Source organism: Luteimonas aestuarii, from assembly GCF_004357985.1.
Classification (GTDB): domain Bacteria; phylum Pseudomonadota; class Gammaproteobacteria; order Xanthomonadales; family Xanthomonadaceae; genus Luteimonas; species Luteimonas aestuarii.
Genome location: NZ_SMTF01000022.1, coordinates 1 through 48,434 on the forward strand (window position 1 = coordinate 1; position 48,434 = coordinate 48,434).

Sequence of the window (48,434 nt, forward strand, 5' to 3'; positions counted from 1 at the left end):
CATAGCAATGCACACTGAATTTGTGGCTCTTGAACCGCAGCGGCCACTCTTTCACCGGCTGCAGGCGGTCGTAAGGGTATGCGGCAGTGCCGGGCATGGCAGCCTCCCTGGCAGGCGTGTCGGAATGGGCACAGGCCGCCAGCGCCAGACTGGCGGCGGTCACAAGATAGAGAGGCTTGCCAGACATCAATAACGTCCTGTTCGGCGACCGGCCCGGCGCGCGTCCATTGCGCCCGATAGCCCGATGGTGCACACGCAGCGGCGTGCCGTCAATTCACGTCACGGCCGACAATAGCCGGCAGTTGCACCGGTTGCCCGCATCCTGTCCGGTGCCGTCGAACAGGGTAAAAAACAGGTATTCGTGCCCATCGCCCGACCGCTGTAGTACAGGCACTTCGTGGAGGTGCTGTGTCGATTGCACCCGCTCAGATAGGGCCCAGATCATCGCGTGTGAAGGGTCGTGATTCCCCCTGCCTGAAGCATTCGCCCATGACCGCATTCCCCTCGGTCAATACGCGTAGGACGCGGCAAGAATCAGTCTATTACGCCAGTCGCGATGTGCTGCACGGCGACATCGCGCCCCGAAGGCCTGTCGCGGCTGAGGGCGCGCGAGCAGAAGGCCGAGTCCCCGAGCAAGCTGTTCGGCTAGGCGCGTCCGGTTTCGCCCAAGCGCCGCTTGGGCGCGAGAATTCTCCGACGAGCCAGCGCGACTTTGCGGATCGCGTCCAAGTGCGCTGCGACGGACAATGGCCATTCGAGTGGACAAAAAAGCCCGGCCGTTGCCGGCCGGGCCACTTCGCGACGCCGGGAGAGAGGGGGAGGGCGGCGTCGCGGTCTTGCGCTGTCTTTTCTACATGAGGCCAAAGGCCACGATTACCAGCTGAAGCGCGGACCGACGAACCACTGGCGGTCGCCGCCGCTGACCAGCTTCACGTCGCCACTGATGCCCCAGTTCTGGTTGAACTTGTACTGCGCACCCAGGCGGCCGTAGAAATCGCCGTCGACCTGGTCGCCATCCTCGTAACCGGCCAGGGCATAGCCCTCCAGCGCCGGCAGCAGCGCGCTGCGGGCACCGACTTCCACGCTCCAGCCATCGGCATCGCCGAAGCTGCCCAGGTCGACCTTCTCATAGGCGATGCGGGTCAGCAGGTCGGTACGCGCGGTCAGGGTGTGGTTGTAACCCACGCCCAGGCGCCACTGGTCGAAATCGAGGTTGCTGTTGTCGAACTCCTGGTTGGCGTAATCGCCGAACACGTGGAAATTCGGGTGGAACGCGATCGAGCCCTTCACCCCGAAGCCATCGGCATCGGGCAAACCCTCGAGGTCGGTGGCGGCATATCCGCCCTCCACGTAGTTGTAGGACAGGCCTTCGGCTGCGGAGACCGCCGCCAGCGGCAACATGGCCAGCAGGCCGAGGGCAAGTACGGAACGCTTCATCGGGGTGGTGCCTCTTCTGTTCTTGTGCGCTTTTTGATGGGGCCACCCCGGCGGCTTGGGGAGGGAGGGGAACCGTCGGGGAAAACGGTGGCCGCCGGGGTGGTGACGTCATTCTGGACCCGCCTTCACAACCGGCACTGAATATTGAACCCACGAGTTCAGGAACTTTCTGCGTCGATCGCGATCCGGGCGCAGCGCGGGCACGCCTTTCAGGCGCCGCCCGGGAAACCGAGCTGACGCCAGGCCTCGAAGGCCACGACGGCCACGGCATTGGACAGGTTGAGGCTGCGGTTGCCCGGTCGCATCGGCAAGCGCAGACGGTGTCCTTCCGGCACCCGCGCCAGCACATCATCCGGCAAGCCGCGGGTTTCAGGGCCGAAAAGAAACGCGTCACCCGGTTGGTAGCACGGCTCGTCGTAACGCGTGTTGTTCCGTGTACTCAGCGCAAATAGCCTCGGCGCCTGGATCTTCTCCAGCGCATGTTCGAACCCGTCATGGACCTGCACGGATGCGTACTCGTGGTAGTCGAGTCCCGCACGGCGCAAGTTGCGATCGTCGAGGTCGAAGCCGAGCGGCGCGATGAGATGCAGATGCGCACCCGTGTTCGCGCACAGGCGGATGACGTTGCCGGTGTTCGGTGGGATTTCGGGCTGGTAGAGAAGGATGTTGATCATGTCGTCTTGGGTGGAGATCCAGCTTGTCGATGACAACAGCGGAGATCGCCGTCGCGCCAACGCGGCCCGGCGCCAGAAGCCGCGCTTCCAGAAGTCTGTCGCATATCGCATCCAAAACGGGAGTCCCGAAACTTGAATACGTCGTACCGCAGTTCACGTGGCCTGCAGCGTAGCGCGCTGGCGGCCGCGATTTCCTCCGCCGTTGCCCTGAGCGGCGCCGCATTCGCCCAGGAACAACCGGACCGTGCCGAGCCTGCGCAACAAAGCGCCGAGCAGCACGCCGCCGCCCTCGATACCGTGACCGTCACCGCGCGCAAGCGCACGGAATCGATCATGGAAGTGCCGATGAACATCACGGCGATCAGCGCGGAAGAGCTGGCGTCCCGCGACCTGACCAGCGTCGGCGAGATCTACCGCACCATCGCGGGCGGTGCCAGCGCCACCGGGCAGCTGATCCTCCGCGGCCTCAGCGGAACCAACTCGCCTTCGCCCGGCACGACCAGCCAGTTCGTCGACGGCATTCCCTTCAGCTCGTCCAACATCTTCGACGTCGACCGCGTGGAAGTGCTGCGCGGCCCGCAAGGCACGCTGTGGGGCTCGAATGCCATCGGCGGCACGGTACAGATCGTGACGCGCAGGCCCACCACGGACTACTTCGAATCCTTCAGCAGCCTGCGTGCCACCAGCGAGAACGACGTGGGCGGCCTGGGCAAGCGCATCGAGGCCGGCTTCAACGCGCCACTGATCCAGGACACCCTGGCGCTGCGCGTCGTCGGCAGCACCTTCGACACGCCCGGGCAGATCGTCAATGCGGCGACCGGCACCCAAAGCTCCACCGGCGGCGAACTGCTGCGCATGCAACTGCAGTGGGAGCCCGGCGAGGACACCCGCCTCAACCTCGGCTACATCAACCAGCAATCACGCAGCGAAGGCACCCGGATCGCCGACCGCTCGCGGCCCGGCGGCTACTACGTGCCCAGCTTCACCGAGAACCCGGACTCGCCCTGGGGCTACGACGTGGATTACGACGTGGTCGCCTGCAATCCCGCGTGGGAGCGCCCCGACTGCTTCACCGGCGGCAACCCCGGCGTCAACGCACCCTCGCGCCATACCATCTACGAAATCATGGACCAGTGGTCCAGGGCCAGCACCGACCTGGTGTCGCTGGCGTTCGAGCACGACGACCTGTTCGGCATCGCATCGGTCAACTATGTCGGCTCGTGGCGCGGGAACAACAGCAGTTCCCTGGACAACTGGTCGCGCCTGGACATGGCCGACATGATGAAGACCTGGATCATCAACCAAGACAAGAGCAACCGGGTCACGCACGAACTGCGCTTCCAGAGCAACGAGCGCCGCGGCGGCTTCGACTGGACCGTCGGCCTGTTCCAGGACCGTTACCGGGAAGGCTACAACCCCGACGCACAGTGGCAATACCACGAGAACACGCCACAGGGCATCGCGCTGTTCTCCGACTGGAACGACTGGGCGTGGGGACCGGATTGGGAGGCCCAGGGAATCTACAACGTCGGCGACCTGGGCCGCATTCTTTACGGTGATCCAGGCAAGAACTACAACCTCACCTACCACAGCGTCACCGCCAAGGAAGAAGCCGCGTTTGGTGAGTTGAGCTACAGCTTAGACACCGGCGTCGGCGCATTCGAGATCACCGGCGGGCTGCGCTATTTCCGCCTGGATGACGCCACCAGCTATACCCAGAGCGGCATCTGGATCGGACCGGAGGCCAACACCGCGACGACCGGCGGGCAGGAGTCCGGCAACCGCAAGAAGCTCAGTGTGTCCTGGATGCCCAACAGCGACATGAACCTCTATGCGCTGTATTCGGAAGGCTATCGCCCGGGCGGCAACAACGGGCCGCTGCCGAATGCCTGCCTCGCCGACCCGTTTGCCGCGTCCCACGTCGATCGCTACACGAGCGACCGCATCGACAACTATGAAATCGGCTTCAAGGGGAACATGCTCGACCGACGACTGCGGATCGCATCGGCGGTCTACCAGATCGACTGGACCGACGTACGCACGGATATCTACATGCCGAGCTGCGGCTTCAGGTTTACCGCGAACGCGGCGAATGCACGTTCGCGTGGCGTCGAATTTGAAAGCCAGGCGTGGCTGGGCACCAACACGACGCTGACCTTCAACGCCGCCTATACCGATTCGATCATGCTCAACGACGTGGAGGCCCTCGGCGCACGCAGGGGCGACGACATGACCATGGTGCCGAAGTACAACGGCTACCTGGCACTCGACCACGGCTTCCGACTGTTCGAGCGGGATGCATTTGCGCGAATCGACGTGGCCACTTACGGCCCCTTCAAGTCGCACTTCAACGTCCGCGACGAGGACCGTGCCGAGGGCTACAGTACGGTCAACCTGTCCGGACGCATCAACCTCTCCGACAACGTCAGCCTGGGCCTGTTCGCGAACAACGTACTGGACAAGGAGTACGTGACGTATCGTTCGGCACGCAGCCGCACGTCAAGCAGCCAGCCGTTGAGCGAGATCTATGGCGAAGGCCGCACCGTTGGCATGCGCCTGGATCTGCGCTTCGGGTAGGCAGGCTCGCTTCGACCAGTGACTCGCGGGGTGGTGGCGAAAGCCACCACCCGCTTCATTTCCGCCGTGGCCTCACCATGGCACTGACTGGCCCCGCCAGTCGACGAAACGACCGCTGTCGCCGGCACCGAGCTTCGCGGCAACCCCGAGGATGCCGGCCGCCGCATCCTCCACCGCCACCTCGGCGTCCTCGCCGCCCATGTCGGTGCGCACCCAGCCGGGGCTGATGGCGATCGCCACGATGCCCCGATCCTCCAGCGCGCGTGCCAGTAGTACCGTCGCCATGTTCAACGCGGCCTTGCTCATGTTGTAGCTGGGCGTGCCGAAGCGCTCGGCCAGCGAGATCGCGCCCAGCCGCGAGGACAGGTTGACGATGCGGGCGCCATCGGCAAGCAACGGCGCGAGGGCCTGCGCCAGCAGCAGCGGGCCCAGCGCATTGGTGCGGAAGCTGTCATCGAAGTTGGCGGCGGTCAGCGAACCGAAGCGCTCGCCCGAATGCAGTACGCCTGCGTTGTTGACCAGCAGGTCGAGGCGTCCCGGTGCCCCGTCATCGTCCTCGCCCAGCACCAGCGGCAGTTCCCGCACCAGTTCGGTGTGGGACTTGGGCTCGGCCACGTCCAGCGGCAACACGTGCAGGCGGCCGGGGTACTCTCCGGCCAGGGGGTTGAGCATGGTGGCGCGGCCGGGCTGGCGGCAGGTGGCCACGACACGGTGGCCCGACGCCAGCAGTTGCTGGACCAACGCAAGGCCGATGCCGCGATTGGCACCGGTGACGAGGGCGTGGGGATCGGCCATGGCGAGAGTCTCCACGATCACGGGTTCAGGCCGCGTCATCATGCCGCGCGGCAGGACTTCCGGCCCGTGTCGGCGTCGGTTGGTCCGCTACCATGGCGCGATCACACCCGGCCGCAAGGATTCCGCATGCCCTCGATCGCCCCCATCGCCCGCCGCCCCGCCCGCCGCGCAGTCCTCTCGCTTGCATTGGGGCTGGCGCTGGGGACCGGATTCGTCGCCCTGCCCGCGCTGGCGCAGCCGGCCAACGATACCGTGGGCGTCGACATCCCGTTCGAAAGCTTCACCCTGCCCAACGGCCTGCGCGTGGTGGTGCATACCGACCGCAAGGCGCCGATCGTCGCGGTCAACATCTGGTACCACGTGGGCAGCAAGGACGAACCGGCCGGGCGCAGCGGCTTCGCGCACCTGTTCGAGCACCTGATGTTCCAGGCCAGCGAGAACCACGAGGGCGAGTTCTTCGACCCGTTCCGCGCCGTCGGCGCCACCGACCAGAACGGCACCACCAACACCGACCGCACCAACTATTTCCAGAACGTGCCCACCACCGCGCTGGACATGGCGCTGTGGATGGAGTCCGACCGCATGGGCCACTTCCTCGGCGCGGTCGACCAGGCGGCGCTGGACGAGCAGCGCGGCGTGGTCCAGAACGAGAAGCGCCAGGGCGAGAACCAGCCCTACGGCCAGGTCTGGGAAAAGCTGACCGAAGCGATGTACCCGGCCAGCCATCCGTACGGCCACAGCGTCATCGGTTCGATGAACGACCTCAATGCCGCCTCGCTGGAGGACGTGAAGACCTGGTTCCGCGCCTGGTACGGGCCCAACAACGCGGTGCTGGTGCTGGCCGGCGACATCGACGTGGCCACGGCCAGGGAGAAGGTGGCGAAGTACTTCGGCCACATCCCGGCCGGCCCGACCATGGCGCAGCCCGCGGTGGACGTGGCACGCCGCCCCGAGACCACGCGCGAGGTGATGCAGGACAACGTGCCGCAGCCGCGCATCTACCGGCTGTGGAACGTGCCGCAGGTGGGCACGGTGGAGATCGACCAATTGCAGGTGCTGGGCTTCGTGCTCGGCGGCAGCAAGTCCTCGCGGCTGGACGCGCGGCTGCTGCACGGCGAACAGTTGGTGGACAACATCAGTGCAGGTGCCTGGGGCTCGCAGCTGGGCTCCAACTTCGCGGTCGTCGCCACGGTCAAGCAGGGCGTGGACCCGGCCAGGGTGGAAGCGATCATCGACGAGGAAATCGCGCGCCTCGTCGCCGAAGGCCCGAGCGAAGAGGAGCTGGAGCGCGCCAAGACCGTGGTGCGCGCGGGCTTCATCCGCGGCATCGAGCGCATCGGCGGCTTTGGTGGCAAGGCCGACGTGCTGGCCGAGTGCACCGTGTACGAGAACGACCCGGGCTGCTTCCGCAGCTCGCTGGCCAACGTGGCGGCGACCACGCCGGCCGACATCCGCGCGGTCGGTGCCGAATGGCTGGGCGAAGGCAGCCACACCCTGGTGGTCGAGCCTGGCCAGCGCACGCCACTGGTGGAAGCCGAATCGCCCACGCCGGCCCCGTTCAACCTGCCCGCGCCGGACCCGAAATACACCACCACTGCGCCCGTGGTCGATCGCAGCCTGGGCGTGCCGATGCCCGACAGCTTCCCCGAGCTGAAATTCCCCACCCTGCAACGCGCGACGCTGCGCAACGGGACCACGGTGATCCTGGCCGAACGCCCGGAAATCCCGGTGGTGCAGCTCAGCTATGAGTTCAACGGCGGCTACAGCAGCGACCTGGCCACCAAGCCCGGCCTGGCCAACTTCACCATGGGCCTGCTGGACGAGGGCGCAGGCGGCGTGGGTTCGCTGGAATTCGCCAACCGGGCCGAGGCACTGGGCGCCAGCCTGGGCTCGGGCGCATCGCTGGACGGCGGCAATGCCTATCTGTCGGCGCTGAAGGAAAACCTGGACCCGTCGCTGGCGCTGTTCGCCGACATGGTGCGCAACCCCAACTTCGACCAGGCCGAGATCGACCGCATCAAGGCAACCTGGGTGGCCGGCATCCGCCAGGAAAAGGCGCGTCCGCAGGGCATCGCGGCGCGGGTTTCGCCGGCGCTGCTGTTCGGCGCCGACCACCCCTACGGCGCACCATCCACCGGCAGCGGCGACGAGGCCTCCGTTGCCTCGATGACCCGCGACGACCTGGTTGCCTTCCATCGCCAGTGGGTACGACCCGAAGGCGCAACGCTGATCGTCGTGGGCGACACCACGCTGGCCGAGATCGTGCCGATGCTGGAGCGCCACTTCGGCGACTGGCGGGGGCAAGGCCGCGCCGCCGCGCCGGTGGCCGTGGCCGAAGTGGCCCTGCCCGACGCGCCGCGCGTATTCCTCATCGACCAGCCGGGCGCGGTGCAGGCCAACATCTACGCCATGCAGCTGGTGCCGTCGACCACCGCGCCGGACGCCACCCGCTTCGACATGGCCAATGGCGTGATCGGCGGCGACTTCACCGCGCGCCTCAACATGAACCTGCGCGAGGACAAGCACTGGTCCTACGGCGCCCGCAGCGGCAGCACCGCCGCGCTGGGCCAGCGCCGCTGGAGCGCGTCGGCACCGGTGCAGATCGACAAGACCGCCGAGTCGATGGCCGAGATCCAGCGCGAGCTGGCCGAGTTCGCCAGCGGCCAGCGCCCGCCCACCGACGCCGAGGTGGAACGCGCCCGGGCGATCCAGACGCTCAGCCTGCCCGGCGCCTACGAGACTGCCGCCTCGGTGATGTCGACCATCGGCGGCATCGTCCGCTACGGCCGCCCCGACGACTACGTGTTCAGGCGCAAGGCGGAGGTGGAGGCGATGACCACCGCCGAAGTGGCCGAGGCTGCGAAGACGCTGTCTCCGGACGCGTTGACCTGGGTGGTGATCGGCGACCTGTCGCAGATCGACGCCCCGGTGCGTGCCCTGCAACTGGGCAAGGTGCAGGTGCTGGACGCCGAGGGCAAACCCGCCGGCGAATAACGCCGGGCGCCGCGGGCAAGGATGAACGGCCGCGTTACCTGCCCGCCCGCCACCACCGCCACCCCACGCGATGCCCGCCACAATGGCGGGTGTCGCACCCTTCCCACAGGATGAATCCCATGCGTCCCCTGCTGCTGATCCCGCTGCTGTTCGTCGCCACCGGCTGTACCTGGGTGCACATGGCGCCAGGCGCCAGCGCGGTACGGGTCGCCCCGTCCGAGCCCAGCGGCTGCGAGAAGCGCGGCGAGGTGGAAGTGTCGGTGAAGCACAGCGTGGCGTTCATCGAGCGCAACCCGCTACGCGTCCGCGAGGAGCTGGAGACCCTGGCCCGCAACGAGGCCCCGGGCCTGCAGGGCGACACCATCCACGCCCTGGGCGACCCCCTCCGCGGCGCCCAGCGCTTCGCGGTCTGGCGCTGCGCCCGCTGACACCCACGGGCGCGCCGGTGGGGCGCGGTGATGAATGGGCGCAGGCCGCGCCGTGATCTCGCTGAACCCGCCAGCCCCCCGGGAAATGCGGTGGGAGGCGGAAGCCGGTACCCTATGCGGCCGTTTCCGCTACACGGCAGCCGCCCCATGCTCTTCCAACACGTCGCCATCGCCGGCCTGGCCCACATCGACGCCCCGCGCCGGTTGTCCACCGACGAGATCAACGCCCGGCTGAAGCCGACCCTCGATCGCCTCGGCATCAGGACCGACGTGCTGCAGGACGTGGCCGGCATCCATGCCCGCCGCCTGTGGGACGACGACGTGCAGGCCTCCGACGCCGCCACCCTGGCCGGCGTGAAGGCGCTGGCCGATGCCGGCATCGACCCGTCCCGGGTCGGCCTGCTGGTGAACACCTCGGTCAGCCGCGACTTCCTGGAGCCGTCCACCGCCAGCATCGTGTCCGGCAACCTCGGCCTGTCCGACACCTGCCAGAACTTCGACGTGGCCAACGCCTGCCTGGCCTTCCTCAACGGCATGGACATCGCCAGCCGCATGATCGAGCGCGGCGAGATCGACTACGCCCTGGTCGTGGACGGCGAGACCGCCAACCTCGCCTACGAGAAGACCATGGAGCGACTGATGTCGCCGGACACCACCGAGGAGCAGTTCCGCAACGAACTGGCCACCCTCACCCTGGGCTGCGGTGCCGCCGGCATGGTGCTGGCCCGCGCCGAGCTGGCCCCGGGCGCGCCCCGCTACCGCGGCGGCGTGACCCGCGCCGCGACCGAGTGGAACACCCTGTGCCGCGGCAACCTCGACCGCATGGTCACCGACACCCGCATGCTGCTGATCGAAGGCCTGAAACTGGCGCAGAAGACCTTCGTCGCCGCCAAGCTGGCGCTGGGCTGGGCGGTGGAAGAAATCGACGAGTTCGTCATCCACCAGGTCAGCAAGGCGCACACCGGCGCCTTCGTCCAGGCCTTCGGCATCGACCCGAAGAAGGTGATGACCATCTTCGGCGAACACGGCAACATCGGCCCGGCCTCGGTGCCGATCGTGCTGTCCAAGCTGCGCGAGATGGGCCGCCTGAAGAAGGGCGACCGCGTGGCCCTGCTGGGGATTGGTTCCGGCCTGAACTGCTCGATGGCCGAAGTGGTCTGGTAAGCCTCCGGGCTGCCCTCAGGAGAACATCACGATGCCCGAACGCCTGCCTCCCCACCTGCAGCTCGCGCTGGCATCGGTGCCGGTGTTCACCAACGACGGCAAGCTCGACCTCGGAGAGCTCGAGCGCCTGCTGGCATTGGCGCTCGCCGACCACGTGCTCGATGACGACGAGAAACGCGTGGTTGCGAACGTGCTCGATCGCGCGGAAGCCGATGGCGTCGACGCGGACGTGCTGCTGCGCATCCAGGAAATCCGGTCGGAACACGCGCTGGGCTGATCCCGGCGCGACGGCAACCCTGTCGTCGGTTCCCTCCGCTCGATCCGCAACAGGTTCCAGCTCGCTGGCGGGCTCAATTCGCCCCGCAGCACTTCTTGAATTTCCTGCCACTGCCACACGGGCAGGGTTCGTTGCGCCCGGCTGCCGCGTCGCGGCGGATCGGGGTGCGCGGGGTCAGTGCCTCCACGCGGTGGTGGTTGAGGTCGGCCAGCATGCCCGGCAATGAGGCGACGATCGACAATCGCTCTTCGTAGCCGACCGGGGTGGCCGGCGCGGTCGGGTCGTCCGGGTTGATCGCCTCGCCGCTGGCCAGCCGGTCGAGCCGGTCGAAGATTTCCTCGATCCAGTCGTTGTCGTCCAGCCACTGGTCCCACGCCTGCTCGCGCAGCATCACCGCGGTGAAGAAGCCCAGCGCCCAGTCATGGCCGACGTCGAGCTCGTCTTCGTGCAACGCTTCCTCGCCGGTCAGCTCCGGGTCTTCGGGCAGCCACAGCAACGGCGCGAGGTGGTCGGGCAGGCTGTCGTCGCCATGGCGCACGCGTGCGGCACACATGTTCCAGTGGCCCATCAGCAGGTGCTGCACCTGCGCGGCGTCTTCCGCGTTGTCCCAACGCGGCGGCTTGCCACCCCACACCGTCGGTTCCCATTCGCCCTGCGGCACCTCCACGGGCGACACCACCAGCGCGGACAGGAAGCCATCCAGCGCTTCCAGGTTGAACCCCTTGAACGGGACGGCGCGCTGTTCCAGCAGTTCGGCGAGGCGCTCGATCTGTGCGTCGTCGAGATGGGTCGGGGGCGGTGCGGGCATGGCGCTGACCGAAGGCGGGGGTGCGCGCATGGTAAGCGCCGCGGCGCGGTGGGGCGACTCAGTCCGTGGCCACGCTTGCCGTCGCGATCAGCGACTGCAGTTCCCGTTCCAGCTTGCCGATGCGCTCGGACAGCCGCGCGGTGTCGATCGGGCTGACGTGGACCAGGCCATCCAGCAGTTCCGACAGCTGCAGCAGGCGCTCACGGTTGTCCAGCACGTCCATCCTCGCGCGGCGCGCCACCAGGTCACCCACCTCGGCATGGCGCGCGGGATGGCGGCGGGCGTGCTCGCGCAGCACGAGGCGCAGGCGGCCGGCGATGCGCAGGTCGGCATCGGACCAGGGTGCGCTGGTGCCGCGCACGGTCTCGTGCCACGCCGCGAAGCTGGCGCGCGGGCCGATGTGGTTGCCATCGTCGCTGAGCACGAACGGCTCGTCGGGACGGCCGGCCCAGCGCACGTCCTGGATCTGTTCGCAGCGGAAGAACAGCAGCCACTCGTCGTTGGCCGGGTCCAGCGGCAGCGCCAGGACGCCGGCAATGCCGTCGGCCGCTTCGAACGACGGGCTCCAGTCGTCGGCGCGGTCGGTCGCGGCCATGCCAGCTGCATTGGCACTGCGCTTCACCCAGGACAGCAGGTCGGGGGCACGCTCCGGCGGCGGGGTGCGCCCGGCCCCGTGCCAGTGGCCGGACTGCAGCAGCGCCACGCCATCGCATTCCAGTGCGCGGCGCAACAGGTCGAGCTCGGACGGCAGCGCCAGGCGCGGGTCGCTGGCGTTGTCCAGGCGCAGCGCGAGCGTGTCGCGGATGCCGCGCGCGCCGTCTTCCATCGCGGCCGCTTCCTGCTGCTCGCGCGCCGCCACGCGCATCGACACGAACAGGCCGAACAGGTCGGCCGCCGCACGCACGCCCGGCGAGAGGTGGCGCACGGCCCGGTGGTGGCAGGCGATCAGGCCCCACAGGCGCCCGCCCGACACGATCGAGATCGACATCGAAGCGGCCACGCCCATGTTGGCGAGGTACTCCAGGTGCACCGGCGACACGCTGCGCAGCGCCAGCTGGGTCAGGTCCAGCGGTTCGCCACGACTGTTGCGGTCGGGCAGGATCGGCACCGGCGCGTAGTGCGCATCGGGGATCACGCGGATGCGGTTGCGCAGGTACATCCGACGCGCCTGCACCGGGATGTCGGAGGCCGGATAGCGCAGGCCCAGGTACGAGACCAGGGCCGAATCGCGCGACTCGGCCACCACCTCGCCCGACTCGTCGTGGCGGAAGCGGTACACCATCACCCGGTCGTAGCCGGTGAGCAGGCGCACCTGCTCGGCCACGCGCTCGTGGAAGTCATCGGTGTCGTCGGTGCCGGCGACGCGCGCGATCATCGCCTGCGCGACCACCGTCGGCGAACGCTCGCCGGTGGTGCGCTGCTGCGGTTCGATCTCGATGTGCACCAGGCCATCGGCGGTATGCACGCCGATGTCGCACAGCGCCGCCATCGGGCCGATGTTGGCCACGGCGGCGCGTTGCGGCGGCGCGCCCGGCTCGGTGAAGCCCACGGTCTCCGAAATGGTGTGGATGATGTCGTCGGTGATGAACTCGCGCAGCGAGTGGCGCAGCATCGCGTCCGGCGGCACGGCGGTCAGCGCCTCGATGTTCGCGGAGACGTGGCGGATGGTCCAGTCGGGCAATTGGCAACTGATCAGGTAGCCGTGCGGCTGGATCGCACCGGACAAGTGGATCGGCTCGTTGGCGCAAGCCTGCAGCGCGCGTTCAAGGGCGGGATTCAAGACGACGCCTCCATGTCGGAAGAAAAGTGGAGCGCTTCGAAGCTGCGCTCCAGGCAATTGCGGACCAGCGCGAAGGCGGCGCGCGCGCCGGCCTCGGCGGCGGCCATGCGGCGCGCATCGCCTGCATCCAGTTCGGCCAGGCGCGATTGCACCCGCGGCCAGTCGGCGCCGCTGGCGTGGCGCGCGAGGAACACCGCGCCAAAACTGGCGTCGAAGCCCAGGCGGCCCACGTCGCGCAGCAATACGCGCGCTCCCATGCTGCTGCCGGCCATCACGTAATCCCAGCCAAGGCGTTCGGCGTGATCGACCAGCGGCGAGCGCGTTCCATGTGCCGGAAGCGGCAATTGCGACAAGGCGACCAGGTCCTGCGCAAGCCACGCGGACGCCCGCGGCAAGGCCATCGTGGCGATCTCGTAATCCACCGCGAAACGATGCATGCCCAGCACGTAACGCCGATAGGCGAGCGCGGAACCCAGGCCGCGGGGGAACATCGCATCCACCTGCGCATGCAGGTCCGCCGTGGCTTGGCGCAGACGCGAACGCGCAGCGTCGGCAGCAACCGGCGCCGCCGTCCCCGCCAGCGGTTGAAGATGAATAGGCACGCGAAAAGCATAGCCGATGCTGCCGCCGATTCCGGTCAGGAATGGCTTCAGGTTCGTGATCTGACAGGGCTTGTGAAGAGCTGGCGGTACAATGCCTGCTTTCACGAACCTGACTCATTCAGCGTGGACTTCCCCGACTACCCGTTCACCGGCCACCGCCTCGAAGTGCGTCCCGGCATCCGCATGCACTACCTCGACGAGGGGCCGCGCGATGGTGAGGCCATCGTCGCGCTGCACGGCAATCCATCGTGGAGCTATTACTGGCGACACCTGGTGAACGGCCTGCGCGATCGTTACCGCGTGATCGTGCCCGACCATGTTGGCATGGGCCTGTCGGACAAGCCCGACGACGATGAACACGCCTTGCCCCGCTACGACTACACACTGCAGTCGCGCGTCGACGACGTGGCGACCCTGCTGTCGCACCTCGGCATCGATGGCCCGCTGACGCTGGCCGTGCATGACTGGGGCGGCATGATCGGCTTCGGCTGGGCGCTGTCGCACGCGGCACAGGTGAAGCGGCTGGTGATCACCAACACCGCCGCGTTCCCGATGCCGCAGGGCAAGCCGATGCCGTGGCAGATCGCGCTGGGCCGCGACTACAACATCGGCGAGATCGTGATCCGGGGCTTCAATGCGTTCTCGGGGGGCGCGTCGTACCTGGGCGTCGAACGGAAGATGCCGCGCGACGTGCGACGCGCCTACGTGGCGCCGTACGACAGCTGGCGCAACCGCATCTCCACCGTGCGCTTCATGCAGGACATCCCGCTGTCGGACGAGGACCGCGCCTGGCCGCTGGTCGCCGAATCCGGCCGGCGCCTGCACGAGTTCGCCGACCGACCGGCGTTCCTCGGCTGGGGACTGAAGGACTTCGTGTTCGACGGCGATTTCCTCGAGGGTTTCCGCAAGGCCCTGCCAAACGCGGACGTGCACGCCTTCGACGACGCCGGCCATTACGTGCTCGAGGACAAGCATGAGGTGCTGGTGCCCGCGATCCGCGCGTTCCTCGATCGCAACCCGATCCGGTGAGCTGGCCGCGCGCCCGCCCGCCACGGTTCCGCTTGATCCGTCATCCCGGCGGACGCCGGCACCCCGCGTCTTTGCCGTTCGGGATGGCTGCGCAGCCGGCGTTGGCAATTCGACTTCCCACGCATGCGGCGACGCGATCGACGGCGCGTCCCCGCGGACTGCATTGGGCGTGGGTCATGCCTGGCACGGCAGAGGATTTCTTTCGGCCTCGGCCACGCCGACCCAGTCGTCGGGCGTCAGCACGGGCAGCCCATGTGCGATCCGCGCCTTGTCGCACTGCGCGCTCGCCACGCCGAACTCATGGCTCGCAGGCACAAGGGCGCACACCGAGGGCCGACGGTCGTGGATGGTGCAGCGGGAGTACTCGCCGATGCGCGCATCCAGCGCGATGCAGCGCGGGTGCGACTGCGAGGTGCCCCGCATCGCGCGCTCGTGCGTGCGCAGGGGTTCGGTGAACTCGAACGGCACCTGCCCGCCCAATGCGGCATCCGCCTCCGACCAATGGAAACTGACCCGGAAGAACGCGCAGCAGGCACCGCAGGTCAGGCAGGGATGGGGCATGGTGCGGCGGCAGCGGGCGGGAGGCGCATTCTTGCGATGCCGGCGCGCGCTTGCAAGCAGGGCCATCACGCCGCTGCGGGCCGGTACCATGCCGGTTCATCCCCATCGGCCCGCGACCATGAGCGACGCTCCCGCCATCCATGCCCGCCTCGGCGACACCGACTTCCGCGTCGACCTCGGCGACCGTGCCGGCCACGCCTGGCATGCCGATGAGCCGGCCGCGCTGGGCGGCGGCGACACCGCGCCCACGCCGGACCAGCTGCTGCTGTCGGCGCTGGGTGCGTGCACGTCGATCACGCTGAAGATGTTCGCCGCGCGCAAGCAGTGGCCGCTGGAAGGGGTGGACGTGCAGTTGACGCTCAATCCGACGGGCAAGCCCGCCTCCGGCAACGACATCGTGCGCGACATCACCCTGCACGGGCCGCTCGACGCTGCGCAACGCGAGCGCCTGCTGCAGGTGGCCAATGCCTGCCCCGTGCACAAGCTGCTGACCGGCGAGATCCGCATCGCGACCGCGTTGCAGGCGTGAGCGGCGATCATCGCGGCATGACGGGCATCTGCAACATCGCTTCGGCGCTGCCCCGACTGGCCGCCGAGTCGCCGGATCGCATCGCCATGCGTTGCCCCGGCCGCAATGGCCGTTACGACACCTGCCTGACCTACGGCGCACTGGACGCCCGCAGCGATGCCATCGCCGCCGGGCTGGCCAGGCGCGGCATCGTCCGCGGCACCCGCACGGTGCTGATGGTGCGGCCCACGCCGGACTTCTTCCTGCTGATGTTCGCGCTGTTCAAGGCCGGCGCGGTACCGGTACTGGTGGACCCGGGCATCGACAAGCGTGCGCTGAAGCAATGCCTGGACGAGGCGCAGGCCGAAGCCTTCATCGGCATCCCGCTGGCGCACTTCGCCCGCGTGCTGCTGGGCTGGGCGAAGTCGGCGCGCATGCGCATCACCACTGGCCGCGTCGCGCTGCTGGCCGACGCCACGCTGGCGCAGGTCGAGCGTGACGGCGCGGGCGCCGGCCCGCAGCTGAGCGACACGCAGCCCGACGACGTCGCCGCGCTGCTGTTCACCAGCGGCTCGACCGGCGTGCCCAAGGGCGTGGTGTATCGCCATCGCCATTTCGTTGCGCAGATCGACATGCTGCGTGATGCATTCGGCATCGCTGCAGGCGGCATCGACTTCCCGACCTTCCCGCCGTTCGCGCTGTTCGATCCCGCGCTGGGGCTGACCAGCATCATCCCCGACATGGATCCGACCCGCCCGGCGAAGGCCGACGCGCGCAGGCTGCACGCCGCCATCGCGCGTTTCGACGTGGACCAGCTGTTCGGTTCGCCGGCGCTGATGCGCGTGCTCGCGGAGCATGGCGCGCCATTGCCCACGCTGAAGCGCGTCACCTCCGCCGGCGCGCCGGTGCCACCCGACGTGGTGGCGAAGATGCTGGAGCTATTGCCGGACGATGCCTGCTTCTGGACGCCTTACGGCGCCACCGAATGCCTGCCGGTGGCGGTGATCGAAGGCCGCGAACTGCTGCAGCTGCGCGAACGCACCGAACAGGGGGCCGGTACCTGCGTCGGTCGCCCGGTGCCGCCGAACGACGTGCGCATCATCCGCATCACCGACGATGCGATCGCACAGTGGTCCGACGATCTGCTGGTCGAACCCGGTGTGGTGGGCGAGATCACCGTCGCCGGGCCGAGCGCGACGGATGCGTATTTCAATCGCGATGCGCAGACGCGGCTGGCGAAGATCGTCGAGGCGTTGGCCCCCACCCCGGCCCTTCCCCGTGAACGGGGGAGGGAGCAGGTCGCCGACACCGACCGCCTCCAACACTTTCGCGCTCCAGCCCAGGAGGGGCACCGCCTTGAGCCCCCTCCTCCGCTTGCGGGGGGTGAGGATGGCCTGGTCGCGCGGCACGGCCGCGCAGGCGATCCGAACGACCGGCGCGCTGCGCCGGGCCGGATGGGCTGGGGTGGGGGCCAGCCGCAGGCACGCACCGTCCACCGCATGGGCGATGTCGGCTGGTTCGATGCCGAAGGCCGCCTGTGGTTCTGCGGCCGCAAGTCGCATCGCGTCGAAACCGCGGAGGGCCCGCTGTACACCGAACAGGTGGAACCTGTCTTCAATACGCATCCCGGCGTACGTCGCACGGCGCTGGTCGGCATCGGTGCGCCGGGCACGCAGCAACCGGTGCTGTGCGTGGAAGCGCGCGAGGGCATCGGCCGAACGGAGCATCCGCGCATCGCGTCGGAACTGCGCGCGCTCGGTGCGCGGCTGCCGCACACCGCACGCATCGCCACGGTGCTGTTCCATCCGGGTTTCCCGGTCGACATCCGCCACAACGCCAAGATCGGGCGCGAGACGCTCGCCGCCTGGGCGTCGACGCAACTGGAGAAGAAGGCATGAACATCCTCGTGACCGGCGGCGGCGGTTTCCTCGGCCAGGCGTTGTGCCGCGGGCTGGTCGAGCGCGGCCATGCCGTGACCAGCTTCAACCGCGGCCACTATCCGGCGCTCGATGCGCTGGGCGTGCGCCAGGTCCGCGGCGACCTCGCCGACCGCGACGCGGTGCTGGCCGCAGCGCAGGGCAGGGACGCGATCTTCCACAACGCCGCCAAGGCCGGTGCCTGGGGCAGCTACGACAGCTACTACGCCGCCAACGTCACCGGCACCCGGAACGTCATCGACGCCTGTCGCGCGCACGGCATCGGCAGGCTGGTCTACACCTCGACGCCCAGCGTCACCCATCGCGCCACGCATCCGGTCGAGGGCGGCACCGCCGAGACCGTGCCCTATGGCGAAGGCTTCAAGGCACCGTATGCCGAGACCAAGACCATTGCCGAAAAGGCCGTACTGGCGGCGAACGACGGCACCCTCGCCACGGTCGCGCTGCGCCCGCGCCTGATCTGGGGGCCGGGCGACCAGCAGTTGCTGCCGCGGCTGGTCGAGCGCGCGAACGCCGGACGCCTGCGTTTCGTCGGCGACGGCAACAACCGCATCGACACCACCTACATCGACAACGCCGCGCAAGCGCACTTCGACGCCTTCGAGCATCTCGCGCCGGGCGCGGCCTGCGCCGGCAAGGCCTACTTCATCAGCAACGGCGAGCCGAAGCCGGTGCGCGAGATCGTCAATGCCCTGCTCGCCGCCGCCGGCGCGCCACCGGTGACGAAGACCCTGCCGTTCCGCGCCGCCTACGCGATCGGCGCCACCTGCGAGGCGCTGTGGCCGCTGCTGCGGCTGCGCGGCGAGCCGCCGATGACGCGTTTCCTGGCCGAGCAACTGAGCACAACACATTGGTATTACATGGGGCCGGCGGCCGAGGATTTCGGCTATAAGCCTCGCGTGACGATTGCCGAGGGCCTGCGACGGCTGGAGGCGTCGCTGCACCCTCCCTGACGCCACGCGAACCCGGACCGCCATGATCGACGCCACCGCGACCATCGCCACCCAGCCGCCGCTTGCCGCGCGTCCAAAGAAGCCGATCTGGCACCACCTGTACTTCTGGGTGCTGATCGGCATCGCGGTGGGCATCGGCATCGGCCTGTTCGCACCCGCGCTTGGCGCGCAGATGAAGTGGCTGGCCGACTTGTTCATCAAGCTGGTGAAGATGGTGATCGCACCAACCATCTTCGCCACCGTGGTGGTCGGCATCGCCGGCCTCGGCAACCTCGCCAAGGCCGGCGGCCTGGCCTTGCGCACGGTGATCTATTTCAACGTCACCACGGTGTTCGCGTTGGGCCTGGGCCTGCTGGTGGTCAACCTGCTCAGGCCCGGGGCCGGGCTGGGACTGGACCTGGCGACGTTCAATGCATCCGCGGCCGAGGGCACGCTGGCGGCGGCGGGCGGTGCGGCAGGCCAGGGCATCATCGGCTTCCTGCTGCACCTGGTGCCCGATTCGTTCGTGGGCGCCTTCACCGGCGGACAGCTGATCCAGGTGCTGGTGCTGGCGATCCTGGTGGCGTGTGCGCTGAGCGCGATGGGCGAGCGCGCGCGCGGTGCGGTGCAGGCGATGGACACCGTGGCGCACGTGATGTTCGGCGTGATCCGCATCGTGATGTGGTTCGCGCCGCTGGGTGCGATGGGCGGCATGGCTTTCACCATCGGCGAGTACGGCAGCCAGATCCTCGGTTCGCTGGCGCAGTTCATGCTGGGCTTCTACCTGACCTGTGCGCTCTTCATCTTCCTGGTGCTGGGGGCGGTGTGCTGGATGTGCGGCTTCAGCGTGTTCCGCTACATCCGCCTGATCCGCGACGAGCTGCTGATCGTGCTGGGCACGTCGTCGTCGGAATCGGTGCTGCCGCGCATGCTGGTGAAGCTGGAAGCGGCCGGCGTGCCGAAGTCCGTCGTCGGCCTGACCATCCCCACCGGCTATTCGTTCAACCTCGACGGCACCGCGATCTACATGACCATGGGTGCGATCTTCATCGCACAGGCCTTCGGCATCGAGGTGCCGCTGTGGACCCAGATCGGCCTGCTGGTGTTCATGCTGATTTCTTCCAACGGCGCGGCCGGCGTGTCGGGCGCGGGACTGGTGACGCTGGCGGCGTCGCTGGCGGCGTTCGACAGCGTGATCCCGCTGGCGGGCATCGCCCTCATCGTCGGCATCGACCGCTTCATGTCCGAGGCGCGCGCGCTCACCAACCTCACCGGCAACGGCATCGGCACGCTGGCGATCGCACGCTGGACCGGCCAACTGGATCGCCAGCGGCTGGAGAACGTGCTGCGCGATCCCGAACTGATCGATACCGACGCGCTGCTCGCCGCGCAGGGCCAACGACCACACCACTGACACGACGTCCCGGGGGCACCGGACCCGGTCACGCGATTTTTCACGACGGCCTCACGACGCGATCACCCGGCCACGACCGCTGCTTGCGTAGCTTGTCCCGGCAAGTTCAACGCATCCCGGCCTCGGGCCATCGCTACGGAGAAGCACCATGCTCAGATACGCCGTCATTTTCTTTGTCATCGCCCTCATCGCCGCCGTGCTGGGCTTCAGCGGCATCGCCGGCGCCGCCACCAACATCGCCTGGGTCCTGTTCGTCGTGTTCCTGATCCTGGCCGTGGTGTCGATGCTGCGCGGACGCCGGCCGGTCTGACCACGACGGCCCGCTGTAGCCGGCGCCGCGCCCCGTGCGCGGCGCCTGGATGGAAGCCCGCCGGAAGGCGGGCTTTTTCGTGCCCGTCGCCTGCCGGGCACGGCCATGGCCTGCCGCTACAATGCCGCATGGCCGCGCCTTTCCCCTCGCCCTTCGATGCCCTCAAGCCGATTGCCGGCCGCGCGCTGGAAAGCGCGTTGAACCGCGCGCTGGCCCTCGACCCGGACACCCGCGACGGCGTGCGCCGGCTCGATGGCCAACGCATCGAACTCACCCTTGAGTCGCCGCCGCTCGCGCTGCAGCTGCGCGTCGACGGTGACCGCCTGGTCGTCGGCCCGGTCGAGGCCGGCAACGAGCCCGACCTCGCGGTCCGCACCACGTTGGCCGGCATGCTGTCGCAGCTGCCGTTCCTGCGCCGCGACGACGCGCCACCGGTGGGCAAGGTCCGTGTCTCCGGCGACGCCGACCTCGCCCGGCAACTGCAGCGCCTGGCCGAGCGCTTCGATCCCGACTGGCACCAGCCGTTCGCCGCCGTGTTCGGCGACGTGATCGGCGTCCAGCTTGCGCAGGCGGTCGCCGCGGCGCTGCGCGGCGCGCGCATGCTGGGCGGCAAGCTGGCGCTTGATGCCGCCGGTTACGTGGTGGAGGAATCGCGCGACGTGGTGGGGCGCGACGAATTGAACGCCTTCCATGACGACGTCGACGCGCTGCGTGATGGCGTCGAACGCATCGCCGCGCGCATCGCCCGGATCCCGGTGTCGCGCGGGCGCCCCGCATGAAGCCGGTGTGGCGCGCCATGCGCATCGGCCGCGTGCTGCTGCGCTATCGGCTGGACGACCTGCTGGACGAGACGCCTGCCGAGCGCTGGCTGAAGCTGATGCGCCCGTTCGTGCCGCGCGCCTCGCGCGAGGTGGCCGCACAGTCGCGCGGCGCGCGCCTGCGCCTGGCGCTGCAGGAACTCGGCCCGATCTTCGTCAAGTTCGGGCAGATCCTGTCGACGCGACGCGACCTGCTGCCGCCCGACATCGTCGACGAGCTGGCCCTGCTGCAGGACCAGGTGGCGCCGTTCGATGGGGCGGTCGCCCGCACCATCATCGAGGCCGAACTCGGCGCCGGCATCGATCGCCTGTTCGCCACGTTCGACACCGTGCCGCTGGCCTCGGCGTCGATCGCCCAGGTGCATGCGGCCACGCTGGCGGGGCAGGGCGACGCGCCGCCGCGCGAAGTGGTGGTCAAGGTGCTGCGACCCGACGTCGAGAAGCAGATCGCAGGCGACGTCGCCCTGCTCAAGTCGATGGCCGCGCTGGTCGACCGCACCCATCCCAACGCCGACAAGATCCGTCCGCGCGAGATCGTGGCCGAGATCGAGAACACGCTGGCGGCCGAGACCGACCTGCAGCGCGAAGGCGCGAATGCCTCGGTGCTGCGCCGCAACTGGCTGGATTCGCCGGACCTGTACGTGCCCGAGCCGATCTGGTCGCACACCGCGCAGCGCGTGCTCACGCTGGAGCGCGTGCGCGGCATCAACAGCGACGACATCGCAGCCCTCGACGCCGCAGGCATCGACCGCAAGGCACTGGCCGCCAAGGGCGTGCGCGTGTTCTACACCCAGGTGTTCCGCGACAACTTCTTCCACGCCGACGCGCACGCCGGCAACATCTGGGTCGACCCGGACCGCAAGGCCAACCCGCGATTCATCGCGCTGGATTTCGGGATCATGGGGCAGCTCTCCAGCGAGGACCAGTACTACCTCGCCGAGAACTTCATGGCGATCTTCAACAAGGACTACCGCCGCATCGCCGAGCTGCACGTGCAGGCCGGGTGGATGCCATCGACCATCCGCATCGATGAGCTGGAGGCCGCCGCGCGCGCCGTGTGCGAACCCTATTTCACCCGCCCGCTGTCGGAGATCTCGCTGGCCGAAGTGCTGGGCAAGCTGTTCCGCACCGCGCAGAAGTACGAGCTGACCCTGCAGCCGCAGCTGATCCTGATGCAGAAGACGCTGCTGACCATCGAAGGCATCGGCCGCCTGCTTGACCCCAGGATCGACATCTGGGCGGTCGCGCGACCGGTGCTGGAACGCATCCTGGTGGAACGCTACAGCCCGCAGAAGCTGGGCGCGGAGTTCCGCAAGCGCCTGCCGGAGCTGGTGACGCACGCCCCGGAGATGCCGCGCCTGGTGCACGCCTGGCTGCAGCAGCAGGTCGAGGGCCAGCACCTGCTGCGCATGCAGTCCGACGACGTGGTGCGCATCGCGCGCACGCTCGAAGGCATGCAGCGGCGCATCGTCGCCGCCATCCTCGGCGTCGGCCTGCTGGTCGTGGCCGCCGTGCTGTATGCGCTGGAAGCCGGCGGCCCTGCCTTCGTCGGCATCCCGGCGTCATCGTGGATCGCCGGCGTCGGCGGGCTGTGGGCCATGGTGGCGGCCTGGCCGCGGCGCTGAGCCGTACGAGCCCCGGCCCGCGTCACATCCTGCGGCCATTGCGCGTCTGTTGAAGGACAGATGGCCGGCGGAAGCTGGCATCATGGCCGACCCGGCGGCAGGGGGTCGCGGGGCAGGTCGCGAGACGCGCTGGAGGCAGCGTCGCCGCGATCGATCGACTGAAGGGGCGATGCATGGATGTGTTCCTGGCCACGAGCCTGAGTTTCCCCACGCTGGTCTACAGCGTGCTGCTGGCCGTGTGCCTGGCCTACTGGCTGCTGGCGGCGACCGGGCTGGTGGACATCGACCTCGATGGCCTCGGCATCGACGTGGACATGGATTCGGGCGGCATCGCCGGTATCTTCGGCCGCCTGGGCTTGAGTGGCCTGCCGACCATGATCGTGGTCACGCTGCTGGCTTTCTTCGGCTGGACCATTACCTATTTCGTGCATCTGCTGGTGCTGTCGCACCTGTTCGGTCCGCTGCGCTGGGTGCTGGGTGCCGGCGTGGGCGTGCTGGCGCTGGTGCCGGCGATCCTGCTGACCGCCGCCGTACTGCGGCCGGTGCGCCGCGCGCTGATCCGCCTGCGCCCCCTGCCGGAAACCTCGCTGCTGGGACGTGCCGCCATCGTGCGCACGCCGGAAGTGAGCGCCAGCGCCGGCATGGCCGACCTCGACGATGGCGGCGCCGGCCTGGTGCTGCAGGTCAGGACCGAAGGCGAGCTCGTGCTTCCGCGCGGCGAACGCGTGGTGCTGCTTGCACACGATCCGACCACCAACACATGGCGGGTGGCCCCGGAACGGGATTACCACGCCGCTTGACCCGACCCTTTCGTTCCAACCGATCCAGATCCAGGGAGAGACCGTAATGGAATTCGCAATGATCGCCCCCTTCCTCATCGGGCTGGGTGGCCTGCTGGTGCTGCTGATCGGCGTCGCCGGCCTGTTCAAGGCCTTCTACAAGAAGGTCGACCAGGGCACCGCGCTGATCGTCAACGACCTCAGCTCGCAGCCCAAGGTGCGTTTCACCGGCGCGCTGATCATCCCGGTGCTGTACCGCGCCGAGCTGATGAAGATCAGCCTGATCACGCTGCAGATCGACCGCCGCGGCAAGGAAGGCCTGATCTGCCGCGACAACATGCGCGCCGACATCGCGGTGGCGTTCTACCTGCGCGTCAACGAGACCCAGGCCGACGTGCTGCGGGTGGCCAAGTCGCTCGGCGCCGACCGCGCGTCGGACAAGCACGCCGTCGACGAGCTGTTCAACGCCAAGTTCTCCGAGGCGCTGAAGACGGTCGGCAAGAAATTCGAGTTCACCGACCTGTTCGAGAAGCGCCAGGAGTTCCGCGACGAGATCATCAAGGTCATCGGCAACGACCTCAACGGCTACGTGCTGGAGGACGTGGCGATCGACTACCTCGAGCAGACGCCCAAGCACGTGCTGGACCCGCACAACATCCTCGACGCCGAGGGCATCCGCAAGATCACCGAGCTGACCGCGTCGCAGAACGTGGTCACCAACGAGCTGGAACAGAACGAGCGGCTGGCGATCACCAAGAAGAACGTCGAGACCAGGGAAGCCACGCTGTCGCTGGAACGCCAGCAGGCCGAGGCCGAGGCGCGGCAGAAGCGCGAGATCGAGACCATCCAGGCGCGCGAGGCGGCCGAGACCGCCAAGGTGCAGGAGGAGCAGCGCCAGCTGGCCGAGAACGCGCGCATCGAAGCGCAGCAGCTGATCGACATCCGCGAGGAGAACCGCCTGCGCGAAGTCGAGGTGGCGGCGCAGAACCGCGAACGCGCCGTGGCCATCGAGGCCGAGCGCGTGCAGCGCGCGCGCAAGCTGGAGCAGGTCACCACCGACCGCGAGGTGCAGCTGCAGGGCGTCGAGCGCGACAAGGTGGTCGAGCAGGGCAAGATGGACGTGGCCAACATCACCCGCGAGCGCATCTCGATCGACAAGACCGTGGCGCAGGAGGAAGAGCGCATCAAGGAAGTGCGCGAGGTGTCGGAAGCCGATCGCCAGAAGCAGGTGACCATCCTCGAAGCCGAGGCGCGCGCGCAGCAGGCGCTGCTGGAACAGGTGAAGGAAGCCGAGGCCCGCGAGACCGCGGCGAAGCACAAGGCGGTGGAGATCACCACGCTGGCGCAGGCCGAGCTGGAAGCGGCCAACAAGCAGGCCGAGGCCAAGAAGATGCTGGCCGACGGCGTGCGCGCCGAGCGCGCCGCACCGGGCCTGGCCGATGCGCAGGTCAAGGAAGCCAGCGCGGTGGCGATCGAGAAGGTCGGCATCGCCGAGGCACGCGTGGTCGACGTGATGGCCGACGCCAACCTCAAGCAGGGCACGGCCGAAGCGAAGGTGTTGGCCGAGCAGCTGGCGGCCAAGGCGCAGGGCGAGGCGCAGATGGGCAAGGCCAAGGCCGAGGCGGTGGAGTCCATCGGCATGGCGGAAGCGACGGTGGTCGGCAGCAAGCTGTCCGCCGAGGCCGACGGCCTGGCCAAGAAGTTCCAGGCGCTGGATGCGCTGAGCGCGGACGCCCGCAGCCACGAGGAGTACCGCATGGCGCTGGACACCAGCCTCAAGCAGGCGCTGGCGTCGATCGAGGCCGGCAAGGAGATCTCGAAGGAGAACGCCGAGGTGGTCGCCACCGCGCTGCGCAACGCCGACATCGACATGGTCGGTGGCGACGGCGGCATGTTCGACAGCCTGGTCAAGGCGATCTCGCTGGGCAAGTCGATCGAAGGCCTGGCCGACAAGAGCCCGGTGGTGCAGGAACTGATGCAGAAATACCTGGGCATCGAGCGCGGCAAGGCGTTGCCGGGCAAGGCGAACGGCGACGCGGCCTAGCCGTGCCGGCGGCAGTCCCCGTCCATGCGTCGTCCCCGCGAAGGCGGGGCCCATGGACGCGGGCTTGCATTCCCCGCGCGCAGGGCGTCGCTCCGGCGCCTTGACCCTGCGTCACTGCAGAAGGTGGGACAGTCCCCCCATGCACCACGAGGATGAGCATCGGCGATGACGGACCGCGATCACGACAACCAGGACAGCATCGACGCGGCGACCGCGACCGGGACGGCCGTCGACCAGGCGGTTGCGCAAGGCGGTGCCTACGAGGTGCTGCGCCGTCGCCTGCGGGACCAGGGCGCGCGGCTGCGCGGCATCGTCGATGGATTGAATGCACAACGACTGGCCGAGTTCGGCGACAGCCGGATGGAGGTGGTCGGCCGTTTCCGCATCCGCACCGAGAACAACTGCATCGGCCGCGACATCGTGCAGGTCGGCGACGACCTGCTGCTGTTCGGCTACAACGTCTACATCGGCCTGAAGACGACCACGCGTATCGAGGATGTGTTCGGCCTGTACCGGCTGGTCGAGGGCGACGGCGGATTCGATGTCACACCGGTCGACTTCAACGGCACGTTCCTGGCGCAACCTGGCTTCGTCCACGACTTCACCGAACTCTACGCCTATTACAAGCACGCGCGCCTGCTGCAGCTGATCAAGCGCGACGGCAAGCTGCTGGCCGCGTTCCAGATCGGCGAGCGCAGCACCGACGTGCGCGTGTTCCGCTGGGCGATCGGCAACGACGGGGCCATTACCTGGATCGACTCCCGCGGCGAACGCGATATCGCGCTGCCGCCGCCGTTCGACTTCGAATGGTCCCGCGCCACGCGCGACATGGAGGTCTCGGGCCGGCATCCGCACCTGAACATCCTCGACACCGTGTTCGTGGAGACCACCGGCGGCGACCTGACCATCAAGGTCGAGAACAACACCGACAGCGGCCGCGGCGTGTACAGCGAGCCGGTCGAGGACGCCACCCAGTCGCTGGACGACGCCACCATCGATTTCGCCAAGGTCGGCACCCTGGTGCTGCTGAAGGTACTGCCGTACCGCGAGCAGGCCTGGCGCGGGCTGATCTACAACACGCTGACCGGTGCGGTGGTGCGCAACGACGCCATCGTGCAGGCCTGCGTGCAGCTGCCGGAGGACCACGGGATCATCTTCCCCGGCGGCTACTACCTGCAGAACGGCGAGCACAAGGCCTTCGATGCCGCGATGCAGGGCATGCAGTACAAGCGCAGCATCCGCTCGCCCAACGGCGAGGACGTGATGTACGTGTTCTACGACCGCGATGCCGGGCGTTCGGCGCTGTTCGTGTACAACACGATCCGCCGCGCGCTGCAGAACCCGGTGATCGGGCACGGCCATGCGCGGATGCAGGACGGGCGCATGGTGCTGTTCCATGCCGAGGGCGAGGAACCCACGCGCATCCATCCGATGCAGGTCTGGCAGACGCCGTTCACCAGCGAGGAGTTCGCGGCGCGGCGCCCGGCCGGCACCGGTTTCATGGCCCGCATCGGCAACCCGGCGCTGGTGCGCGGCATTTCCGACCTGCTCGAGCTCAGCCGGGAGATCGACAACCCGCAGGTGTCGCTGCAGCGCTACCAGCTGCTGGTGCACAACACCCGCCGCCTGTTCGACGCGCACCACTGGCTCGATGACGGCCCTCTTGGCGATGCGGCCGCGCTGCTGCACGAGATCAGCGCCACCGGCGAGGCCATGCTCGACGAGTACGAGAAGGTCGAGAGCATCCGCGGGCAGTCCGAAGCGGCGATGGCCGAGGCGACCGCCGCGCACCACAGCCTGCTCGGCCGGCTGAAGCCGGACGACTGGAACGGCATCGACGACTATGTCGAGGCGCTCGGCGAGATCTCCCGCCAGCGCGGCCACCTGCTGACGATCCGCGAGTACCGCTACATCGATACCGATGCCATCGACGCGATGGGCGTTTCGCTGCAGGAAGCGCACGACCGCATCGGCGCCGCGACCGGCGAGTTCCTCGGCAGCGACGCGGCGCTGCAGCCATACCAGCAGCGCCTGCAGGAGATCGACTGTGCCGCGCAGGATGCGCCCTCGGCACGCGCGCTGGCCGCCGAGCTGCAGCGCATGCAGGCCATGTCCGGCGAGCTGGACATGCTCTCGGAGCTGATGGCCAGCCTGAAGGTCGACGACGCCACCCAGCGCACGCGCGTGGTCGAGGCGATCTCGTCGCTGTACGCGCGGCTGAACCAGGCGCGCGCGCGCGCCGAGCAGCGTCGCCGCACCCTGGGCTCGGCCGAGGCCGTGGCCCAGTTCGGCGCGCAGTTCACCCTGTTCGGGCAGTCGATCGCCAGCGCGCTGGGCCTGGCCACCGACCCCGAGCGCGCCGACGAGCAGCTGTCGCGGCTGATGGTGCAGCTGGAGGAACTGGAAAGCCAGTTCGGCGAGCACGAGCAGTTCCTGGGCGACATCCTCGCCAAGCGCGAGGAACTGCTGGACACCTTCGAGGCGCGCAAGCAGGCCCTGCTCGACGACCGCCAGCGCAAGGCGCAGGCCGTGTTCGATGCCGCCACGCGCATCCTCGACGGCCTCGCCCGCCGCACCGAGCGCTTCACCACGCCCGACGAGCTCAACGCCTTCTTCGCCGGCGATCCGCTGATCCTCAAGCTGCGCGAACTGGCCGACCGCCTGCGCGAGCACCGCGACAGTGTCAAGGCCGACGACATCGAGGCGCGCCTGAAGGGCGTGCGCGACCAGGCCGTGCGCGCGCTGCGCGACCGCAGCGACCTGTTCGAGGATGGCGGCAACGTCATCCGTCTCGGCCCGCGGCACCGCTTCAGCGTCAACACCCAGCCGCTGGACCTGACCCTGCTGCCGCGCGGCGACGCCCTGGCGATCCACCTCACCGGCACCGACTACTACGAAACGCTGCACGACGACGAACTGGAATCGCTGCGCGACTGGTGGCAGGTCACGCTGGATTCCGAGTCGGCCACGCTCTACCGCGGCGAATACCTGGCCGGGCTGATCCTCGATGCGGCCGAACATCGCCGCGACGGGCTGGATGTCGATGCGCTCGACAAGGCCGCCGCGTCGCCAGAGACGCTGGAACGCCTGGTCCGCGATTTCGCCGCCCCGCGCTACCGCGAAGGCTACGAGAAGGGCATCCACGACCATGATGCCGCGTTGATCCTGCGCGCGGTGCTGCCGCCGTGGCGCAACGCCGGTGCGCTGGTGCACGCCCCCTCGGCGCGCGCGCTGGCGGTGCTGTTCTGGCACCTGCACCACGCTCGCGACGACGCGGCGCTGTGGCCGGAACGCGCCACCGGCGCGCAGGCGGTGCAGGCGTTGTTCGGCTCGCGCCGAGGGCTGGAGGCATTGCGTGGCGAGATCGCCGAAGCATTCGGCGCCTTCATCGCCGACACCGCACTGCCGGTCGACGCCGCGCTGGTCCCGGTGGCGGCGGACTATCTGGTTGCCGAGCTGCGCGAGGGCGACCCGACCTTCGGCTTCAGCCGTTACGCACGCCAGCTGGTGGATGAACTGCGCGGCAAGTTGCAGGCCGCGGGCATGGAAGGAGGCTTCGACCGCACGCTGCAGCACCTGTCCGGCCGCCCTGGCGCGCAATGGGCGTTGGCCGCGCAGTGGCTCGACGCGATGACCGCCGATGCGGCGCACGCGCCGCTGTCCGGCTACGTGCCGGAAGCGATCGCGCTGTTGCTGGCAGGCGCCACGCTGCGCCACCGCATCGTCGACACCACCCTGGTGAACGAAGCGGAGGGCCTGCTGGGCGAGCATCCGCGCATTCGCGATGGCCGCCTGCCGCTGCCGGTGGACGACCTGCTGCTGCGCTTCCGCCAGCATCGCGAAACCTTCGTGCCCGGCTTCGAGCGCTACCAGCAGGCGCGGCATCGCATCGCCGCACGCGAACGCGACGCACTGCGGCTGTCCGAGTTCAAGGCGCGTCCGCTCAGCTCCTTCGTGCGCAACAAGCTGCTCAACGACGTCTACCTGCCGGTGATCGGCGACAACCTCGCCAAGCAGATGGGTACCGTGGGCGAGAGCAAGCGCAGCGACCTGATGGGCCTGCTGATGCTGATCAGCCCGCCCGGCTACGGCAAGACCACGCTGATGGAGTACGTCGCCAGCCGGCTCGGCCTGGTCTTCATGAAGATCAACGGACCGGCGCTGGGCCACGAGGTGCGCTCGCTGGATCCGGCGCAGGCGCCCGACGCCACTTCGCGCCAGGAGCTGGAGAAGCTCAACCTCGCGCTGGAGATGGGCAACAACACCATGCTGTATGTCGACGACATCCAGCACACCCACCCGGAGTTCCTGCAGAAGTTCATCTCGCTGTGCGATGGCACGCGCCGCATCGAGGGGGTGTGGAAGGGCCGCACCAAGACCTACGACATGCGCGGCAAGAAGTTCTGCGTGGTCATGGCCGGCAACCCGTACACCGAGTCCGGCGAGGTGTTCAGGATCCCGGACATGCTGGCCAACCGCGCCGACATCTACAACCTCGGCGACGTGCTCGGCGGCATGGAGGATGCGTTCAAGCTCAGCTACATCGAGAACAGCCTGACCTCGAACCCGGTGCTGGCGCCGCTGGCCACGCGCGACCTTGCAGACCTGTATCTGCTGGTCGACAAGGCCGCCGGGAAGGACGTGTCCACCAACGGCCTGACCCACGGCTACAGCGGCGCCGAGATCAACGAGATCGTCGCCACCCTGCAGCGGCTGATGCAGGCCCGCGACGTGGTCTACCGCGTCAACCAGCAGTACATCGCCAGTGCCGCGCAGGCCGACCGGTACCGCATCGAGCCGCCGTTCAAGCTGCAGGGCAGCTATCGCAACATGAACAAGCTGGCCGAAAAGATCTCGCCGGTGATGAACGATGCCGAGCTGCAGCAGTTGCTCGCCGACCACTACCTCGGCGAGGCGCAGCTGCTGACCACCGGTGCCGAGGAGAACCTGCTCAAGCTGGCCGAACTGCGCGGCACGATGACCGACGAACAGGCCGCGCGCTGGGCGCAGATCAAGCGCGACTTCCTGCGCAACAAGGCGATGGGCGGCGACGATGCCGAGACCGGCACCCGCGTGGTCGCGCAGTTGGCGGACATCGCCACCGGCCTGCAGGCACTGGGCGAAGCGCAGGCCAGCGCACCCGTCCCGCAGGACGTGCCATGGGAGAAGATGCTGGCCACGCTGCAGGCCAACGCCGCCACCGGCGCCCCACAACCCGATGCCACGTCCTGGCTGCAGGCGCTGCCGGAGGCGATGCGCAACGCATTCGCGCCGATGGTCGCGGATCTCGCACAGGGACAGGAGCGCCAGGCGCAACTGAACGCGGCACTGGTGCAGATCCTCGACCTGCTGCGTACGAAGCTGGCCGAAGGTGGAACCGCTACCGGATCCGCCGCGGGCCGCCGCACGCGCGCCAAGACCGCGCAGGAGATCGAGCTGGAAGAGTTGCTGCGCCAGCTGCGCTTCCGTGCCGACGAAGGCAGGGACAAGGGGTCGGCGGACAAGCCATGAACGGCGATCGCGCCCCGGTCGACCTGGACGACCCGCTGGCGGTCGTCGGCTACGGTGGCGATGCCGTCGATGCCGCGCTCGACGCACGGCTGACCGATGCCCTGGATGGCAGTGCCGCCGCCGCGCTGGTCGCCAGGCTGCAGACATTGCAACGCGCCCTGCAGGCTGGCAAGCCGCGCGAGATCCGCCGCGGTACCGGTCTGATCGGACGCCTGCTCGGGCGCGACGTGGAAGCCGAGGCCGAAGCCAGGGCCCTGCAGCAGCGACTGGGCGTGCTGATGACCGATACCGATCGTGGTGCCGCCGCGCTGCGCACGCGCGTCGCCGCGCACCACGCGTTGCAGGAGACGCTGGCGGGCAGCATCGCGCGGATCGCCGACCGGCATCGCGCCGCACGCGACTGGCTGGACGCCAACCCCTTGGCCGGTGCCGACGCGCCCGCAGGTGGCCTCGCCCCACGCGCGCGGCTGGAAGACCGGCTCGCCCACCTGCGCACCGTGCAGTCGACGTGGGAGCTCGGCGCACGGCAACTGCAACTGCTGCACCAGCAGCACCTCGACCTGCTGGCCCGCTACCAGCGTATTCGCGACGTATTGCTGCCGGTCTGGCAGCAGCATGCCCTGGCCCTAGCTTCCACCACGGGGGCGGCGCAGGCTGCGACCGCGGCGGACGCCCAGGCCGCGATCGAATCCGAAGTCGCCGCGATGGCGGCTAAACTCGACTGACCCCCGAACCGCATCCCACGGGAGAACCCGCATGACCCAGCCCACCCACGACACCGGCCACCTCGTCCCCGCCAGCGACGCGCTCGACGAGACCACGCTCAAGGCGCTGGGCCTCACCACGGCCGACACCGGCGCCATCGCCGAGATCGGCAAGTCGCTGCAGGACATCACCCCCGGCAGCCTCCATGTGTTCGGGCGCGAGGCCGCCAGCAAGACCGCCGCGTTCTCCAGCCAGTTGCTCGACCAGGTGCGCAACCGCGACCTCGACGCCGCCGGCGACAAGCTGGGTGAAGTGGTGCGCATCGCGCGTTCTCTCAACCTCGACAGCTTCGTCGGCAAGTCCAAGCTGCCGGTGATCGGCGGACTGATCGACAAGCTGCGCGCGTCCAAGGGCGAGCTGGTGCAGAAGTTCAGCACCACCAACCAGCAGATCGAACAGCTGATGCAGGACGTGGCGCAGAAGCAGTCCACCCAGGCGCAGCGCGTGGCCGAGTTCGACCGCATGCACGACATCGTGCGCGAGGAGCGCCACGCCCTGGGCCTGCACGTGTCCGCAGGCAAGGTGCGGCTGGCGCAGCTGGCGGCGGAACAGCAGAGCCTGATCGGGCAGGAGGACCCGCAGTCGCGCGACCGCCGCGCCGCGATCGAGAACGCCATCCGCCTGCTCGACAAGCGCGTCGGCGACCTGACCGTGATGCAGCACGCGGCAGATCAATCGCTGCCGATGATCCGGCTGATCCAGGCCAACGCGATCCAGCTGATCGAGAAGTTCAATGCGGTGCGCAACATCACCATCCCGTCGTGGAAGCGCCAGTTCGCGATCCAGCTCTCGCTGACCGAGCAGAAGAACGCGGTGGAACTGTCCAACGCCATCGACGACGCCACCAACGAGATCATGCGCAAGAACGCCGACCTGATGCGCGAAACCTCGGTGGAAACCGCCAAGGCCAACCAGCGCGCGGTGATCGACGTGGCCACCCTGCGCCACGTGCACGAGCAGCTGATCCAGACCGTCGAGGAAGTCCGCACCATCCACCGCGACGGCATGCAGGCGCGGCGGCAGGCGGAGGTGGAACTGGCACAGCTGCGCGACGACGTGCAGAAACGACTTGCCGCGCCGACGCAGGATCCGGTCTAGTCGTCCCGGATGGGCCGTGGGGCGCGCGCGCCGTCGCGCGTCCTGCCCCACGCCAGCCACCAGCCCAGCCAGACCTGTGGCGGCAGCAGCATGAGGATGCCGAGCGTGAACCAGCGCGGGAACTCGTGCCATCCGTCCACCACGCCCAGCACGTCGACCACCAGGTAGAGCGCGAACAGCGCCCAGGCGTGCGCGGTCTTCGCCACGGCAGCGATGCGCACCATCAGCCAGGTGCCGGTGAACCCGGCCACGAACACCCAGCACAGGTCGACGGCCAGGCGCAGGTCGCCGCCTTCCGGCCGTCCGAACACCTGCGTCGACAGCCAGCTGCCCGCCAGGTTGACCACGGGGATGGCCACGATGGCCAGTGCCAGCCCAAGCAGGCTACGCAACGCAATGACCAAACGGTGCGAGACGGACATGGCGGCTCCGGGACGGGACGTGTCTGCATTGGAACGCAGAATGCCGCCATGGCCTGACATGGATGTTGCAGCGGGAGAAGCGCGGCCTGCATGGTCGCGCCACGGACCGGCTTCGCATTCATGTCGTCTGCAGGCCGCCGCCGCCCCGTCCGCGACGGCAGCGGCCCGGCCAGACGCGTACCCGTTCCAACCCGGACGGCGGGCGCCTGCCGCATCCCGTCATGCGATGACGATGCGCGTGAGACACGCACTTCACTCCGCGTTGCCCAGGGCACGTCTTGACCTCACCGCAACGTTTCCTTCGCGCGGCTTGTGCACGCGGATCGTTACGGTGGCCGCTCCCCCGCACAGGAGCATCCCCATGGGCCAGTTGTCAGGAAAACGCGTTGCCATCCTCGCCACCCACGGCTTCGAACAGTCGGAGTTGACCGAACCCCTGCGCGCGTTGCGCGAGCAGCAGGCAGACGTCGACGTCGTGTCGCCAGAAAGCGGCAAGGTGCAGGGCTTCAAGCATTTCGACAGGGGCGACGAAGTTCCGGTCGATACCGTGCTGTCGGATGCCGATCCCAAGGACTACGACGCGCTGGTCATCCCCGGTGGCCTGTTCAACCCCGACGCGCTGCGCGTCGACGAGGATGCGCTCGCCTTCACCCGCAGTTTCTTCGAGGCCGGCAAGCCCGTCGCCGCGATCTGCCACGGCCCCTGGGTGCTGGCGAACGCCGGCGTGCTGGAAGGCCGTTCGGTCACCTCGGTGCCGAACATCCGCAAGGACCTGGAGAACGCGGGCGCGAAGTGGTCCGATGATGAAGTCATCGTCGACCAGGGACTGGTGACCAGCCGCACGCCCGACGACCTGCCTGCCTTCTGCGCCAAGCTTGTGGAGGAGATCGCCGAAGGCAAGCATCGCGGCCAACAGCGTTCGGCGGCCTGACGGCCGCACGCTTCCGCAACGAACGCCAGACCCCGACCCGACGCGCCCGCCGCCACCTGCGGCGGGTGCATTTTTTTCAATCGCTTTCGTGGCGCCAGTTGATCGAGCCGCGGCTTTCGATGGTGCTCGACTCGATCTCGATGTCGAAGCCGGCGCGCAGCAGGTACTTCAGCGTCAGCACCTGTCCCGTGCCCAGCAGCGACACGCCGAAGCCCACGTACACACGCGGCGAGATCTGCTTGCCGATGCCCAGCACGCTGCCGCCCAGCGCACGCGAGTGCATCACGCCGGCATCGTCCAGGCCGATGTTGCTGCCCAACTGCCCGGCCAGCATGCTGCCGCCCGCGGTCAGGGCCGCCGACGCGGCATCGAGCTGGCGGCCCTCGGCGCTGGATACGTTGGAAATGGAGCGCCCGAGCGCCAGGTAGGACAGCGCCTGCGAGGTATCGCTTGCGGGGTTGGTCCAGACCTCTGCGTTCGGTGCCGACGCGCGGCCCGTGACGCTGATGCCGGCGGTGATGTCCTCGGCCTCGATCCGGCGTTCGGCGCGGATGTCGAGCAACGGGTCCGACACCGGGCCGTTGTTGAACACCAGGTTGCCGCGGGTGATCTGCAGCTCCTGTCCGTAGGCGCGGTAGCGCCCGCCCACTTCAAGCCGGCCGTAACCGAGCATCTCGCGGCCCGGCTGCGCACGCACGCGCAGGTTGCCGCCCAGCGTGCCGTCCAGGCCGAAGCCGCGCAGGCGCACGTCGTCGCCCATCGCCAGCGTCAGGTCCAGCAGCAGGCGCATGCCGGTGCCGCGCTCCGGATCCACCGGATCCAGCACCACCACGTCCGGGGAGACCGATACGCCATCGTCGAGCCGCTCGAGGTCGAGCAGCGCGCTGGGAACCGTGACCGTGCCGCTGACGTCCAGCGGCCGCCCTGCGGCATAGCGCAAGGTGATGTCCGGGTCGGCGACAAGGCGCAAGTCGCGCGTGTCCGACAGCAGCACGTCGCTGCCATGCAGTTGCAGCACCAGTGGCGCATCGCCGCCACGCCAGTCGAGGCTGCCCGTGGCCCACAGCGTGCCCTCCCCGGAACGCACGCTGCCGGTGATGCGTGCGCTGCCGTCCGGCAGCGCATCCAGCACGATGTCGCCGTCTTCCAGCAGTAACGCCATCGCCGGCAGTTCGGTACGGAAGTCGGTCAAGCGCGCGTATCCGCCCAGCGCCGGTTCGGCGCGCGTACCCGCCAGCGTGATCCGCCCGGTCAGCTGGCCGGTCGGCTCGACGATGTCGGGCGAGAACAGTTCGATCCAGGTCAACTCGCTGATGTCGATCGCGATTTCGCCATCGAGCGGCGAGAACGCATCCCATCCGGTCGCTACCCGTGCATCGATCAGCCCACCCTCATTGAAGGCCGAGCGCAGCGTGGCCTGGATGCGCGTCGGGTCGAACGCCGCCTGCAGCGCGAGCTCGCGGTAACCGACGATGTCGCGGCGCGAGCGTTCGCTGTTGCGCAGGCCGCCTTCCGCGGAGGTGATCGCCACCTGGCCCTGCCACGCGCCACCCACCGGCCGCAGCTGCCCATCGATGTCGATGGCGCCACGCAGGATCCACGGGCGTCCGCCATCACGCTCCGGCAGGTAGGTCGACAACAGCGACAGCGGCACCGCATTGCCGTTCACCGCCACGCCACGCCGCGGCCAGTCCGCGTTGGCACACAGCGCGCCGGTGCCGTTTTCCGCGGCAAAGCAGCTCTCCGACAGCGTGAACGCACTGCCACGCTGCGTGAACTGCGCCGGCGACTGCAGCCGCCATGCCGCGCCGCGCGTGGGCGCGAGCCGCAGCGAAGCCAGCGTGCCGCGCCAGCCCTCGCCCTGTCGTTCGGCATTGCCGGCCAGCGCCAGCGCACCCAGCTGGCTGCGGGTCGTGGCCTCCATTTGCAGACGCTCCACCGATCCTTGCGCATCGACGCGCAGTGCATCGAGTTCGATGCCGGCCGCCAGTTCGCGCGCCTCGACCTGCAGCGCGCCATTGCCCGTGCGCCACGGCAGCCGCCCCTGGGCGCGCAGCGTCGCCGCGCGATAGTCGCCCCAGCGCAAACCACTACCGTCGAGATCGACATCCACGTCGGGCGCGGTGCGTGCGCCCGCAAGCTGCAGCCGGCCGCGCAGCGTGCCCGCCGCGTTCGGCAACAGATCGGCCAGGTCGAGTGGCGCGAGGCGTGCGTCCACGTCCAGCACGTCGGCCAGCCGTCCCTTCGCATCGATGCGGCTGCTGCCGAGCGTCAGCGCGATGTCGCCGGCATAGTCGGTGCGCGTACTGCCGGGCGCAGGTGTCTGGATCGACACGTTCGCGCGCCCGTCCAGGCGACGCCCGCGCAGGTTGCCGCCGAGGTCGCTGGCATCGACAACGATATCCAGGCCCTCATCGTCGCGCGTATTCCCGGTGGAGGTGAAGCGGCCATTGACCGCGCCGCGCCAGTCCGGCGCGAAGTATCCGGGGTCGAAACCCGCCAGCGCCGCGTCGATCTGCCACTGCAGCGCAGGCGCCCACGCCACGTCGCCGGTCGCGTCCAGCGTGCCGGTCGGCATCGCCACGTGCGCGCGCTGGAGGGTCATGCGCTCGCCATCGCCGCGGCCGTCGAAATCCAGCAGCGCCTGCTGGCCGTCGCGCGACAGCGTGGCCTTGCCGATCGCCGCCCAGGCCGCGGTGCGCCCGGCGATGCCGAAGTCCGCGTCCACGCCGATCGCCGGCGCCGTGCCGGGCGTGCCGTCTTCATCGCTGCCGGTGTAGGTGAGTCCGCGGGCATTGATCGCGAACTTGAAGGTGGCATCGTCCGGCTGGCTGAAGTCGCCGCGGCCACGCGCCACGATGCGGCCCTGGAAGGCATCGAGCACCAGGCGCTCGATGTCCAGCACCTGGTCCTCGATGCGCAATGCCGAGGGCTGCAGCACATACACCGCGCCGTCCCGTTCCACCCGGCCCTGCGCACGCATCGCGCCACCCTCGCCATCGGCGCGCAGCGAGAACGCCAGCGGCACGCTCGCTTGGCCGCTGCCGGAGAGCAGCGCAGGATCGAACGCATCGGACGATGCCACCAGCGTCCACACCGGTACATCGGCGCCACGCACGCGCAGGTGGGCGCGCGCCTGCGTGGGGCCGCGACCGGACAGCACCACGTCCATCGAGGCCAGGTCGCCGCGCGCCACCAGGCCGATGCGCGGCCGCGTGCGGCCCAGTGGTGCCGGCAGCAGGGCGCCCGCCGACAGGTCCATGCGGTAGTTGTCGCGCGGCGCGTAGTCGCCGTGCACGCGGAACACGCCGCGGTCGCTGTGCACCACCAGCTCGGCCACGCGCAGCCAGCCGTCGCGCGCATCGAGCCCGCCGCGCACGCGGGCGATGTCGATCACCGGCACCGCGGCCCGGGTGACGCGCAGGCCGTCGACCTCGATGACATCGGATTCGAGCGAAAGCGGCAGTTCGATCGCCGGCAGCGATTCCGGCCAGCGCGGGAGTTCGAACGGTTCGTCCGCGGCGACCGGCAGATCGAGCGTGGCATCGACCACCTGCAGCCAGTCCAGCCGAAGGCGCCTGCCGATCAGCGGCGTGATCTCGGGATTCAGCGTGACGCGCGCCGCGGTAAAGGTCAGCACCGTGGGCGTGGCGCAGTTGCCGAACGCCACCGGCTTGCCATCGACGTCCGGGCAACCACGCTGCACGTAGCGCACGTCGTGCATGGTCAAGGGTCCGCGCACCGGGCCTTCCGCACGCGACCAGGTCAGCTCCGTTCCCGCGGGCAGCAGGCCGACGATCCGCGCCAACAGGAAATCGCGGCCCCCGAACGTGGACAGCAGCCAGTACAGGGCCACCGCCGCCAGCAGTGCCAGCGCCATGCTGCCGATCGCGCTACGGATCGCCAGCTTTCGCATCCGCGCATGGCGACGCGCGCGCAATTCGGCGATGCGCGCCTCGCGCTCCTCGGGCGTCAGGTCGTTCGGCAGGCGCGGCCGTCTGAACGCCATGCTAGAACTCCGCGCCGATGCTGAGGCCGATGGTGAACGGCGAATCCGGATCATCCAGGCCACGCGCGATGTCGAACTTCAGCGGCCCCACCGGTGAACGCCAGCGCGCGCCGATGCCCACGCCCGTCCGCCATTCCGGCTTGCGCCCGTCGAACGCGCTGCCGCTGTCCACGAACACCGCCGCGCCCCAGTTGCCCAGGAAATAGCGCTCGTACTCGACGCTGGCGGTCAACACGTTCTTCGCACCGGCTGCGTACTCGCCGCCTTCGGTGAACACCCGCGGCCCCACCTCGCGCCACTCGTAGCCGCGGATGCTGCGGTCGCCGCCCGCGTAGTAACGCAGGCTGGGCGGCATGTCCACCAGCGCGTCGGTGAAGGTGTAACCGGCCTCGCCGCGCACGATCAGGCGGCTGATGTCGCCGATGCCCATGAACCACGACGCGCGCAGGTGCGCCTGCACGAAACTGGCGTTGGAGCCCAGGCTGTCGAGGCCGCCGCGCAGCACCAGCGAGCCGCCGATGCCGCTGCGCGGGAAGGTGCGGTCGTCCACGTTCACGTACTCGGCGCGGATGGACGGATAGGTGAAGGTCGCATAGCGATACGCTTCCGGCGCAAGCGCGCCTTCCTCGTCCACTTCCTCGAAGAACCAGCGCTCGCGCAGCGCGTGGATCGATGCGACCAGGTTGGTCGTGGGGCTGTACTGGCCGCTGCGACTGCCGATCAGCTCAAGCCGACGGGTATCGATGTAGCTGGTCTGCTCGTCGTAGCCCTGCAGGCTGATGGTGTACCAGCCGTCGCGCCAGGCGAATGCCGGCACGCGGTACTGCAGGGTCAGCGTCTTCCGCCTCTGCGCATAGTCCAGCTGCGCCAACGCCTTGTGCCCGCGCTGGTTGACGTAGCGCCGCTCCACGCCCATGCGGATACCGGCGCCGCTGTCGGTGCCGTAGCTCACGCCGGCGGTGTAGATGCTGCGCTTGGCCGGGCTCAGCGACACCTTCACCGGCACGCGCTTGCTGCCGTCCTCCATCACGATGGCCTGGTCGGCCTGCGCCTCGATGTCGATGTCGCCGAAGTAGTCCAGCCGCGTCAGCGACGTGCGCAGGCGGTCGAGTCGGCCCTGGTGGTAGTACTCACCCTCGTTCCAGTAGATGAGGTTCTCGAGGATGTCCGGGCGGATGATCTGCCGCGTCTGCTCGATGGTGGTGGGGCCCATGTCGTAGCGCTGGCCGCTGGTCCACACCAGGTCGATGTCGGCGGCGAAGTCGGCACGCGTCACCTCCACCCGCCGCGAGGAGAAGTCCGCGTCGAAATAACCGCGTTCGGTGAGGCGGCGGCTGATGCGCGTCTTGCTGGCCTCGTAGTCGACGTGGTTGAGGATCGAGCCCTTGCCCGGCAGGAAGTTCGCCAGGTCCTGCTGCAGGTAGCGGTCGTCGTTGCCCTCGCCGATGATCGCGATGTCGGCATTGCGCACCCGCACCGGCTGGCCGGGGTCGACGCGGATGGTGATCGATGCGCCGGGCGCGCCTGCGCCTGGTGCCTCGCGCCCGTCCGCACCGATATCGCCATCGTCGTCGCGGCGCACGGGTTCCGACGCCCCCGCACCACCGTTGCCTGCACCCGCGCCCTCGCGTTCGATGGTGATCGTGGGCGAATAGAACCCGAACGGCTCCAGCGCCTCGCGCGTCTGCGCCTCGGCCTCGCGCAGCATGTAGGAGAACCGGCGCCAGCCCACGTCGGTGCCGATGGCATCGACCAGCGCCAGCGACACGCGCACGTTCTCGGTCATTTCTTCGTCGAGCCCGACGATCTCCACCCGCTCGACCACTACCGCCCCCGCCGTGCCGGTTGCGGACAGGAGCAACACGGCGGTGGCGAGGAGGAAGGGTCGGCGGCGCATGCGGCCAGCATAACCGCGGGGTGTCAACGCGCGATTAACCGGGCGGGGTGTCGCAACGAGGATCGATGCCCAGGGATGGACTGCGCGCGGCATTCGCTGCCGAAACCTGGTCATCCCCGCGCACGCGGGGTGAGGAGGGGTTGCTTGCGAGCGCTTGGCTCGCACCCGTCCGAATGCCCAAGCGCTGCACGCACGGGCCGGAGGCCGAGGACCCATGGACGTTCTGCTTGCGCATCCAGATTCCTGGATGCCACGACGGCATGCCGTGCGCAGGCCATCGCCGTCCGCCATCGAAGCGGCACCCTGCTGCAGGTCGACGGCAACGCCCATCGGTGCCCGCCTGCGCGGTCATGGTGGCGACGGGGCTGTGCGCCCCACGCGATGGATCAGGTGGACAGGTGCTCGATGGCGGCCACGCTGCCCAGCCGGTCGGCGAGCCGCTTGAGCAGGGCCAGGCGATTACGGCGCAGGTTGTCTTCTTCCACGTTGACCATCACGCTGTCGAAGAAGGCATCCACCTGCGGCCGCAGGCGGGCGAGGTGCGCCAGCGCATCGACGTAGTCGCCCTTGGCCAGCGCTTGCCCGGTCTCGGCATAGACCGCTTCCACCGCTTCGGCGAGGGCGGATTCGGCCGGTTCGCGCAGCAGGTCCTTGTCCTCGATGGCCGGAATCTCCTCTCTTGAAGCCGCGCCTTCGGCCTTCTTGAGGATGTTGTTGATGCGCTTGTTGGCGGCGGCCAGCGCCTCGGCCTCGGGCAACTGCGCGAAGATGCCGATGGCGTCGATGCGGCGGTCGAAGTCGTAGAGCGATTTCGGCTTCAGCTCGGCGACGGCGTTGAAGTGCGCGCCTGGCACGCCCTTGTCGGCGTAGTAGCCGCGGAGGCGGTCGAGGATGAAGTCCTGTAGCTCGACAACAAGGGGAGAGACGCTGAACTCGTCCAATGACTGTCCTTGCGCCCCAGAATGTTCACGCAACTTTGTCATTACCCAACTGCCGTCCAGCGCATCGGCTTCTGCCATGCGGATCCCGGTATTCGCGAAATGCTTTTCGCGTTTCCCGGGATCGCTGGGGGCCGTCGAGGCTACTCCCAACGCAGATTGCATGATTGCAAGCGCAAGAAGGCTTTGGATATCAAATTCGAACCCACTCTCGATAATCGTCCGCGCCAAGCCCAACGCATTGCGCCGCAGCGCGAACGCATCCTTGTTGCCGGTCGGCTTGAGGCCTGCCGCAAACCCGCCGGCCAGCGTGTCCAGGCGTTCGGCGATCGCCAGCACCTTGCCCAGCGGCGACAGCGCGATGTCGTCGCCGGCGAAGCGCGGCTGCCAGCTTTCGTCGATGGCATTGGCGATGGCGGCGCGGTCGTCGCGCGACAGGTCGGCCAGCGACGCGTCCTGCATCGCATAGTGCCGGCCGGCGATGCCCTGCAGTTCCGGGAACTCGCCCACCAGCCGCGACTGCAGGTCGGCCTTCGACAGCAGCGCGGCGCGTTTCGCCAGTGCGGCGTCCACGCCCACCTGCGGCGCGATGGCTTCGGCCAGCGCGGCGACGCGCTGCACCTTGTCGGCCACCGTGCCCAGCTTGGCCTGGTAGGTCACCGACGCCAGGCCGTCGTTCATCGACGCCAGCCCCTGCTTCATGTCCTCGACGAAGAAGAACTTCGCGTCGGCGAAGCGCGGGCGGATCACGCGCTCGTAGCCCTTGCGGATCTCGCTGTCGTCCTTCGGCTCGACGTTGGCGATGCCGATGAAGCGCGCTGTCAGCCGGCCGCCGTCGTCCAGCACCGGGAAGAACTTCTGGTTCGCCTCCATGGTCGCCACCAGCGCTTCCTGCGGCACGGCGAGGAACTCTTCCTCGAACGTGCACGACACCGCCTTCGGCCACTCGTTGAGGCAGACCACCTGCTCCAGGTTGTCGGCCTCGATGCGCGCAGTGCCGCCCACGGCCTTCGCCGCGGCATTGACTTCATCGACGATGCGGCGGCGGCGCTCGTCGGCATCCACCAGCACCTTCGCGCCGCGCAGTGCATCGATGTAATCGTCCGGCGACGAGATCCACACCTGCTTGTCGTGCAGGAAGCGGTGGCCGCGGCTGAAGCGGTCTGACTTCACGCCGAACACCTCGCCGTCCACCACGTCCTTGCCCAACAGCATCACCAGCCACAGCACCGGGCGCGCGAAGGCATGGTCGTGGTCGCCCCAGCGCATCGGCTTGGGGATCGGCATGCCGGCGATGGCCTCGCGCACGATCTCCGGCAACAGCGCGGCGGTGGTCGCGCCCGGCGTCACCGCGCGGTGCACGAAGCGTTCGCCCTTGGCATCGGCGGTCCTGCCGAGCTGCGTCCAGTCGACGCCGGCCTTCGCCGCGAAGCCCTGCAAGGCGCGCGTCGGCTGGCCGTCGCCATCAAGTGCGATGTTGAGATACGGACCCAGCACTTCCGACGCCTGCTCCGGCTGCTCGACCGCCACCCCCGGCAGCAGCACCGCAACGCGGCGCGGCGTATGCAGCGGCTTGGCGTCGCCGCGCTCCACCGCAACCCCGCGCTTGTCCAGCGCCGCCAGCACGCCATCGAAGAACGCCTGCGCCAGGCCGGGCAGGGCCTTGACCGGAAGTTCCTCGGTGCCGAGTTCGATCAGGAGGGGACGTTGTTCGCTCATTCCGGACTCTTCATTCTTTTCGCCCCCTCCCCCGCTTGCGGGGGAGGGCTGGGGTGGGGGCACGGGACGTCGCGCGCCCCCCTCCGCCCTTCGGGCACCTTCCCCCGCAGGCGGGGGAAGGACATCAGGCCGCCTTTTCCGTGTGCTTCAAACCCGGGAAGCCCAGCTTCTCGCGCTGTTCGTGGTACGCCTGCGCCACCGCCTGCGCCAGCTTGCGCACGCGCAGGATGTAGCGCTGGCGTTCGGTGACGCTGATCGCGCGGCGCGCATCCAGCAGGTTGAAGCTGTGGCTGGCCTTGCACACCTGGTCGTAGGCGGGCAGCGGCAGGCCGGCCTCGACCAGCTTCACCGCCTCCGCCTCGCAGGCGTCGAAGCGGTGGAACAGCTCGGCCACGTCGGCGTGTTCGAAGTTGTACGCGCTCTGCTCGCGTTCGTTCTGCAGGAACACGTCGCCATAGGTCACCACGCCCTGCGGCCCGACGGTCCAGACGAGGTCGTAGACGTTGTCGCAGTTCTGCAGGTACATGCACAGGCGTTCGAGCCCGTAGGTGATCTCGCCCAGCACCGGTCGGCACTCCAGCCCGCCGGCCTGCTGGAAATAGGTGAACTGGGTGACTTCCATGCCGTTCAACCACACTTCCCAGCCCAGGCCCCAGGCGCCGAGCGTGGGCGACTCCCAGTTGTCCTCGACCAGGCGCAGGTCGTGCACGGTCGGGTCGATACCCAGCGCCTTGAGCGAATCGAAATACAGCTCGACGATGTTGTCCGGGTTGGGCTTCATCACCACCTGGTACTGGTAGTAATGCTGCAGCCGGTTCGGGTTCTCGCCGTAGCGGCCATCGGTGGGCCGGCGCGAGGGCTGCACGTAGGCCGCGTTCCACGGCTCCGGCCCCAGCGCGCGCAGGAAGGTGGCGGGGTGGAAGGTGCCGGCGCCCACCTCGAGGTCCAGCGGCTGGATCAGCACGCAGCCCTGCGCGGCCCAATAGGTGTTGAGGCGCTGGATCAGGTCCTGGAAGGTCGGTCCGGTCATCACGAAAGGCGGTTTTCGGCGGCGCGCTAGTATAGCGGCGAGCCCATCGCGCTCCGCCCGGAGCCACGAGCCCGCCTTGGACCATCCCCACGCGCACGCCCACCTCCGCAGCGCCGCCCTGCCCACCGGGCGGCTGGCGCTGGAGCCGGTGCTGGCGGCACTGGTCGCCGACGGCCTGCTGTCCGACGACGACGCCGGGCGCGCACGCAAGGGCAGCGCGCAGGTACGCAGCCTCGAAGCGGTGCATCCACTGGTGCTCATCGCCAACCTCAAGCTGCCCTCGGCGCGCACGCCCGGCACCGAACTGGGGCTGGAAACGCTGACCGAGTGGCTGGCACGCGCCAGCGGCCACGCCTACCTGCGCATCGACCCGACGAAGATCAAGGTGGCCGAGGTCACCGACCTGGTGTCGCACGCCTATGCGCGCCGCCACCGCATCCTGCCCGTCGACGTCACGTCCGACCGCGCGCGCATCGCCACCAGCGAGCCCATGGCCACCGACTGGCTGGGCGACGTGCAGCGCCTGCTGCGGCGCGACGTGGATCTGGTGGTGTCGAACCCGCTGGACCTGCATCGCTACACGATGGAGTTCTACGGCGTGACGCGCTCGGTGCGCGGCGCGCAGGATGGCGGCGACACCTCTTCGCATGCGCCCACGTTCGAGCAGCTGGTGGAACTGGGCCGCGCCGGCGACGTCACCGCCGACGACCACCACATCGTCAACATCGTCGACTGGCTGCTGCAGTACGCCTACGAGCAGCGCGCGTCCGACATCCACCTCGAACCGCGCCGCGACGCCGGCCGCGTGCGCTTCCGCATCGACGGCGTGCTGCACAAGGTGTTCGAGATGCCGCCACCGGTGATGACCGCCGTGGTCAGCCGCATCAAGGTGCTGGGCCGGATGGACCTGGCCGAGCGCCGCCGCCCGCAGGACGGCCGCATCAAGACGCGTTCGCCCGGCGGTCGCGAAGTGGAGATGCGCCTGTCGACCATGCCCACCGCGTTCGGCGAGAAGTGCGTGATGCGCATCTTCGACCCCGACACCGCGTTCAAGCCGATCGAACAACTGGGGTTCGATGCCGGCGAAGCGGCGACATGGATGGAGTTGACCGGGCGTCCGCACGGCATCGTGCTGGTCACCGGCCCCACCGGCTCGGGCAAGACCACCACGCTGTACTCCACGCTCAAGCGGCTGGCGACTGCGGACGTGAACGTGTGCACGGTCGAGGACCCGATCGAGATGATCGCGCCCGAGCTCAACCAGATGCAGGTGCACCACCAGATCGACCTGGGCTTTGCGCAGGGCGTGCGCACCCTGCTGCGGCAGGACCCGGACATCATCATGATCGGCGAGATCCGCGACCTCGACACCGCGCAGATGGCGGTGCAGGCCTCGCTGACCGGCCACCTGGTGCTGTCGACCCTGCATACCAACGATGCGCCCTCGGCGATCACCCGCCTGCTCGACCTGGGCCTGCCGCACTACCTCATCGCGTCCACGCTCAACGGCATCCTCGCGCAGCGGCTGGTGCGCACCCTGTGTCCGCACTGCAAGGTGCCGCGCGCCGTGGAACCCGAGGCCTGGGCCGCGCTGCTGCCCGGCCAGGATGCGCCGCCGCCGGCCGGCGCGCATGGCCCGGTCGGTTGCCTGGAATGCCGGAACACCGGCTACTTCGGCCGCGTCGGCCTGTACGAACTGATGCCGGTGACGCCGCGGTTGCGTGCGTTGATCCGCCCGGACATGGACCTCGCCGGTTTTACCCGCGTCGCCGTGGGCGACGGCCTGCGCACCTTACGCCGCGCCGGCGCGGAGAAGGTGGCGCAGGGGCTGACGACGGTGGAAGAGGTGATGACGGTGCTGCCGCCGCAGGAGTGAGCTGTGCTTCTGGTGCAGGGACGGCATTCGAACCTGCAAATCCGATGTTGCATGTGTTCTGCCTTGAAGCAGCTTTCTTCGCGTGTGTACCAGCTTGCGCGTGGACGCATTGACTTAAGGGCTGAGGGCATTCCGCCCGGAACGGGCGGGTAACTTTCTTTGTTGGCACAAAGAAAGTCACCAAAGAAATGCCTTTCCCCGACGGAGCTAACGTTTCAGGCTGGGCTCGACGGGATTTTTCGACAGGACATCCCTGTCCTGGTCGAAAAACGGCCGGCATCCATGCCGGCCGCCCTCCGGGTCTGCTTGCAGAATAGCGACCGGAAGTAGATCAAGAGCCAAATGTTCGTCATCCGGGCAAAGCGATCTTCAACGGCTTCAAGGCTGGTCAAGTGGGGACCTGGGCTTGCTCTGCCAAAAAATGTTCTGCGACAAAGGCACTGAGGTCTGGCGTTTGGTTCATTGGTGAACCGAGACAACACACTCCAGACCCGTAGGGCGCCGCACATGGATGTACGGCGTTTTCCGACCGAGCCAGGATGGCGAGTCGGAAAATCCCGTCGCACTCTCCGCTCAATCGTTAGCTTCGTCGGGGAAGGCCCTTTTTCTTTGGTTCGTGTCTTTCTAGGCAGAAAAAAGAAAAGAACTCGCCCGTTTCGGGCGAAAGCTCTTGATTCCAGAGTCCCTCCCAACCTTATGCTCTAGTGCCCAGAGCGCACATCCGCCCATGCCACCCGCACCCCAGCCCATCCTCATCATCGAAACCGGCCAGCCCGTGCCATCGATGCGCCGACACGGCGGCTTCCCGCACTGGATCCGCGTCGCCGCGGGCCTTCGCCGGGATGACGCGCACGTGGTCGATGTCGAAGCCGGGCAAACGCTCCCGGACGCGGATGGTTTCGCCGGCATCATCGTCACCGGGTCCGGCGCGATGGTGTCGCATCGACTCGACTGGAGCGAACGCTGCGCCGCATGGCTGCGTGATGCCGCGCACGCGGGCGTCCCGCTGTTCGGCATCTGCTACGGCCACCAGCTGATCGCGCATGCCCTGGGCGGCGAAGTGGGCGACCACCCGGCAGGCCGCGAGATGGGGACGGTCATGGTGGAGACCTCCCCGCAGGCAGGCGACGATCCGCTGTTCGCAGGCCTGCCACGCACGTTCGCCGCCCAGGCCACCCACCTGCAGAGCGTGCTGCGCCTGCCGGACGAAGCCGTACTCCTGGCCGGCAACGGCCATGACCGGCACCACGCCTTCCGTTGGCGTGAATCCGCCTGGGGCGTGCAGTTCCATCCCGAATTCGGCACCACCCACATGCGCGGCTACATCCGCGCGCGGGCCGATGCGCTGGCGCGCGAGGGTACTTGTCCGCGCACGCTGGCGGCCGCGGTGGGCGCCGCGCCGTGGGCCCGCCGCGTGCTGCGCCGCTTCGCCGCGCTTGCCCTGCGGCAGCCGCGCCCGGCCCCCATGCAGTAGCATGACGGCTTGCGTGGCGGGGGCCACGCGTCAATGACAGGACCTGCAATGACGACTCGTGGATTGGGCCCGGGCGCCGGCCTCGACTGGATCAAGCGTGCGATCAACCTGGGCGCCGGCAATCCGCGCGCCATCTTCGGCGGCGCGGCGCTGTTCATCGTGGCGATCATGGCCGCGGCCGTCGCGCTCACCCTGCTGATGGGCCTGTTCGCGGTGGTGATGCCCGCCGCCGGTGCGGCATCGATGGCCCTCAGCCTGCTGGTGACGCTGCCGCTGCTGCTGGTGGCCGCCTGCCTGATGGTGGGCTACCTGCGGCTGGTGCATGCCGTGGAAAGCGGTCGCGCGGCGTCGCCGCTCGATGCCTTCTCCGGCTTTTCCGACATGCAGACGTCGTTGCGCGCGTTCGCGCTGGTGCTGGTGCTCGCGGTGCTGCAGAACGCGGTGCTGGCCGGTTTCGTCACCCTGTTCTCGCCCGGCCTGGCCGCGTGGTACATGGAAGTGATGCAGATGCAGGCGGCGGGCCAAGCGCCGGATCCGGCAACGATGGCACTGCCTGACGGCGCCGGCATGGTGATGCTGCTGGTGACCCTGCTTGCGCTGCTGGTCTACGCGGTGCAGGCGATCGGGCTGGGCCAGCTTGCGCTGGGCGGCCGCAGTGTCGGCGGCGCGCTGGCCGACGGTTTCTCCGGCACGTTCCGCAACGTGCTGCCGCTGCTGGTGCTGGTGCTGCTGGGCATTGCCGCGGCCGTCGTGGCCTTCCTCGGCCTGCTGCTGGTGGCACTGGTGATCGGCCTGCTGGCGAAGCTGCTGGGCGGATGGATCGCCATCCTCCTGGCCGTGCCGCTGTATATCGCCATCGTGCTGGCGCTGGTGGTGGTGTCGTTCGGCGTGATGTACCACCTGTGGCGCGACGTGACCGGGGGCGCAGCCACCGCACCGGGCGTTCCTGCCGACAGCGTCGAACTCTGACCCTTCCCCGCGAGGAGCAAGCGACAGCAGGCGTTCGAAGGTCGCCTGCGTCGCGACACCCATTGCGAGGAAGCTCCAGGCGCCCGGCGTAGGACGGGTCTCGACCCGCCACGGCCCCGGCATCGCACGACGCACGCCCACTCGCGATGACGTTCGCGTCATGGTTCGATGCGATGCATCGAGGTGTAATGACCCAGTGATTTCCTGCTCAGGTGTAACCTTTCCAAGGAGGCACAGATGAGCGCGGTAATGGAAGAAGAGATTAAGCGTTGGACGGCACGTCGGAAGTCGGCGTTGGTGCT

Annotated in this window: 35 protein-coding genes; 22 read left to right on the forward strand and 13 right to left on the reverse strand. The window is 68.7% G+C overall.

Translation table 11 applies throughout. The annotated features are described in order from the left end of the window. The 3 genes from E2F46_RS17600 to E2F46_RS16560 form a co-directional block, all read right to left on the reverse strand. On the reverse strand, positions 1 to 187 hold a 187-nt coding region (locus E2F46_RS17600), incomplete at its 3' end, for a hypothetical protein (protein WP_207949629.1). Between the two features lie 686 nt (positions 188 to 873). After that, positions 874 to 1,437 carry an OmpO family porin gene (locus E2F46_RS16555; RefSeq protein WP_133323694.1) on the reverse strand — a complete coding sequence of 188 codons (564 nt, stop codon included), beginning with the start codon at positions 1,435 to 1,437 and terminating at the stop codon, positions 874 to 876. A gap of 209 nt (positions 1,438 to 1,646) precedes the next feature. Continuing rightward, on the reverse strand, positions 1,647 to 2,111 hold the full coding sequence (locus E2F46_RS16560; RefSeq protein ID WP_133323695.1) for a tRNA (cytidine(34)-2'-O)-methyltransferase: 465 nt from the start codon (positions 2,109 to 2,111) through the stop codon (positions 1,647 to 1,649). A 132-nt stretch (positions 2,112 to 2,243) separates the two neighbouring features. On the opposite strand from E2F46_RS16560, the gene E2F46_RS16565 reads away from it, so the two are divergent. Beyond that, a complete protein-coding gene (locus E2F46_RS16565) occupies positions 2,244 to 4,688 on the forward strand; it encodes a TonB-dependent receptor (RefSeq protein ID WP_133323696.1) in 2,445 nt (814 codons plus the stop codon). Positions 4,689 to 4,760: 72 nt separating this feature from the next. Here the strand turns inward: E2F46_RS16565 and E2F46_RS16570 are convergent, their stop codons facing one another. After that, positions 4,761 to 5,483 (reverse strand): SDR family oxidoreductase, encoded by a 723-nt coding sequence (locus E2F46_RS16570; RefSeq protein ID WP_133323697.1) that lies wholly within the window; start codon positions 5,481 to 5,483, stop codon positions 4,761 to 4,763. A 126-nt stretch (positions 5,484 to 5,609) separates the two neighbouring features. Here E2F46_RS16570 and E2F46_RS16575 point away from each other — a divergent pair, with 126 nt between their 5' ends. The 4 genes from E2F46_RS16575 to E2F46_RS16590 all read left to right on the forward strand — a co-directional run bounded on the left by E2F46_RS16575 (position 5,610) and on the right by E2F46_RS16590 (position 10,346). Further along, positions 5,610 to 8,477, forward strand: a complete 2,868-nt coding sequence (locus E2F46_RS16575) for a M16 family metallopeptidase (RefSeq protein ID WP_133323698.1) — start codon at positions 5,610 to 5,612, stop codon at positions 8,475 to 8,477. 119 nt (positions 8,478 to 8,596) lie between these two features. Next, entirely contained in the window at positions 8,597 to 8,905 is a 309-nt protein-coding gene (locus E2F46_RS16580) for a DUF4156 domain-containing protein (RefSeq protein WP_133323699.1), read from the forward strand. A 147-nt stretch (positions 8,906 to 9,052) separates the two neighbouring features. After that, positions 9,053 to 10,069: a 3-oxoacyl-ACP synthase III gene (locus E2F46_RS16585; protein ID WP_133323700.1), complete on the forward strand. Its 1,017-nt coding sequence runs from the start codon at positions 9,053 to 9,055 to the stop codon at positions 10,067 to 10,069. Positions 10,070 to 10,100: 31 nt separating this feature from the next. Next, complete coding sequence (locus tag E2F46_RS16590; protein ID WP_133323701.1) at positions 10,101 to 10,346, forward strand: hypothetical protein; 246 nt, start codon at positions 10,101 to 10,103, stop codon at positions 10,344 to 10,346. Positions 10,347 to 10,419: 73 nt separating this feature from the next. On the opposite strand, the gene E2F46_RS16595 is transcribed toward E2F46_RS16590, so the two are convergent. The 3 genes from E2F46_RS16595 to E2F46_RS17530 are packed head-to-tail and all read right to left on the reverse strand — an operon-like array spanning position 10,420 to position 13,536. Next, positions 10,420 to 11,154: a UPF0149 family protein gene (locus tag E2F46_RS16595; RefSeq protein ID WP_133323702.1), complete on the reverse strand. Its 735-nt coding sequence runs from the start codon at positions 11,152 to 11,154 to the stop codon at positions 10,420 to 10,422. A 58-nt stretch (positions 11,155 to 11,212) separates the two neighbouring features. Continuing rightward, positions 11,213 to 12,934, reverse strand: coding sequence for a GAF domain-containing protein (locus E2F46_RS16600; RefSeq protein WP_165967508.1), 1,722 nt, complete (start codon positions 12,932 to 12,934; stop codon positions 11,213 to 11,215). Beyond that, entirely contained in the window at positions 12,931 to 13,536 is a 606-nt protein-coding gene (locus E2F46_RS17530; protein ID WP_165967509.1) for a biliverdin-producing heme oxygenase, read from the reverse strand. Before E2F46_RS17530 ends, E2F46_RS16600 begins: the two co-directional genes overlap by 4 nt. Positions 13,537 to 13,659: 123 nt before the next feature. Here E2F46_RS17530 and E2F46_RS16605 point away from each other — a divergent pair, with 123 nt between their 5' ends. Beyond that, positions 13,660 to 14,565 (forward strand): alpha/beta fold hydrolase, encoded by a 906-nt coding sequence (locus E2F46_RS16605; RefSeq protein ID WP_133323704.1) that lies wholly within the window; start codon positions 13,660 to 13,662, stop codon positions 14,563 to 14,565. Between the two features lie 174 nt (positions 14,566 to 14,739). Here E2F46_RS16605 and E2F46_RS16610 read toward each other — a convergent pair whose 3' ends face one another. Continuing rightward, on the reverse strand, positions 14,740 to 15,126 hold the full coding sequence (locus tag E2F46_RS16610) for a YkgJ family cysteine cluster protein (protein ID WP_133323705.1): 387 nt from the start codon (positions 15,124 to 15,126) through the stop codon (positions 14,740 to 14,742). Positions 15,127 to 15,244: 118 nt separating this feature from the next. On the opposite strand from E2F46_RS16610, the gene E2F46_RS16615 reads away from it, so the two are divergent. The 12 genes from E2F46_RS16615 to E2F46_RS16675 all read left to right on the forward strand — a co-directional run bounded on the left by E2F46_RS16615 (position 15,245) and on the right by E2F46_RS16675 (position 32,867). Beyond that, complete coding sequence (locus E2F46_RS16615) at positions 15,245 to 15,655, forward strand: OsmC family protein (RefSeq protein ID WP_133323706.1); 411 nt, start codon at positions 15,245 to 15,247, stop codon at positions 15,653 to 15,655. Positions 15,656 to 15,672: 17 nt separating this feature from the next. After that, positions 15,673 to 17,532, forward strand: coding sequence for a fatty acid CoA ligase family protein (locus E2F46_RS16620; RefSeq protein WP_243720496.1), 1,860 nt, complete (start codon positions 15,673 to 15,675; stop codon positions 17,530 to 17,532). Continuing rightward, positions 17,529 to 18,524 (forward strand): 2-alkyl-3-oxoalkanoate reductase, encoded by a 996-nt coding sequence (gene oleD, locus E2F46_RS16630; protein WP_133323707.1) that lies wholly within the window; start codon positions 17,529 to 17,531, stop codon positions 18,522 to 18,524. Before E2F46_RS16620 ends, oleD begins: the two co-directional genes overlap by 4 nt. A 22-nt stretch (positions 18,525 to 18,546) precedes the next feature. Then, positions 18,547 to 19,917, forward strand: a complete 1,371-nt coding sequence (dctA, locus tag E2F46_RS16635) for a C4-dicarboxylate transporter DctA (protein WP_133323708.1) — start codon at positions 18,547 to 18,549, stop codon at positions 19,915 to 19,917. A 148-nt stretch (positions 19,918 to 20,065) separates the two neighbouring features. Continuing rightward, a complete protein-coding gene (locus E2F46_RS16640) occupies positions 20,066 to 20,227 on the forward strand; it encodes a DUF1328 domain-containing protein (protein WP_133323709.1) in 162 nt (53 codons plus the stop codon). A gap of 128 nt (positions 20,228 to 20,355) precedes the next feature. Beyond that, entirely contained in the window at positions 20,356 to 21,006 is a 651-nt protein-coding gene (locus E2F46_RS16645) for a ubiquinone biosynthesis accessory factor UbiJ (protein ID WP_133323710.1), read from the forward strand. Further along, the gene (gene ubiB / locus E2F46_RS16650; RefSeq protein WP_133323711.1) at positions 21,003 to 22,670 is read left to right on the forward strand and encodes a ubiquinone biosynthesis regulatory protein kinase UbiB; all 1,668 of its coding nucleotides are present in this window, start codon (positions 21,003 to 21,005) and stop codon (positions 22,668 to 22,670) included. Before E2F46_RS16645 ends, ubiB begins: the two co-directional genes overlap by 4 nt. Before the next feature lie 173 nt (positions 22,671 to 22,843). Next, on the forward strand, positions 22,844 to 23,470 hold the full coding sequence (locus tag E2F46_RS16655; protein ID WP_133323712.1) for a hypothetical protein: 627 nt from the start codon (positions 22,844 to 22,846) through the stop codon (positions 23,468 to 23,470). A 58-nt stretch (positions 23,471 to 23,528) separates the two neighbouring features. Continuing rightward, positions 23,529 to 25,493, forward strand: a complete 1,965-nt coding sequence (locus E2F46_RS16660; RefSeq protein ID WP_243720497.1) for a flotillin family protein — start codon at positions 23,529 to 23,531, stop codon at positions 25,491 to 25,493. A gap of 165 nt (positions 25,494 to 25,658) precedes the next feature. Then, positions 25,659 to 31,004 (forward strand): DNA repair ATPase, encoded by a 5,346-nt coding sequence (locus E2F46_RS16665; protein ID WP_133323714.1) that lies wholly within the window; start codon positions 25,659 to 25,661, stop codon positions 31,002 to 31,004. After that, complete coding sequence (locus tag E2F46_RS16670) at positions 31,001 to 31,729, forward strand: hypothetical protein (protein WP_133323715.1); 729 nt, start codon at positions 31,001 to 31,003, stop codon at positions 31,727 to 31,729. Before E2F46_RS16665 ends, E2F46_RS16670 begins: the two co-directional genes overlap by 4 nt. Before the next feature lie 31 nt (positions 31,730 to 31,760). Continuing rightward, complete coding sequence (locus E2F46_RS16675) at positions 31,761 to 32,867, forward strand: toxic anion resistance protein (RefSeq protein WP_133323716.1); 1,107 nt, start codon at positions 31,761 to 31,763, stop codon at positions 32,865 to 32,867. On the opposite strand, the gene E2F46_RS16680 is transcribed toward E2F46_RS16675, so the two are convergent. Continuing rightward, positions 32,864 to 33,289: a hypothetical protein gene (locus tag E2F46_RS16680; RefSeq protein ID WP_133323717.1), complete on the reverse strand. Its 426-nt coding sequence runs from the start codon at positions 33,287 to 33,289 to the stop codon at positions 32,864 to 32,866. The genes E2F46_RS16675 and E2F46_RS16680 overlap by 4 nt on opposite strands. A gap of 361 nt (positions 33,290 to 33,650) precedes the next feature. Here E2F46_RS16680 and E2F46_RS16685 point away from each other — a divergent pair, with 361 nt between their 5' ends. Further along, positions 33,651 to 34,220, forward strand: coding sequence for a type 1 glutamine amidotransferase domain-containing protein (locus E2F46_RS16685; RefSeq protein WP_133323718.1), 570 nt, complete (start codon positions 33,651 to 33,653; stop codon positions 34,218 to 34,220). A 76-nt stretch (positions 34,221 to 34,296) separates the two neighbouring features. On the opposite strand, the gene E2F46_RS16690 is transcribed toward E2F46_RS16685, so the two are convergent. The 4 genes from E2F46_RS16690 to glyQ all read right to left on the reverse strand — a co-directional run bounded on the left by E2F46_RS16690 (position 34,297) and on the right by glyQ (position 43,813). Continuing rightward, positions 34,297 to 38,229, reverse strand: a complete 3,933-nt coding sequence (locus E2F46_RS16690; protein WP_133323719.1) for a translocation/assembly module TamB domain-containing protein — start codon at positions 38,227 to 38,229, stop codon at positions 34,297 to 34,299. Position 38,230: 1 nt separating this feature from the next. Beyond that, the gene (locus tag E2F46_RS16695) at positions 38,231 to 40,126 is read right to left on the reverse strand and encodes an autotransporter assembly complex protein TamA (protein ID WP_133323720.1); all 1,896 of its coding nucleotides are present in this window, start codon (positions 40,124 to 40,126) and stop codon (positions 38,231 to 38,233) included. 386 nt (positions 40,127 to 40,512) lie between these two features. Continuing rightward, entirely contained in the window at positions 40,513 to 42,783 is a 2,271-nt protein-coding gene (gene glyS, locus E2F46_RS16700; RefSeq protein WP_133323721.1) for a glycine--tRNA ligase subunit beta, read from the reverse strand. Positions 42,784 to 42,907: 124 nt separating this feature from the next. Beyond that, positions 42,908 to 43,813: a glycine--tRNA ligase subunit alpha gene (glyQ, locus tag E2F46_RS16705; protein WP_133323722.1), complete on the reverse strand. Its 906-nt coding sequence runs from the start codon at positions 43,811 to 43,813 to the stop codon at positions 42,908 to 42,910. A 76-nt stretch (positions 43,814 to 43,889) separates the two neighbouring features. Here glyQ and E2F46_RS16710 point away from each other — a divergent pair, with 76 nt between their 5' ends. From E2F46_RS16710 to E2F46_RS16720, 3 genes are all read left to right on the forward strand, one after another. Further along, on the forward strand, positions 43,890 to 45,689 hold the full coding sequence (locus E2F46_RS16710) for a GspE/PulE family protein (protein ID WP_133323723.1): 1,800 nt from the start codon (positions 43,890 to 43,892) through the stop codon (positions 45,687 to 45,689). A gap of 727 nt (positions 45,690 to 46,416) precedes the next feature. Continuing rightward, complete coding sequence (locus tag E2F46_RS16715) at positions 46,417 to 47,163, forward strand: glutamine amidotransferase (RefSeq protein ID WP_133323724.1); 747 nt, start codon at positions 46,417 to 46,419, stop codon at positions 47,161 to 47,163. A gap of 48 nt (positions 47,164 to 47,211) precedes the next feature. Continuing rightward, positions 47,212 to 48,132, forward strand: a complete 921-nt coding sequence (locus tag E2F46_RS16720; protein ID WP_133323725.1) for a hypothetical protein — start codon at positions 47,212 to 47,214, stop codon at positions 48,130 to 48,132. Positions 48,133 to 48,434 lie beyond the last annotated feature (302 nt).

Bases quoted from the DNA above. Each gene is read 5' to 3' on its own strand.
- E2F46_RS16555 (WP_133323694.1), bottom strand. From the start codon at position 1,437: ATGAAGCGTTCCGTACTTGCCCTCGGCCTGCTGGCCATGTTGCCGCTG.
- E2F46_RS16560 (WP_133323695.1), bottom strand. From the start codon at position 2,111: ATGATCAACATCCTTCTCTACCAGCCCGAAATCCCACCGAACACCGGC.
- E2F46_RS16570 (WP_133323697.1), bottom strand. From the start codon at position 5,483: ATGGCCGATCCCCACGCCCTCGTCACCGGTGCCAATCGCGGCATCGGC.
- E2F46_RS16575 (WP_133323698.1), top strand. From the start codon at position 5,610: ATGCCCTCGATCGCCCCCATCGCCCGCCGCCCCGCCCGCCGCGCAGTC.
- E2F46_RS16580 (WP_133323699.1), top strand. From the start codon at position 8,597: ATGCGTCCCCTGCTGCTGATCCCGCTGCTGTTCGTCGCCACCGGCTGT.
- E2F46_RS16585 (WP_133323700.1), top strand. From the start codon at position 9,053: ATGCTCTTCCAACACGTCGCCATCGCCGGCCTGGCCCACATCGACGCC.
- E2F46_RS16590 (WP_133323701.1), top strand. From the start codon at position 10,101: ATGCCCGAACGCCTGCCTCCCCACCTGCAGCTCGCGCTGGCATCGGTG.
- E2F46_RS16595 (WP_133323702.1), bottom strand. From the start codon at position 11,154: ATGCCCGCACCGCCCCCGACCCATCTCGACGACGCACAGATCGAGCGC.
- E2F46_RS16610 (WP_133323705.1), bottom strand. From the start codon at position 15,126: ATGCCCCATCCCTGCCTGACCTGCGGTGCCTGCTGCGCGTTCTTCCGG.
- E2F46_RS16615 (WP_133323706.1), top strand. From the start codon at position 15,245: ATGAGCGACGCTCCCGCCATCCATGCCCGCCTCGGCGACACCGACTTC.
- E2F46_RS16620 (WP_243720496.1), top strand. From the start codon at position 15,673: ATGACGGGCATCTGCAACATCGCTTCGGCGCTGCCCCGACTGGCCGCC.
- oleD (WP_133323707.1), top strand. From the start codon at position 17,529: ATGAACATCCTCGTGACCGGCGGCGGCGGTTTCCTCGGCCAGGCGTTG.
- dctA (WP_133323708.1), top strand. From the start codon at position 18,547: ATGATCGACGCCACCGCGACCATCGCCACCCAGCCGCCGCTTGCCGCG.
- E2F46_RS16640 (WP_133323709.1), top strand. From the start codon at position 20,066: ATGCTCAGATACGCCGTCATTTTCTTTGTCATCGCCCTCATCGCCGCC.
- E2F46_RS16645 (WP_133323710.1), top strand. From the start codon at position 20,356: ATGGCCGCGCCTTTCCCCTCGCCCTTCGATGCCCTCAAGCCGATTGCC.
- ubiB (WP_133323711.1), top strand. From the start codon at position 21,003: ATGAAGCCGGTGTGGCGCGCCATGCGCATCGGCCGCGTGCTGCTGCGC.
- E2F46_RS16655 (WP_133323712.1), top strand. From the start codon at position 22,844: ATGGATGTGTTCCTGGCCACGAGCCTGAGTTTCCCCACGCTGGTCTAC.
- E2F46_RS16660 (WP_243720497.1), top strand. From the start codon at position 23,529: ATGATCGCCCCCTTCCTCATCGGGCTGGGTGGCCTGCTGGTGCTGCTG.
- E2F46_RS16665 (WP_133323714.1), top strand. From the start codon at position 25,659: ATGACGGACCGCGATCACGACAACCAGGACAGCATCGACGCGGCGACC.
- E2F46_RS16670 (WP_133323715.1), top strand. From the start codon at position 31,001: ATGAACGGCGATCGCGCCCCGGTCGACCTGGACGACCCGCTGGCGGTC.
- E2F46_RS16675 (WP_133323716.1), top strand. From the start codon at position 31,761: ATGACCCAGCCCACCCACGACACCGGCCACCTCGTCCCCGCCAGCGAC.
- E2F46_RS16680 (WP_133323717.1), bottom strand. From the start codon at position 33,289: ATGTCCGTCTCGCACCGTTTGGTCATTGCGTTGCGTAGCCTGCTTGGG.
- E2F46_RS16685 (WP_133323718.1), top strand. From the start codon at position 33,651: ATGGGCCAGTTGTCAGGAAAACGCGTTGCCATCCTCGCCACCCACGGC.
- E2F46_RS16690 (WP_133323719.1), bottom strand. From the start codon at position 38,229: ATGGCGTTCAGACGGCCGCGCCTGCCGAACGACCTGACGCCCGAGGAG.
- E2F46_RS16695 (WP_133323720.1), bottom strand. From the start codon at position 40,126: ATGCGCCGCCGACCCTTCCTCCTCGCCACCGCCGTGTTGCTCCTGTCC.
- glyS (WP_133323721.1), bottom strand. From the start codon at position 42,783: ATGAGCGAACAACGTCCCCTCCTGATCGAACTCGGCACCGAGGAACTT.
- glyQ (WP_133323722.1), bottom strand. From the start codon at position 43,813: ATGACCGGACCGACCTTCCAGGACCTGATCCAGCGCCTCAACACCTAT.
- E2F46_RS16715 (WP_133323724.1), top strand. From the start codon at position 46,417: ATGCCACCCGCACCCCAGCCCATCCTCATCATCGAAACCGGCCAGCCC.
- E2F46_RS16720 (WP_133323725.1), top strand. From the start codon at position 47,212: ATGACGACTCGTGGATTGGGCCCGGGCGCCGGCCTCGACTGGATCAAG.